At 35.9% G+C, this 57,671-nt stretch carries 51 protein-coding genes, 6 tRNA genes and 2 riboswitches (1 of these 59 running past the window's edge); of the genes, 23 read left to right on the forward strand and 34 right to left on the reverse strand.

Annotation, left to right across the window (positions count from 1 at the left end; all coding sequences use genetic code 11):
• Window positions 1-54 precede the first annotated feature (54 nt).
• The 10 genes from HF964_RS08725 to HF964_RS08770 all read right to left on the reverse strand — a co-directional run bounded on the left by HF964_RS08725 (window position 55) and on the right by HF964_RS08770 (window position 9,416).
• A tRNA-Gly gene (locus HF964_RS08725) sits at window positions 55-126 on the reverse strand.
• A gap of 5 nt (window positions 127-131) precedes the next feature.
• Window positions 132-204 (reverse strand) — tRNA-Thr (locus HF964_RS08730).
• A gap of 18 nt (window positions 205-222) precedes the next feature.
• A tRNA-Leu gene (locus HF964_RS08735) sits at window positions 223-304 on the reverse strand.
• Between the two features lie 278 nt (window positions 305-582).
• Window positions 583-1,866: a serine--tRNA ligase gene (gene serS, locus HF964_RS08740; protein WP_168722670.1), complete on the reverse strand. Its 1,284-nt coding sequence runs from the start codon at window positions 1,864-1,866 to the stop codon at window positions 583-585.
• Between the two features lie 11 nt (window positions 1,867-1,877).
• The gene (locus HF964_RS08745; RefSeq protein ID WP_168722671.1) at window positions 1,878-2,516 is read right to left on the reverse strand and encodes a deoxynucleoside kinase; all 639 of its coding nucleotides are present in this window, start codon (window positions 2,514-2,516) and stop codon (window positions 1,878-1,880) included.
• A 326-nt stretch (window positions 2,517-2,842) separates the two neighbouring features.
• Complete coding sequence (locus HF964_RS08750) at window positions 2,843-4,315, reverse strand: amino acid permease (protein ID WP_168722672.1); 1,473 nt, start codon at window positions 4,313-4,315, stop codon at window positions 2,843-2,845.
• A gap of 100 nt (window positions 4,316-4,415) precedes the next feature.
• A riboswitch (Lysine riboswitch) is annotated at window positions 4,416-4,598 on the reverse strand.
• 201 nt (window positions 4,599-4,799) lie between these two features.
• Window positions 4,800-6,281, reverse strand: a complete 1,482-nt coding sequence (locus HF964_RS08755) for an amino acid permease (RefSeq protein WP_168722673.1) — start codon at window positions 6,279-6,281, stop codon at window positions 4,800-4,802.
• A gap of 108 nt (window positions 6,282-6,389) precedes the next feature.
• A riboswitch (Lysine riboswitch) is annotated at window positions 6,390-6,571 on the reverse strand.
• 65 nt (window positions 6,572-6,636) lie between these two features.
• On the reverse strand, window positions 6,637-7,095 hold the full coding sequence (locus HF964_RS08760) for a GNAT family N-acetyltransferase (protein ID WP_168722674.1): 459 nt from the start codon (window positions 7,093-7,095) through the stop codon (window positions 6,637-6,639).
• Window position 7,096: 1 nt separating this feature from the next.
• Window positions 7,097-8,020: a ribonucleoside hydrolase RihC gene (gene rihC / locus HF964_RS08765; RefSeq protein ID WP_168722675.1), complete on the reverse strand. Its 924-nt coding sequence runs from the start codon at window positions 8,018-8,020 to the stop codon at window positions 7,097-7,099.
• 97 nt (window positions 8,021-8,117) lie between these two features.
• Window positions 8,118-9,416 (reverse strand): NupC/NupG family nucleoside CNT transporter, encoded by a 1,299-nt coding sequence (locus tag HF964_RS08770; RefSeq protein WP_168722676.1) that lies wholly within the window; start codon window positions 9,414-9,416, stop codon window positions 8,118-8,120.
• A 384-nt stretch (window positions 9,417-9,800) separates the two neighbouring features.
• Here HF964_RS08770 and msrA point away from each other — a divergent pair, with 384 nt between their 5' ends.
• The gene (msrA, locus tag HF964_RS08775) at window positions 9,801-10,328 is read left to right on the forward strand and encodes a peptide-methionine (S)-S-oxide reductase MsrA (RefSeq protein WP_168722677.1); all 528 of its coding nucleotides are present in this window, start codon (window positions 9,801-9,803) and stop codon (window positions 10,326-10,328) included.
• A 32-nt stretch (window positions 10,329-10,360) separates the two neighbouring features.
• Here the strand turns inward: msrA and HF964_RS08780 are convergent, their stop codons facing one another.
• Window positions 10,361-10,885, reverse strand: coding sequence for a DUF1836 domain-containing protein (locus tag HF964_RS08780; protein ID WP_168722678.1), 525 nt, complete (start codon window positions 10,883-10,885; stop codon window positions 10,361-10,363).
• 75 nt (window positions 10,886-10,960) lie between these two features.
• Window positions 10,961-12,337 (reverse strand): UDP-N-acetylmuramoyl-tripeptide--D-alanyl-D-alanine ligase, encoded by a 1,377-nt coding sequence (locus tag HF964_RS08785; RefSeq protein WP_168722679.1) that lies wholly within the window; start codon window positions 12,335-12,337, stop codon window positions 10,961-10,963.
• 109 nt (window positions 12,338-12,446) lie between these two features.
• On the opposite strand from HF964_RS08785, the gene HF964_RS08790 reads away from it, so the two are divergent.
• Window positions 12,447-12,920, forward strand: coding sequence for a low molecular weight protein-tyrosine-phosphatase (locus HF964_RS08790; RefSeq protein WP_168722680.1), 474 nt, complete (start codon window positions 12,447-12,449; stop codon window positions 12,918-12,920).
• A 229-nt stretch (window positions 12,921-13,149) separates the two neighbouring features.
• On the opposite strand, the gene nagE is transcribed toward HF964_RS08790, so the two are convergent.
• The 3 genes from nagE to HF964_RS08805 all read right to left on the reverse strand — a co-directional run bounded on the left by nagE (window position 13,150) and on the right by HF964_RS08805 (window position 16,013).
• Window positions 13,150-15,156 (reverse strand): N-acetylglucosamine-specific PTS transporter subunit IIBC, encoded by a 2,007-nt coding sequence (nagE, locus tag HF964_RS08795; protein WP_168722681.1) that lies wholly within the window; start codon window positions 15,154-15,156, stop codon window positions 13,150-13,152.
• Window positions 15,157-15,289: 133 nt separating this feature from the next.
• Window positions 15,290-15,649, reverse strand: coding sequence for a fluoride efflux transporter FluC (locus tag HF964_RS08800; protein WP_168722682.1), 360 nt, complete (start codon window positions 15,647-15,649; stop codon window positions 15,290-15,292).
• The gene (locus HF964_RS08805) at window positions 15,642-16,013 is read right to left on the reverse strand and encodes a fluoride efflux transporter FluC (RefSeq protein ID WP_168722683.1); all 372 of its coding nucleotides are present in this window, start codon (window positions 16,011-16,013) and stop codon (window positions 15,642-15,644) included. Before HF964_RS08805 ends, HF964_RS08800 begins: the two co-directional genes overlap by 8 nt.
• A gap of 380 nt (window positions 16,014-16,393) precedes the next feature.
• Between HF964_RS08805 and trpX the strand changes: the two genes are divergently transcribed.
• From trpX to HF964_RS08820, 3 genes are read left to right on the forward strand one after another with little or no spacing between them, the layout of a single operon-like run.
• Window positions 16,394-17,401, forward strand: a complete 1,008-nt coding sequence (trpX, locus tag HF964_RS08810) for a tryptophan ABC transporter substrate-binding protein (RefSeq protein WP_168722684.1) — start codon at window positions 16,394-16,396, stop codon at window positions 17,399-17,401.
• Window positions 17,398-18,297 (forward strand): ABC transporter permease, encoded by a 900-nt coding sequence (locus tag HF964_RS08815; RefSeq protein ID WP_168722685.1) that lies wholly within the window; start codon window positions 17,398-17,400, stop codon window positions 18,295-18,297. The genes trpX and HF964_RS08815 overlap by 4 nt, the downstream gene beginning before the upstream one ends.
• Entirely contained in the window at window positions 18,290-19,057 is a 768-nt protein-coding gene (locus tag HF964_RS08820) for an ABC transporter ATP-binding protein (protein ID WP_168722686.1), read from the forward strand. The genes HF964_RS08815 and HF964_RS08820 overlap by 8 nt, the downstream gene beginning before the upstream one ends.
• Before the next feature lie 34 nt (window positions 19,058-19,091).
• On the opposite strand, the gene HF964_RS08825 is transcribed toward HF964_RS08820, so the two are convergent.
• Entirely contained in the window at window positions 19,092-19,892 is an 801-nt protein-coding gene (locus HF964_RS08825) for an HAD family hydrolase (protein WP_168722687.1), read from the reverse strand.
• A 164-nt stretch (window positions 19,893-20,056) separates the two neighbouring features.
• Between HF964_RS08825 and nrdI the strand changes: the two genes are divergently transcribed.
• The 4 genes from nrdI (at window position 20,057) to zwf (ending at window position 25,057) form a co-directional block, all read left to right on the forward strand.
• On the forward strand, window positions 20,057-20,512 hold the full coding sequence (gene nrdI / locus HF964_RS08830; RefSeq protein ID WP_168722688.1) for a class Ib ribonucleoside-diphosphate reductase assembly flavoprotein NrdI: 456 nt from the start codon (window positions 20,057-20,059) through the stop codon (window positions 20,510-20,512).
• Window positions 20,513-20,551: 39 nt separating this feature from the next.
• Window positions 20,552-22,075, forward strand: a complete 1,524-nt coding sequence (glpK, locus tag HF964_RS08835; protein WP_210727020.1) for a glycerol kinase GlpK — start codon at window positions 20,552-20,554, stop codon at window positions 22,073-22,075.
• Window positions 22,076-22,213: 138 nt separating this feature from the next.
• Window positions 22,214-23,395, forward strand: a complete 1,182-nt coding sequence (locus HF964_RS08840; protein ID WP_168722689.1) for a CynX/NimT family MFS transporter — start codon at window positions 22,214-22,216, stop codon at window positions 23,393-23,395.
• Window positions 23,396-23,596: 201 nt separating this feature from the next.
• On the forward strand, window positions 23,597-25,057 hold the full coding sequence (gene zwf, locus HF964_RS08845) for a glucose-6-phosphate dehydrogenase (protein WP_168722690.1): 1,461 nt from the start codon (window positions 23,597-23,599) through the stop codon (window positions 25,055-25,057).
• 144 nt (window positions 25,058-25,201) lie between these two features.
• Here zwf and HF964_RS08850 read toward each other — a convergent pair whose 3' ends face one another.
• The 4 genes from HF964_RS08850 to purR all read right to left on the reverse strand — a co-directional run bounded on the left by HF964_RS08850 (window position 25,202) and on the right by purR (window position 29,636).
• Window positions 25,202-26,125, reverse strand: a complete 924-nt coding sequence (locus tag HF964_RS08850) for a Ppx/GppA family phosphatase (RefSeq protein ID WP_168722691.1) — start codon at window positions 26,123-26,125, stop codon at window positions 25,202-25,204.
• 251 nt (window positions 26,126-26,376) lie between these two features.
• Entirely contained in the window at window positions 26,377-27,399 is a 1,023-nt protein-coding gene (trpS, locus tag HF964_RS08855; protein ID WP_168722692.1) for a tryptophan--tRNA ligase, read from the reverse strand.
• 7 nt (window positions 27,400-27,406) lie between these two features.
• Window positions 27,407-28,792: a bifunctional UDP-N-acetylglucosamine diphosphorylase/glucosamine-1-phosphate N-acetyltransferase GlmU gene (gene glmU, locus HF964_RS08860; protein WP_168722693.1), complete on the reverse strand. Its 1,386-nt coding sequence runs from the start codon at window positions 28,790-28,792 to the stop codon at window positions 27,407-27,409.
• A gap of 10 nt (window positions 28,793-28,802) precedes the next feature.
• Window positions 28,803-29,636, reverse strand: coding sequence for a pur operon repressor (gene purR / locus HF964_RS08865; RefSeq protein ID WP_168722694.1), 834 nt, complete (start codon window positions 29,634-29,636; stop codon window positions 28,803-28,805).
• 258 nt (window positions 29,637-29,894) lie between these two features.
• Here purR and HF964_RS08870 point away from each other — a divergent pair, with 258 nt between their 5' ends.
• Together HF964_RS08870 and HF964_RS08875 are read left to right on the forward strand one after the other, a co-directional pair.
• Window positions 29,895-31,208 carry an NCS2 family permease gene (locus tag HF964_RS08870; protein ID WP_168722695.1) on the forward strand — a complete coding sequence of 438 codons (1,314 nt, stop codon included), beginning with the start codon at window positions 29,895-29,897 and terminating at the stop codon, window positions 31,206-31,208.
• A gap of 90 nt (window positions 31,209-31,298) precedes the next feature.
• A complete protein-coding gene (locus HF964_RS08875; protein WP_168722696.1) occupies window positions 31,299-32,207 on the forward strand; it encodes a LysR family transcriptional regulator in 909 nt (302 codons plus the stop codon).
• An 85-nt stretch (window positions 32,208-32,292) separates the two neighbouring features.
• Here the strand turns inward: HF964_RS08875 and HF964_RS08880 are convergent, their stop codons facing one another.
• The gene (locus HF964_RS08880) at window positions 32,293-34,287 is read right to left on the reverse strand and encodes an ABC transporter ATP-binding protein/permease (RefSeq protein WP_168722697.1); all 1,995 of its coding nucleotides are present in this window, start codon (window positions 34,285-34,287) and stop codon (window positions 32,293-32,295) included.
• A 225-nt stretch (window positions 34,288-34,512) separates the two neighbouring features.
• Between HF964_RS08880 and HF964_RS08885 the strand changes: the two genes are divergently transcribed.
• The 7 genes from HF964_RS08885 (at window position 34,513) to HF964_RS08915 (ending at window position 42,108) form a co-directional block, all read left to right on the forward strand.
• A complete protein-coding gene (locus tag HF964_RS08885) occupies window positions 34,513-35,307 on the forward strand; it encodes a transporter substrate-binding domain-containing protein (RefSeq protein ID WP_168722698.1) in 795 nt (264 codons plus the stop codon).
• An 85-nt stretch (window positions 35,308-35,392) separates the two neighbouring features.
• Window positions 35,393-36,079, forward strand: a complete 687-nt coding sequence (locus tag HF964_RS08890) for an amino acid ABC transporter permease (protein WP_168722699.1) — start codon at window positions 35,393-35,395, stop codon at window positions 36,077-36,079.
• Window positions 36,080-36,167: 88 nt separating this feature from the next.
• Window positions 36,168-37,016 carry an aldo/keto reductase gene (locus tag HF964_RS08895; RefSeq protein WP_168722700.1) on the forward strand — a complete coding sequence of 283 codons (849 nt, stop codon included), beginning with the start codon at window positions 36,168-36,170 and terminating at the stop codon, window positions 37,014-37,016.
• Between the two features lie 162 nt (window positions 37,017-37,178).
• Window positions 37,179-38,639, forward strand: coding sequence for a 23S rRNA (uracil(1939)-C(5))-methyltransferase RlmD (gene rlmD / locus HF964_RS08900; RefSeq protein ID WP_168722701.1), 1,461 nt, complete (start codon window positions 37,179-37,181; stop codon window positions 38,637-38,639).
• Between the two features lie 91 nt (window positions 38,640-38,730).
• On the forward strand, window positions 38,731-39,450 hold the full coding sequence (budA, locus tag HF964_RS08905; RefSeq protein ID WP_168722702.1) for an acetolactate decarboxylase: 720 nt from the start codon (window positions 38,731-38,733) through the stop codon (window positions 39,448-39,450).
• Between the two features lie 284 nt (window positions 39,451-39,734).
• On the forward strand, window positions 39,735-41,021 hold the full coding sequence (locus HF964_RS08910; protein ID WP_168722703.1) for a PTS sugar transporter subunit IIC: 1,287 nt from the start codon (window positions 39,735-39,737) through the stop codon (window positions 41,019-41,021).
• The gene (locus HF964_RS08915; RefSeq protein ID WP_168722704.1) at window positions 41,014-42,108 is read left to right on the forward strand and encodes a DUF871 domain-containing protein; all 1,095 of its coding nucleotides are present in this window, start codon (window positions 41,014-41,016) and stop codon (window positions 42,106-42,108) included. The genes HF964_RS08910 and HF964_RS08915 overlap by 8 nt, the downstream gene beginning before the upstream one ends.
• 176 nt (window positions 42,109-42,284) lie before the next feature.
• Here HF964_RS08915 and HF964_RS08920 read toward each other — a convergent pair whose 3' ends face one another.
• Entirely contained in the window at window positions 42,285-43,394 is a 1,110-nt protein-coding gene (locus tag HF964_RS08920) for an LCP family glycopolymer transferase (RefSeq protein ID WP_168722705.1), read from the reverse strand.
• Window positions 43,395-43,726: 332 nt separating this feature from the next.
• Between HF964_RS08920 and HF964_RS08925 the strand changes: the two genes are divergently transcribed.
• Complete coding sequence (locus tag HF964_RS08925; RefSeq protein ID WP_168722706.1) at window positions 43,727-44,743, forward strand: helix-turn-helix domain-containing protein; 1,017 nt, start codon at window positions 43,727-43,729, stop codon at window positions 44,741-44,743.
• Between the two features lie 51 nt (window positions 44,744-44,794).
• On the opposite strand, the gene HF964_RS08930 is transcribed toward HF964_RS08925, so the two are convergent.
• Both HF964_RS08930 and HF964_RS08935 read right to left on the reverse strand, forming a co-directional pair.
• Window positions 44,795-44,974, reverse strand: coding sequence for a hypothetical protein (locus tag HF964_RS08930; RefSeq protein ID WP_168722669.1), 180 nt, complete (start codon window positions 44,972-44,974; stop codon window positions 44,795-44,797).
• A complete protein-coding gene (locus HF964_RS08935; protein WP_168722707.1) occupies window positions 44,974-45,669 on the reverse strand; it encodes an NAD(P)H-dependent oxidoreductase in 696 nt (231 codons plus the stop codon). Before HF964_RS08935 ends, HF964_RS08930 begins: the two co-directional genes overlap by 1 nt.
• 69 nt (window positions 45,670-45,738) lie before the next feature.
• Here HF964_RS08935 and HF964_RS08940 point away from each other — a divergent pair, with 69 nt between their 5' ends.
• Window positions 45,739-46,329 carry a TVP38/TMEM64 family protein gene (locus HF964_RS08940; protein WP_168722708.1) on the forward strand — a complete coding sequence of 197 codons (591 nt, stop codon included), beginning with the start codon at window positions 45,739-45,741 and terminating at the stop codon, window positions 46,327-46,329.
• A 218-nt stretch (window positions 46,330-46,547) separates the two neighbouring features.
• Here HF964_RS08940 and HF964_RS08945 read toward each other — a convergent pair whose 3' ends face one another.
• The 6 genes from HF964_RS08945 to yycF form a co-directional block, all read right to left on the reverse strand.
• Entirely contained in the window at window positions 46,548-47,813 is a 1,266-nt protein-coding gene (locus HF964_RS08945; RefSeq protein WP_210727023.1) for a S1C family serine protease, read from the reverse strand.
• Between the two features lie 96 nt (window positions 47,814-47,909).
• Window positions 47,910-48,725, reverse strand: coding sequence for an MBL fold metallo-hydrolase (locus HF964_RS08950; protein ID WP_168722709.1), 816 nt, complete (start codon window positions 48,723-48,725; stop codon window positions 47,910-47,912).
• Window positions 48,726-48,749: 24 nt separating this feature from the next.
• Entirely contained in the window at window positions 48,750-49,580 is an 831-nt protein-coding gene (locus HF964_RS08955) for a two-component system regulatory protein YycI (protein WP_168722710.1), read from the reverse strand.
• A gap of 17 nt (window positions 49,581-49,597) precedes the next feature.
• Complete coding sequence (locus tag HF964_RS08960) at window positions 49,598-50,938, reverse strand: YycH family regulatory protein (protein WP_168722711.1); 1,341 nt, start codon at window positions 50,936-50,938, stop codon at window positions 49,598-49,600.
• Window positions 50,931-52,781, reverse strand: a complete 1,851-nt coding sequence (walK, locus tag HF964_RS08965) for a cell wall metabolism sensor histidine kinase WalK (protein WP_168722712.1) — start codon at window positions 52,779-52,781, stop codon at window positions 50,931-50,933. The genes HF964_RS08960 and walK overlap by 8 nt, the downstream gene beginning before the upstream one ends.
• A gap of 58 nt (window positions 52,782-52,839) precedes the next feature.
• Entirely contained in the window at window positions 52,840-53,553 is a 714-nt protein-coding gene (gene yycF / locus HF964_RS08970) for a response regulator YycF (protein WP_168722713.1), read from the reverse strand.
• A gap of 268 nt (window positions 53,554-53,821) precedes the next feature.
• Between yycF and HF964_RS08975 the strand changes: the two genes are divergently transcribed.
• From HF964_RS08975 to HF964_RS08985, 3 genes are all read left to right on the forward strand, one after another.
• Window positions 53,822-53,894, forward strand: a tRNA-Lys gene (locus HF964_RS08975).
• A gap of 34 nt (window positions 53,895-53,928) precedes the next feature.
• Window positions 53,929-54,001: transfer RNA gene (locus HF964_RS08980), tRNA-Lys, on the forward strand.
• Between the two features lie 34 nt (window positions 54,002-54,035).
• Window positions 54,036-54,108 (forward strand) — tRNA-Lys (locus HF964_RS08985).
• Window positions 54,109-54,203: 95 nt separating this feature from the next.
• Here HF964_RS08985 and HF964_RS08990 read toward each other — a convergent pair.
• The 4 genes from HF964_RS08990 to HF964_RS09005 all read right to left on the reverse strand — a co-directional run.
• Complete coding sequence (locus tag HF964_RS08990) at window positions 54,204-54,560, reverse strand: arsenate reductase family protein (RefSeq protein ID WP_168722714.1); 357 nt, start codon at window positions 54,558-54,560, stop codon at window positions 54,204-54,206.
• An 81-nt stretch (window positions 54,561-54,641) separates the two neighbouring features.
• Window positions 54,642-56,267, reverse strand: a complete 1,626-nt coding sequence (locus tag HF964_RS08995; protein WP_168722715.1) for an ABC-F family ATP-binding cassette domain-containing protein — start codon at window positions 56,265-56,267, stop codon at window positions 54,642-54,644.
• A gap of 88 nt (window positions 56,268-56,355) precedes the next feature.
• Window positions 56,356-57,228 carry a GNAT family N-acetyltransferase gene (locus HF964_RS09000; RefSeq protein ID WP_168722716.1) on the reverse strand — a complete coding sequence of 291 codons (873 nt, stop codon included), beginning with the start codon at window positions 57,226-57,228 and terminating at the stop codon, window positions 56,356-56,358.
• Between the two features lie 7 nt (window positions 57,229-57,235).
• A protein-coding gene (locus HF964_RS09005; RefSeq protein ID WP_168722717.1) for an alpha/beta hydrolase crosses the window boundary here: on the reverse strand, window positions 57,236-57,671 show its 3' end. 581 nt of this gene lie beyond the right edge of the window; the window shows 436 of its 1,017 coding nt (coding positions 582-1,017); the start codon falls outside the window, past its right edge — the gene reads right to left on this strand; the stop codon is at window positions 57,236-57,238.

Genomic DNA, 57,671 nt, shown 5'->3' on the forward strand with positions numbered 1-57,671 from the left:
TTCGTAGTCAGACACTCTATCCAATTGCGCTATAGGTGCATAATATTAAATTTAAGCGAAAGACGGGATTCGAACCCGCGACCCCCACCATGGCAAGGTGATGTTCTACCACTGAACTACTTTCGCACTAATGCCGACTAAAGGATTCGAACCTTCGACCCCATCATTACTAGTGATGTGCTCTGCCAACTGAGCTAAGTCGGCGTTTCTCAAAAAAAGAAATGCGGATGAAGGGATTCGAACCCCCACGCCATAAGACACTGGAACCTAAATCCAGCGCGTCTGCCAGTTCCGCCACATCCGCTTCATTTCGTATTTATCGAAACAACTATTTTATAATACCGCGTGGAAAACAAAAGGTCAACAAAAATTTTACTTTTTTTATCAAATACTACTAAAAAATTTGTTGTCGTCTGATATCTGATTTTATTTATTAAAGCAATCAAGCAAGTGGTAATGATAAATACTAATAAAAATCCCAGAAAAAATGAATTTTTCCTGGGATTTTTATGTATACTTCGAATATATCACAAAGCTTTTTTGTTGAATATTTTAGATTATACAGTATCTTTACTATATATTTTATAATTCGTCTTCTTTAACAATCTTATCCGCACCAAAGTATGGGCGAAGTGCTTCAGGGATTGTTACCGTACCATCTTCATTTTGGCAGTTTTCCAAAATTGCGGCAACGGTCCGACCAACCGCAAGACCTGATCCATTCAATGTGTGGACAAACTGTAATTTGCCATCAGCATCACGGTATTGAATGTGGGCCCGACGTGCTTGGAAGGCTTCCGTGTTTGAACATGATGAAATTTCACGGTACATGTTTTGCGCAGGCATCCAAACTTCCAAGTCATAAGTCTTAGCAGCTGAGAAGCCCATGTCACCAGTTGACAAGTTGATTACGTGATATGGCAAGCCTAAACGTTGCAAGATGTTTTCAGCATTTGTAACCATCTTTTCAAGTTCGTTGTATGAATCTTCTGGCTTAGCAAATTTAACCATTTCAACTTTGTTAAATTGGTGTAAACGAATCAAACCACGGGTATCGCGACCAGCTGAACCAGCTTCTTGACGGAATGATGGTGAAACAGCTGTAAAGTATACTGGTAACTTTTCGGCTGGAATTACTTCATCCCGGTAGTAGTTCGTCAATGGTACTTCGGCTGTAGGAATTAACGTCATATCGTTTTCAACTCCAACACGGTAAGCATCTTCTTCAAACTTAGGATATTGTCCCGTACCAAACATTGAGTCGTAGTTAACCATGTATGGTGTCAACATTTCTTTGTAGCCTTCTTTACGGTGTTCATCCAACATGAAGTTGTAAATAGCCCGTTCCAAACGTGCCCCTTGGCCAACGTAGTATAAGAAACGTGCGCCAGCAACTTTGGCACCACGTTCAAAATCAAGAATTCCTAAATCTTCACCAATTTCCCAGTGGTTTTTAGGTTCAAAATCAAATTCACGAATTTTTCCATCTGTGCGAATTTCAACATTCGCTTCTTCATCTGGACCAACTGGAATACTTTCATGCGGCATATTAGGTAAGTGTGAAGCAATTTTGAAAATAGCTGCTTCAACATTCTCAAGGTCAGCATCAATTTCCTTGATTTTTGCCCCAACAGCTTGCATCTCAGCAATTACAGCACTGGCATCCTGTTTATTACGTTTTGCAACGGCAATCTCTTCAGAAACCACATTACGTTTAGCCTTCAATTGCTCAGTTTCTTGAATTAAATCACGCCGTTTGGCATCTAAAGTCACCAATTCATCAATAACATTTCCTTCAACACCACGTGTCGCCAAACGTTCTTTAACGTACTCAGTTTCAGTACGAAATAACTTCATATCTAACATACAAAAATCTCCTATCTTAATCCCAATTGGGTTAGTTTATTATCAATTGCCGTGAGCACTTCTATTCGTGCCTGTTCTTCTGTAACAAAATCCAATCGATCGCCATCAATCATCATTTTAGGGGAACGATCATAAGCTTCAAACCAAGCATCATAACGACTTGTCAAAGTCCGATAGTATTCAAACAAACTCGGATCTTGTTCAACTTGTTCAAAATCACGGCCACGTAACTTAATTCTTTGCAACATTGTCTCAAATGATACACGAATATAAATTAGTAAACCAGGATCCTTTGATGCCACACCAGGTAAGTTTTCCATCATATTTTCAAGTAAGGCTTGATGAATTTCGACCTCAATATCAGTTGCTCGACCAAGATCTGCATTAAGCTTAAATAATAGTGCATCTTCAAATATCGAACGATCTAGGATATCCAAGGAATTACTTTGTGCTTGTTGAATATAACCTAAACGCTTATTCATAAAATAAACTTGCAACAGGAAACCGTATTTTTGAGGATCAGCATAAAACATCTTTAAAATTGTGTTATCATCAACCGTCTCATAAAAAGCTTGTGTTCCTAAATGTTGTGCTAACATTTTGGTTAATGTTGACTTTCCTGCCCCTATCGTTCCAGATAAAACTATCATTATCTTACTCCTTTATATCCTCAAACTTATCTCTATTACTATATCAAAAAATAGTGTCATTTGGTAAATATTCGTTGAACAAACTAAATAAAATCGACTTACTTTATGCTATCTTACTCAATTAAAAAGAATTACTTGTTTACCATTACTTAATTTACTATCATTTACAATAAAACTAGAGCAATAGGCCATTAAAAATCGGCCGATATTGGTAAATACAATAATAGGTCCCTTGAAGAAAATCTTCAGGGACCTATTGTCATATTTCGCATCTATCAGTTTCCGATATGTATTTTAAACTAAATTACTACTGAAAAAAGCTTATATTATGACTCGAAGCTCTCGCTTTTAGTTACCTTTGTTAAATCAACTTCAGTCAACGAAATAATATGTGTCTTATAACGCACCTTGTAATAGATAAATAAAATTAAAAATAACGGAATACTCATGTAAGTGATTAATATTTGTTGCCAATCAAATTTAATAAATGATGTTGGATTTTGACCAATAATAACCAAAATACAAACAATCAATGCTAATAAAGGTCCAAACGGAAACCACTTAGCTTTGTATTTAAGTTCGGTTAATGCATGTCCTTGGGCAACAAATGCTCGACGAAAGCGATAATGTGAAACGGCAATTCCAATCCACGCAATGAACCCTGTTAAGCCTGAACCAGCTACTAAGTAAGTATATGCATTAGGGCCTAAAACACTAGTTAAAAATGTTAATATAGCCACAATCGTTGTTCCAAGTAATGCTGTTAATGGAATTCCACGACGACTAACTCGATCGAATAATTTAGGCGCAAAGCCTTCACGTGACATCACGTATAACATTCGAGTTGAAGCGTACATCCCTGAATTAGCTGATGAAAGGACGGACGTTAAAATAATTGCATTCATTACCGAGGCAGCAGCAGCAAAACCAGCTTGCTTAAATACTAACGCAAATGGTGATATCGCTACATGGGCAGCATCTGAACGTAATAAGTTCGGATCTTTATAATTAATCAATTCTGCAATCACTAAAATTGATAAAATATAAAATAATAAAATCCGCCAAAAAACTTGTTTTATTGCCTTAGGAACAGATTCTTCAGGGGTTGCTGATTCACCAGCAGTAATACCAATTAATTCTGTTCCTTGAAAAGAATAACCTGCTACTACAAAAACTGCCAAAACAGCTGGCAAACCGCCAACAAAGCCACCATTATGATGATTGGCTGTTAAATTAGTAATAACATTGACGTGATTACCCATGATGCCAAAGATTGTTAATACCCCAATAACTAAGAAAACTAATACCGTTACAACTTTTATAATTGACATCCAAAATTCAGTCTCACCAAACGATTTAACCGATAAAATATTAACAATAAAGATTAACACAATTGCAATTGCCGACCAAATCCATTGTGGCCAATTAGGAAGCCAATAGCTCATAACAACACCAACCGTTGCCGCATCAACAGCCAATGTCACTGCCCAATTGAACCAATAATTCCAGCCCATTGCAAATCCAAATGCTGGATCAACAAACTTGGTGGCATATGTTGCAAATGAACCTGTTAGCGGCATATACGTTGCCATTTCGCCAAGTGACGTCATTAAAAAGAACACCATAATTCCTATCGCTGCGTAAGCTGCAATCGCCCCCATCGGACCAGCTTGAGATATTGCTGAACCTGACGCAACGAATAATCCCGTCCCAATACTTCCACCTAAAGCAATCATTGAAATATGCCTAGTTTGTAACTCACGTTTGATTCCACCTGAATTTGATTTACCTGTTGACATTTTCTTCTCCTATCCATTTGAAGCTCAACTATTTTAAATAAAAAAAGACCCTTAGCCTAATAAATACACATTAGCCAAAGGGTTCTGAAATTTAGATACCAATTGTCGCTAGCGCCTCGCAGCCGACATTTTTGCTACGAGAGTCTAATATCTATTAAATATTAGCCCAGCTAATTAAGTACGAAACCTTAACTAACTTCGGCAATCGCCCCTTTCAATCAAGCTACGGAATTTCGTTTCCTAACTTAATTTACTATTGTTGATTGCAACCTCTTCAAATAATTAAATTGTCAATAAGCTTTAATTATACCCGCCTTTATAATTTAGTTCAATAAACAAAAACTAAGCTAAATTACTAAAGCACATACTATACGTGAAATACCATAAACCCAAAATATGACAATAGGTTCCTTGAAGAAAATCTTCAAGGAACCTATTGTCATATTTCTCTATATCGCCTGACTTTTGTCATGACTCAATGTTACTAATTTGCTTCATAGCTTTCGCTTTTACTTGATTTATTTAAATCAACTTCTTTAAGCGGAATAACTTTTGTCCGATAGCGAAGCTTATAATAAAGATACAAAATAATAAATAACGGTACACTCATGTAAGTAATTAAAACTTGTTGCCAATCAAGAGCAATAAATGATTGGGGATTTTGGCCAATAATGACTAAAATACAAATAATTAGAGCCATTAATGGGCCAAACGGAAACCATTTAGCTTTATACTTCAATGAACTCAAGTCTTTACCTTGAGCAACAAATGCTCGGCGGAAACGATAATGTGATACTGCAATACCAATCCAAGCTATAAAGCCAGTTAAACCTGAAGCAGCTACTAAATAATTATATGCATTGGGGCCAATAATACTAGTTACAAATGTAAGTAAGCCAATTACTGTTGTACCAAGTAATGCAGCTACTGGAATTCCACGACGATTAGTCTTACCAAAAACTTTAGGTGCGAAGCCTTCGCGTGACATTACATATAACATTCGAGTTGAGGCATACATTCCTGAATTAGCTGACGATAATACTGACGTTAAAATAACAGCATTCATAACCGATGCAGCAGCAGCAAATCCAGCTTGCTTAAATACTAACGCAAATGGTGATACTGCGACATGGGCCGCATCCGAACGTAATAGATCAGGATTTTTGTAGTTGATCAACGCTGCAATTACAAAGATTGAAAGAATATAAAATAGCAAAATCCGCCAGAAAACTTGCTTAATAGCCTTAGGAACTGATTCTTCAGGAGTTGCTGATTCACCAGCAGTGATTCCGATTAATTCAGTTCCTTGGAATGAATATCCCGCTACGACAAAGACTGCTAAGATAGCAGGTAAGCCCCCAACAAAGCCACCATTGTGGTGATTGGCTGTTAAATTACCAATTACATCAACGTGATTACCCATGATACCAAAAATTGTTAATAAACCAATGACTAAAAATATCAAAACCGTTATAACTTTTATAATTGACATCCAAAATTCAGTTTCACCAAATGATTTAACCGATAAAATATTGATTACAAATATAAGTGCTAAAGCAATCGCTGACCAAATCCACTGTGGCATATTAGGTAACCAATAATTCATAACTACTCCAACTGTAGCAGCATCAACTGCTAAAGTTACTGCCCAGTTAAACCAGTAGTTCCAACCCATTGCAAAACCAAATGCTGGGTCAACAAATTTATTGGCATAAGTTGCAAAGGACCCAGTCAAAGGCATATATGTGGCCATTTCCCCTAATGAAGTCATTAAGAAAAATACCATAATCCCAATTGCAATATACGCTGTCAATGCACCTAATGGACCTGCTTGTGAAATTGCCGAACCAGATGCAACAAACAAGCCAGTCCCAATACATCCTCCTAAAGCAATCATTGAGATATGGCGCGTCTTAAGTTCACGCTTAATTCCACCACCAAATGATTCTGTATTATTTTGTGCCATGTTCTCTTCTCCTTTTTATTCGAAAAGCCTGTCTCGCGGTAATAAAAAAATCCTTTGCCTAATAAAAAACACATTAGCCAAAGGATTTGAATATATTTATTCTTACCGTTTGTCGATAGCGCCCCGCAGCCGACATTTTTCGCTGCGACAGTCCAACGCCTATTAAGCATTGGCCCAAAAAGTTAATCTACGGAAATTAACTAATTTCGGCAACCGTCCCTTTCATCTAATCTCCGAAGCCCGTCTTCTAAATTAGCCTACTGATGTTGGTTGCAACCTCTTTCAAATATTTACTTTTAATAGAACCTATTCTACATAATCCTCATACTAAAAGCAAGCCACATACCCAAATATTTTAGCATTGTAAAATAAATTTGTAGCTACTTTCATTTGGAAGATGTTTTTGCTGGATAAATCCATTTTTACGTAATACGGCAGCTGAGGCACTTTCTGGTTCAATAACTCGAGCCCACAAAGTTTGTATATGCAGCTTCTTAAAAGCAATCGCTATTGCTTGAGTAACCGCCTGCGTCATAAGGCCTTGATTCCAATATTCAGGTAATAATAAGTAGCCAATCTCTAAGCATTGACTTAAAGTATTATCGGCTTCAAAGGCTATACTACCAATAACCATTCCCTGGTAAATGATCAAATAGGTTAAATCACGTGTCAAAGCAGCTTGAAACATTACTTGGCCGGCAAAAATACCTTGTACTGGTAAAAATCCTGCCGCAGCCGCTAATTGAGTATCACTAATTAAAGGCCAATAGTCTTCAAAATCAGTTGGTTCTAACTTACGTAATTCAATTTCCATTCTAAAACTTATCCATTTCACTAACTTCTAATAACATAAATTCATTAAATGCCGCAGCATCAATATCTATCGCAACTTCAACATTAGTTTTACCACCATGGTAGGCACCACGTATATCTGCTACAGTGGTTCCAATCGCTGGTCCTTCTGTGACAACATCAATCCAATAAGGCTTAGTTTCAATTGCTTCGGGATGAAGTAAATAAAAAATCGTATTTACATCATGCATCGGTACTCCTTCTTCACCACCATCGTTGTAATGGGTGATTAGTGCTCGAAGCATCTTACCAGCCTCATTTAGCTCCGGTAGTTTAGCAAGAGTACTTGGCGTTATTAAAGCCTTTAAAGTAATATCCAGGCCAATCATTGTCACTGGAATCCCGGCATTATACATAATTTCAGCCGCATGTGGATCAGTAAAAACATTGAATTCAGCAGTACTAGTCATGTTGCCACGAGTAATCGAACCACCCATCGCAACAATCCGCTTAATTTTTGGTGTTACCTCTGGGTGAAGACGGAGTAGTAAAGCGATATTAGTGTATGCACCGGTTGGAATCAGTGTGATTGCTTCAGATGATGCCATCAAGACATCATACATTGCAGTTACTGCGTCCTTGTCAATTGGGGTTCCATATAAATCTCCAAAATCGTATCCAGGCATTCCTGATTCCCCATGTATTCTGGCCGCATCTTCAAATGGTTTCAATAAGGGTGTTGCCGCACCTATTGCCACTGGGACTGTTGCATCAAAAAAATGTACTAGTTTTAGAGCATTATTGGTTGTTTTGTCAACGGTTACATTGCCAGCGACTGTGGTAATTAATTGCACATCAATCTTTGGATTAGTTAGTGCAATTGCAAGTGCTGCTGCATCATCAATTCCTGGATCACAATCAATAATCACTTTAATTTGGTCTTCCATATGAAAATCCTCCAATTTACATGCAAAAACGGGACGCAGGACAAAATGCCTGCGTCCCGTTTAATAGAAACTGACTAATATATGGATATTATATATCTTACCAGCTAAAAATACCAATAAGACCTGCTGAAAGAAGTGAAACTAAAATACCTGAAAGAAGCATTAATGGCACACTCTTTGAGATAGCGTCATTACCTTCACGATTAATGATACCTTTGAAGGCACCAATAATCATACCAGTCGTTGAAAAGTTCGCAAATGACGTTAAGAACACTGTAAGTACAGCAACAAAGTGGCGTGAATAAAGACCAGTGCCTTGGTAGTTAGCTTTAACTGCCGCAGTTACGTCTTTAGTAACTTGGCCCATAACAACAAATTCATTAGTTACTAACTTAGTACCCATGAGACGTGCTAATTTAAATGCATCTTCAGGGTTGAAACCAAGTAAGTAAGCAAATGGGAACATAATAACACCTAAAATATTTTCAAGTGATAAGTTAGGGTTAATTAAACCAAGAATTTTATCAATCAAGAATGCCAATGCCACAAAGGCAATAACATTTGCTGCAATAATTAAGATCAAACGACCTGCACCTAAGATTGAATCACCAAGAAATGAAAAGAATGGTTCTTTTTTACCATCTTCCATGTCTTCAGATTCAACAACTGATGACCCACCAATTTTAGCAATTGTGTCTTCAGAAGCATCAATCTTAACTGGGTTAAGTAATGAAGTAATGATAATAGCATTTAAAACATTTAATGGTACCGCAGTAATAACATACATACCAGGCATCAAGCCAACATACGCACCTAGAATTGAAGCAGTGACACAACTCATTGACATCATAGCAATCGTAACATTACGCTGTGCTTTCATTGACTTCAATTGAAGTTGAGAAACCGCAAGCGCTTCAGTGTTACCAAGAAACATCATTTCGATTGCAAAGAATGATTCGAATTTTGGTTGACCGGTGATAACTGATAACCCTTTACCACCCCACTTAATGATGAATGGTAAAACACCAATGTAAGTCAAAATATCAAATAATGGCACGATCAAGAGAATTGGAAGTAAGGCTGCTGTAACAAAGTTCATATTGCTACCTTTAGCCAAAGATCCACCAATTTCAGTACCTAATGATGCTGAAACCCAGTTTGGCAATGCAAAAGCAATCCCTTTGTATGATGCGTTAACTAACCATTCAAATCCGTTAGCAGCGGCTTGCACAACATCACGCCCGATTGAGAAACTACTAAAGAACCAAGCAAGGAATAGGTTGATGACCAAAACGACTGCGATTGAGCGCCAATTAATAGCCTTCTTATCTTTAGAGAACAAGAACGCTACGCCCAAAAATACAAAAACACCAATAATGTTTATTGCTAAATACATGAGTGTATCCTTTCTGAAAACACGAAATTTATTATGAAATATTTATAATTGCACATCGACAAAAATCGAAAATTTGTACATTTTTTATAATACTAAAATGCGAAAGCTTCTGCAAGTTTTAATATTAAAACTGTAAAATTATCGTAAAAACACGAACTATATTTTTTTAGATTTTTCAAAAATTCGTTTATGAGCTGATATATTCTATCATTAACTATCATTTGTACAATTTTAATAATCCATTATTATTAACTACTCAAACCTAAAAGTATTACTTAAGCATTACAAACATGAATATTTCACTAATATCAACTACAAATCATTCCGGTTTTTCAAAAAATTGCTATAATTAAAGACATTCTTAAATAAATGCGAGGTACTAACATGAATATCCCAACTACTGATACCGCAATTTTCGCTGGTGGCTGTTTCTGGTGCATGGTACAACCATTTGATACCTTACCTGGAATTATTAGTGTCCGTTCAGGCTATACTGGCGGTCATGTTGCTAATCCTACCTATCAAGAAGTATGCAGTCATACAACTGGCCATACCGAAGCCGTTAAAATTGAATTTGACCCTGCCCTTATTAGCTATGAAAAATTAGTTGCTATCTATTGGCAAGTAACTGACCCTACTGATGCCGGTGGTCAATTCCAAGACCGCGGTGATAGTTATCGTCCTGTTATCTTCGTAAATAGTCCTGAACAACGAGCAACCGCTGAAGCATCTAAAGCAACTTTACAAGCTTCACCAATCTTTACTAAGCCAATTGTTACAACAATTGAAGATGCTAAGCCATTTTATGAAGCTGAAGAGTATCATCAAGACTTTTACAAAAAAGACCCCTTACGTTACGCCTTGGAACATGGTCCCCGCGATCAATTCCTTAATGAACATTGGAAACGCTAATAAAAAAGCATCCTTTACAGGATGCTTTTTTATTAGCCCTTCACTTTTTGAGGTACTTTTTGTGCTTGGGAGTAAAATAAAATTTTTTCAGCATTCAGTTTACTAACCATTGCTTCAATTGTTGTATCAATTAACGCTAGCTGCGGATTTTCATTTAATTCTTTAATTTGGGTTTGATTTGCATGTTGAAAACGTAGCATTACTTGTTCCACATAATAATCATATGCACGTTTAGGATACATCGAGATTGTAATTTGATTCATTCCCTGACGAATTTGATCAATCGCAAAAACTGATTTTAACATTGTTAATAAAATAATATCGGCAATTTGGGTGTTCCCATATTTCTTTTTTAACGGTGGAAAAATAACTTTTTTCTTAACGTAATTGTTAATCATAGTTGCTGTTACTGGACCAATCTCCAATGGTGCTAACACTTCATTTACATATTCTAACAATTGATCCATGTATAATTCAAATTTAGGTAATTCATCCCATTTAGGCAATTTAAGGCCCTTATTAGCAACTGTCCACTCAGAATATGACTGATATTTCATCTACTGTACCCCGTTTTATTTTTATTATACTACAGGTTAGCTAGACTATAAAACCAGATTATCCATTTACTAATATTATTGCATTAACAAGCTCAATACCTGTTCTAAATGAATTCCATGACTCCCCTTTAGTAAAATAACATCATCACTAGCAAGAGTTGCTTTTAAGTCATTGACTAATGGTTCTTTATCTAGGCTTGGATAATAATGTAATTGTGCCTGTGTATACTTATCAGCAAGAGCATCCTTTAGTGCTTCCATATCTTTTCCCATTAAGAATACTTCTTGAATTTCAGCGGGGTTCAATGAATCTGCTAAACTTGCATGTAAAGCTTTTGAATCATCCCCTAACTCCAACATATCACCTAAGACAACTACTCGTTTTCCGGTTGTCTTAGTATCTTTAAACGCTTTTACTACTTCTTTAACTGCCGTCGGATTTGAATTATAGACATCACTTAGAATTCGGACGTCATTATGATTTTTTAACCATTGCGTTCGGTTTGCAGTAAGAATAACATTACGCAATGCAACTTGTAAATTTTCGGGTGAAATTTTAAGTTCACTTCCAACTGCCAAAGCTGCTAAGGCATTGGCTACGTTATATTCACCTACAACCGGAATTGTAAATGTTAAATCTGGCCATTTATTAGTCTTAAAACTAGTTGCATAATCTCCTGTTTCGATTTCAGTTGCGTATAAATCATTATCATTCGTCAAACCAAATGTTTGCTTGGCCTGTTTGACATTAAGTGCACGCTCACGTAATAATGGTTCATCGCCATTATAAATAAATAGCCCAGCTTGATTTAATCCAGCTACAATTTCCATTTTGGCATCAGTAATTCTAGCACGTGTCTTAAAAAACTCAATATGAGCTTCACCAATCATGGTAATAACGGCCATATCTGGTTTAACAAGGTTACTTAAAAACTCTAGTTGGCCAAAACGATCCATCCCCATTTCAACGACTAGTAACTCAGTACTTTTTTCCATCCGTAAGATGGTAATTGGTACTCCAATTTCATTATTGAAGTTTTCCGGTGTTTTAATCGTATTATATTGCGTACTACCAATTGCTGCAATTAAATCCTTTGTGGTTGTCTTACCATTAGATCCTGTTATTGCAACAACTTTTGGCGACATTTTAGCCAAATAATCGCGGGCTAACTCTTGTAAGCCAATCAACGTGTCTTCAACTACTACAACTGGAAAGTCATTTGGTCGATTTGCTATATGATCATTTGCCCATAATGTTGCAACTGCTCCATTTTCACGAGCATTAGCCAAAAATTCATGGCCATCATTTTCAGCAACCAAAGGAATAAACAATGCCCCTGGCTTTAAATCACGACTGTCAAATGCGACTGATGTAATTTCAACGTCTGCGTATTCAGTAATATCATTTAGCGCGTTCACTGCTACCGCGACTTCCGCAAGTTTAATCTTCATTTAAAAGAACCATCCTCTTCATAATGTATATCGTCAATGAATCATTTTCATTGTACTTCTAACATCAATTTGCTACTTTTAATAATATCAAAGTTTTGAGGTAAAACATATGAAAAACATACTTTTTGTTTGTCTAGGTAATATCGCTCGGTCAACTATGGCTGAAGCGATGTTTCGCCAAATGGTCGCTAATAATAATCTAAGTCACCAAATTACAATTGATTCTGCTGGGACTTCTGATTGGGAGGTGGGTAAACACCCCCATCCTGGCACGCAAGCCGAACTAAAAAAACATCATATCCCATTTGATGGTATTATTGCTCGTCAAATTACACCGAGTGATTTTAAATGGGCAGATTACATTATTACTATGGATAACCAAAATGTGGCTAATTTAAACCGTCTTGCACCTGATGAAGAAAGTAAGCATAAAATTTATATGGCATACGACATCTTACCTGATAAGCAAGGTACCGAAATTGCCGATCCTTGGTATACTCAGAAATTTGACGTCACTTTTGCTGAACTTAGTGAAACTTTACCACACTGGCTAACTAGGATTAAAAATGATCTTAATGCCTAATTACCCAGGCCTAGAAATCTAATATATTCGTAACACAGAATGGACGTGACATAAGTCGAAAAGAGTTATGTCACGCCCATTCTCGAACAATCTCAAGGGCCAAATGAACTGATAGCTATTACTGCGGTAGCCGTATAAAGCAATAGAGGCGTACATGAACTCCATCGAGTTTCATGTACGCCTCTAAGCTTAGTAATTTATTTATCAATATAACAATTAAAGTTAAATTTTAATTCAACGTAGCAACTTGTTGACCACGTTGAACATCATTGCTTGTATTCAAAGTTGCTTGCCATTCAGGATGGTTAGTAACTACGACAATCACATCTGTTGCTTTGCGTGAGGCTGCAATTGCAATCAAATCCATATTGGCTAATGATTGACCAGCCGTAACTTGTTGCCCAACCGTAACTTGTACTTCAAATGGTAGACCATCTAATTCAACAGTATTAACACCCATATGAACCAAAACTTCTGTTCCGCTAGCTGTTTTAATTCCAATAGCATGTTGGGTTGGGAAGATTAAAGTAATTTCACCAGTAACCGGAGCAACAATTGTCCCTTCATTTGGAACAATCGCAAAACCATCACCTAACATCTTGCTAGCAAAAGTCTCATCAGGAACTTCAGCCAAAGATTTCAAGCTACCATTAGCGACAGCTACCATCTTAAATGGTAAATCACTTTCGTCATTTTTAGCAGCTGAAATAACTGTGGCTGCTTCATTTAGAGTATTTGCTACTGCTAATTCTCCATTTCTAATTTTATCAATATTATCAGCAACAAATTGAACTTCTGGCCCAATGACAATTTGCATTTGGTGTTCATTTAAGACATTAACTCCAGCAACACCATCAATGTGCTTAAGTGCATTGACATTAATAGCACTTGTATCTGTAAATTTATAGCGTAAGCGTGTAGTACAATGTGCTGTTTCCGTTAGACGTTCTTTAGCTATTTCACTAGAACCATCCCCTAATGTTAACCAAATTTTTTCAGCCAATTGCGTATATCGATCGGCATTACTAATTTTCTTAGGGGTAAAGTTAGTGATTACTTGTTGGTCTTCAGAATAGTTATCTTCCTCAGGATTACGACCTGGTGTCATTAAGTTAAATGTTCGAATCATAAAAGTAAATGAAAGATAGTATAATACCGCCATAAATAATCCCAAAACTAGTAGCATATATGGCTTATTAGCTAATGGCAAATGATAATCGAGAACAAAATCAACCAATCCCGCACTAAAAGCAAAACCGTTAGTCCAGTGAAAACTAGCAGCAATAAAAAGTGATAAACCAGTTAAAGCTGCATGAACAACGTACAATGGCCACGCAACAAACATAAATGAAAATTCAAGTGGCTCTGTTACTCCAGTAAAGAATGATGCAAAAGCACTCGCTAACATTAATGAGCCAACGCGCTTTTTTTGTGCTGGTCGAGCTTGATGGTAAATCGCCAATGCCCCAGCTGGTAAGCCAAACATCATAATCGGGAAGAAGCCAGCTTGGTAGCGACCAGTAATACCTTTAATTCCAGTTCCATGAAGGAAATTGAAGATATCATTAATATTAGCAACATTAAACCAAAAAACTGAATTCAAAGCATGGTGTAACCCTGTTGGGATTAATAGGCGATTAAAGAATCCATATAACCCAGCCCCAGCTGGACCCAAGTTAACAACTAATTTACCAAAATCAACTAATGCGGTAAAAATAGGTGGCCATACGACTAGCATCAGTAACGAAATAATTAACATTACCACCGCCGTCAAGATAGGCACCAAGCGCTTCCCAGAAAAGAAAGAAATTGCTTGAGGCAACTTAACTTCACTAAAGTTATCAAACATTGCTGCAGCAATTAAACCGGCAATGATTCCAATCAAAACGTTTCCTTGAATTGCACCAAAAGCCGGATTAATATGGCTAACTGGCTTATTAAGTAATAATGCCATATTAGCTGGTGATAGCACTTGTAATGGGATTGTTAAGGCAACAAAACCAGCTAACGCAGCTGCCCCATCATGTTTCTTTGACATCCCTAAAGCTAAACCAATTGCAAATAAATAAGGTAAAACTCCTAAAATTGCATTACCACCTGCAATCATAAACTGGGCTACAAACCCAACCTTTAATGATGCCAACCAGTTACCAACCCCTACTAAAATTGAAGCAGCAGGTAAAATCGCAATTGGCAACATTAAAGACCGTCCCATTTTCTGGAAGTACTCTTTCATGTTGTATTTCTCCTTCTCTATACCAATAGAAAATATAATACACCCTAAACTGATTAAATCAAGCTTTTTATTGTTCTATACCAATTTAAAAATATTGACGTTTAAGCCTACTAAGCCAAGTATGGATAATTTTTTATATTAAATTTTTGCCAATATATAAACCTACTAAACCAATAACTATACCCATTAAAATAGTCCAACCAGCATACCACCATGCAATTGTTTTATGATCTTGATTTAAACTAAGTAATTCACCCATAAATGTCGAAAAAGTTGTAAAGCCACCAATAATACCCGTGCCTAAAAATAATTTAAGTGCTGGATTGAATGGTAAAGGAGTCAATAAGCCTAACATAAATGCACCAGATAAATTAATAATCAATGTAGTGATTGGCAATGGTAATTTATTGACCCGCTTACCATAGCCCATCAATAAAAATCGTGTAACGCTCCCAAAAGAAGCCCCTAAACCTGCAATTAAGATATTAAGCATTACTACCTCCTACGCGCATCCCTAACTTAGCTGCAACTAACCCCCCACCAAAACTAACTAATAAATAGAATATTGCAATTATAATATGGCCATTTAGTAATAGTTGATTATTTTCTAGAATCAAAGTTGAATACGTGGTATAAGAACCTACTAAACCTGTTGTTATACCAGTTGCAATTGCCGGTGATAATGCCCAACGAGTGCTAATTTTATAGTTCAAAAAACTTAGCATAAAGGTTCCTGTTAAATTAATTATTAATGTTGCCCATGGGAACAGCTGACCATGTATACTTAACTCAATAGCCTCACGTAGTCCACCACCAATGAACCCTCCAAATAAAATGGCTATTATTTTTTGTTTCATTAATTTCTCCTTCAAAATAATATAATTTATTAATCTATTATAAATAAATATTTGACAAATAGTTAATAACTTGCTATATTTAACCACAACTTATAGACATTTCAAACGAGGAAGTTATTATGAAAACCGTTATTAACAATAATATTAATATTTGGTGGCGTCGGTAAATTCAAGTTGCATCATGGGTGTGACTTGATCAAACAGATCATTTCGCATCTGTGCCGACAACTTTTTCGTGCAACGAAGGTCAGCATAGGTAGCAATTATCAAGCTAAATATGCCGGCCTTTTTTATTTACTTTATTCTATAAACAAGTAGTGGATTAAGTGCTGGTATATTGCGCTTAATCCACTATTTTTTTGAAAGAAGGTCTTATATTTATGAAACGTCTATTTTTATCAATTGGTATTATATTAGCCATTTTAGTTGGTGCATTTTTTGGTGCTAGTCATAGCAATAACGAAGCAACCTCACAAAAAAAGATTCCCACAATTGGTATATTACAATTCTTAACTCACCCTGCTTTAGATGCTATCCATAGAGGAATGGTTGATGAGCTTGCCAAAGAAGGCTATGTTGACGGTAAAACGATTCATATCGATTTCCAAAATGCCCAAGGTAATCAAAGTAATTTAAAATCAATGGCTACTAAATTTGATAATGAAAATGCTGATCTTTCAGTAGGTATTGCAACTCCCGCAGCACAAGTCTTAGCTAATACCGTTAATGGCAAAGTTTTATTTGCACCTTCAACTAATCCGGTAGCAGCTGGATTAGTTACCAATCTTGAACATCCCGGAAATCATGTTACTGGTGTTTCAGATCAAGCACCTTTAAAAGAGCAACTAGCCTTAATAAAGAAATTTGTTCCACACTTACGTACTTTAGGCATTATCTACACCTCTTCAGACATTTCAGCTACAACTGAGGCTAAAGCTATGACTAAATTAGCTACTAAAGCTGGGCTAAAAACTAAGATTTATACAATCGCCCAATCAAATGATTTAGCCCAAGTTGCTCAAACAATGGCTCACAATCAAGATATTGATGCGGTCTTTGTCCCAACTGATAATACAATTGCTAGTTCAATGCCAGTATTACTTCAAGCAACTGATTCAGCTAAAATGCCCGTCTTTCCAACTGCAAGTACAATGGTTCAAGCCGGTGGTATTGCTGCGGTTTCAATTAACCAATATCAAATCGGGGTTACGACTGGTAAGATGATTGCCAAAATTTTGCATGGTCAAACAATTAATGATACGCCTGTAGAATTTATGAAAAAAGGTGAACTCGTCATCAATGTCAAAGCCGCTCAAAAATTAGGAATTCACATTCCCGCAGACTCGTTAAAACAAGCTGCAGCTATTAAAGGAGGTCTCATTAAATGAACATTTTAATATCAGCTATTGGTCAAGGCTTAATCTGGGCCGTTCTTGGTTTAGGATTATTCTTAACTTTTCGTATTTTAAATTTTGCAGATATGTCCGTCGAAGGAACATTTCCTTTAGGTGCTGCTACTGCTGTTGCATTAATTCATAATGGCGTAAATCCTTATTTAGCTATGCTTGCTGCTGCCGGAGCCGGGGCATTAGCAGGATTGGTAACTGGTTTGCTATACACTAAAGGCAAGATTCCAATTCTATTAGCTGGAATTTTAACCATGACTGCTATTTTTTCAATTAACTTAAGAATTCTAAACGGAGCTAATTTATCACTTTTAAATCAAAAAACAATTCTTAACAGCCACTTTATGCAACAACTACCACCTTTTTTCAATACAGTTTTTGTAGGTATGTTAACTTTAGCCGTTATTATTGGAAGCTTAATTTATTTGTTACAAACTAACTTTGGCCAAGCGTTTATTGCGACTGGTGATAACCCAACAATGGCACAATCTTTTGGTATCAATTCTGATTCCATGACCATTTTTGGCTTAATGCTTTCAAATGCCTTAATTGCCTTTGGTGGTGCTTTAGTTGCTCAAAATAATGGCTATGCAGATGTTAATATGGGGATTGGTATTATTGTTATTGCTTTAGCTTCCATTATCATTGGCGAAGTTGCTTTTGGTGATCTATCACTCAATCTACGTTTAGTTGCAATTGCAGTTGGTTCAATTTTCTATCGTTTTGTTTTACTCCTTGTCTTACAATTAGGATTTAATCCCAATGATTTAAATTTACTCTCAGCAATTGTACTTGCATTAGCATTATTAACTCCTAAATTACAAAATATTTTTAAAATAAAGAAAATTATCAAAGGATCGGTGACTCCTCATGAATAAACCTTTATTCACCTTAAAAAAGGTTTCAACCACCGTTCAAAATAGTGTTGGACTCCATATCAATATTTTAAAGAATCTCAATTTAACTATTAATGAAGGTGATTTTATTACTGTCCTCGGTTCCAACGGGGCTGGTAAATCAACTTTATTTAATGTTATTGCTGGTGGTATTCCTGCAACTAGCGGTTCAATTATGCTTGAAAATCGCAATATTACTAATGAAAGTGCCCTCAAGCGTACAAAATATATCAGTCGTGTCTTTCAAGACCCTAAATTAGGAACAGCCCCCCGAATGACCGTTGCGGAAAATTTATTATTAGCCTTAAACCGTAATAAAAGTTTTTCTCTAATGCCTCGACAGTTAAACAAACATATCGACACATTTACCAAGCTAACTAAACAAATGGGGAATGGTCTCGATCAACGATTACAAACAAGCGTTGGTAGCCTCTCCGGTGGGCAACGACAAGCACTTAGTTTTTTGATGGCTACTATTCAAAAGCCTAAACTTTTACTACTTGATGAACATACCGCTGCACTTGATCCAAAAACTAGTGCTCAGTTAATGAAGTTAACTGATGAAAAGGTTACTGCTAATGCTCAAACTGCCTTAATGATCACTCATAATCTTGAAGATGCATTGACATATGGGAATCGATTAATTGTTTTACACGCCGGTCAGATTACTTTAGATGTTACTGGTGTTGAAAAACAAAAATTAACTAAAGAGGATTTGTTAAACTATTTTGCTAGTTATTAAAATTATAAAAAAGCCTGCCAATCGGCAGGCTTTTTTATAATTGAAAATATTTCTCTAAAAATTCAGCAACACCATCTTCTTCATTGCTACCAGTTACATACTTAGCATGATCAAATACATCAGGTGTTGAATTTTGCATTGCTACACTAATATCACCAGCTTCTAGCATTGGAATATCATTCTCACCATTACCAAAAACCAATGTGTTTTCCCGATTAATTTGATAATACATTTGTACATGTTTAACAGCAGTTGCTTTACTAACCCCTTTAGGTAGTAATTCTATATTTTCGGGCGCAGATGAGGAAATATCAAGCGTGGTTAAATTACCTAAAAGTTTACGTGTTAGTTCAATTTTATCAGGTGCACCCCCAGCAATAATTCCATTAGTTATTGTTTTTGCATCAATCTCACCAATTTCTTTAAAATATGAAATTGCACCACGCTTCATAATCTTGGCTGCAAAACTCATCACAGATAATGCTTGCTTATTGGTTACATTGTGATACACGTGGCTTGGTGTAAACAATCGGACTGAAACTTGATTTTGATTTACAATATTAATAATTTGTTCTACTGCATTTACACCTAAATATTCAACACCTTGATTAGCACCTAAATCATACATTGCGCCATTGGAATTAATTAGATTGACTTGCGCATTAATCATATCTCGTACCAACTCAGCGTGCACGCGCATCCGCCCAGTTGCGATATAGACAATATGACCCAAAGATTGGAGTTTCTCAATAACTTCTTTAGTACGTGGTGAGATCGTTTGATCATCATGGATCAACGTACCGTCAATATCAATAAAAATTAAATGTGGTTTCATATACTCTCCTCAACTTTTAGCCAGTTATGTTCAATATGTTCATGTTAATTCTACCAAATACTAACTTTCCTGCAAGCGTTTTCAGAGTTTTAAATGCAATTATTGAATGATTTCAAAAAGCTTACTATAATAAGTAGTATCGACTATAAAAAAGAGGCCTTTGCATGCAACCAATTAGAATTTTATTTAGCTCAATATCTGGCAATACTCGTAGTTTCGTTAAAAAATTGACAGATTATGCTCATGAAGAACATATCATTAATTCAGCTGCCCCACTAATTGAAGGATTTGAAATATCAGACTTAACTAACTTTACAGACGAAACAGATCCCTTTTTTGTTTGTGTTCCAACCTATTTAAGCGGTGGTAATGGGATTGACAACGGTGTTAAAGAATTAATGACCAATACTCTAGGTGAATACATTACCTATCATAATAATGCACAACTCGTCCAAGGTATCATTGGTTCAGGAAATCGTAATTTCAATGAGCAATATATCTTAACCGCTCGTCGTTATGCTCATGCAACTAAAACCGCTGTAGTTGCTGATTATGAGCTACGAGGTACTAATCAGGACGTTGAGCGGATTTATAACATTCTCATAACCCTTACAAAATAACAAACTACGTTATTTAAAGCTGAAAGTAGGTACATCAATATGGCTATTATCAAACCAGAATATATTCTTGCCATCGATCAAGGAACCACCTCGTCTCGAGCCAAAATCTTCAATAAAAACGGCCGTCGTGTCACTGAAACTGAAGCCGAGATTATTGCTACTTATCCACAATCCGGTTGGGTTGAACAAAGTCCTCAAGATATTTGGCACAGTGTCCAGACAGTCATTGCTAGTGCCATGATTAATTCCGGGGTTCGGCCTGATGAAATCAAAGCAATTGGAATTGCAAATCAACGTGAAACTACTATTGTTTGGGATAAAGCTACGGGGCAACCAATTTACAATGCTATTAGTTGGCAAAGTAATCAATCAGGTGACATAGTTGAACAAATACGTCGTGAAGGCCATGCAGCTAAAATCCAAGCTAAAACTGGATTACCCTTAAGCACTGCTTTTTCTGCTTCAAAAATTCGGTGGATACTTGATAATGTTCCAACGGCTCAAGCTCGTGCAGAAGCCGGTGAACTACTTTTTGGAACTGTTGATACGTGGCTTGTGTGGAAATTATCTGGTGGTAAAGCTTTCGTTACTGACCATACCAATGCTAGCCGAACAATGCTTTTTAATATCCATACTTTATCATGGGACGACGAACTATTGGCATTGTTTAATATCCCTCATAAAATGTTGCCGGAAATTAAAACAAGTTCCGAAGTGTACACCACCACTGAGTCATATCAATTTTTTGGTGGTGAAGTCCCTATCGCTGGTTTAGCTGGTGATCAACAAGCAGCCTTAATTGGACAAATGGGCTTTGAAACTGGTTTTACTAAGAACACTTATAGTGCTGGTTCATTTATCTTGTTAAACACTGGCAACCAGCCCATTGTTTCATCCCATAATTTAGTTGCTACTATTGCCTATTCAATGCAAGGTGAAGTTAAATATGCTCTTGAAGGAGCAATTTTTGTTGCTGGTTCTGCAATCCAGTGGTTACACGATGGCTTAAAAATGATTAATAATGAACCAGAAACGCGAACGGCTGCTGAACAATCAACAAATGACGACGAAGTTTACTTTGTGCCCGCCTTTTCTGGTCTTTCAGCTCCTTATTGGGATCCGAATGCTCGTGGAGCAATTTTTGGTGTTACACGTGGAACAAATAGAAATGATTTCATTAAGGCTACTTTACAATCAATTGCTTATCAAACCAGAGATGTTATTGAAACGATGCGTCAAGATACTGGTTTTGAAATTAAAACTATGCATGCTGATGGAAGTGCTTCGCGTAACCAATATTTAATGCAATTTCAAGCAGATATTTTAGATGCGGAAGTTTTACGTGCTACTGATGAAGAAACAACTGCATTAGGGGTCGCTTTTCTTGCAGGTCTTGCAGTTGATTATTGGAAATCAGTTGAAGATATTAAAAATATGACAATTGCGGGACGTAAATTTAATCCTACAATGATGCCAGAGCGGCGTGAAAACCTTTATCATGGTTGGCAAAGGGCTGTTCAAGCAACCCAATTGTTTAAACCCAATGAATTACCTGACATCTAAATATTAAAGTCGTGGAAAGTTTTCCACGACTTTTTTAATATCATTACCTTTTTATGTATAATATTTTTATAGTACTCAACTATGTTATTAATTTATTACATATATACATGCAATTTATATCTATGAATGGAGTTTCAAATGCAGACTACAACAAAACACAGCCCTTTCCTCCTACCAGGTATTATTTTACTTGGAGCAGTCCTTAGAATTCCCATCACTAGTATCCCGCCCGTATTAAGTCAGATTGCGCATGGCTTGCACATTCCAGTTGCATCGCTGGGAGTTTTAACTACATTACCTTTACTAGCTTTTGCTATTTTTTCACCAATTGCTCCAATTATCGCCCGCAAATTTGGGATTGAATTAACCTTTATTGGAGTACTACTATTAATGCTTGTTGGTTCAATTATCCGTATTATTTCAACTCCCTTTTTATTTATCGGAACCTTATTAGTCGGAATTGCAATTGCCCAAATGAACGTTTTATTGCCAACTTTAATTGCTGCAAATTTTCCTAACAAAATTGGTGCCTACACTTCTATTTACACTTTCACCATGGGATTAATGACAGCATTATTTTCAGCAATCGCCGTACCAATTGTTCTTGCTACTAATTGGCAAACGTTAATTATATTATTAAGTTGTTTAGTGATTATCGCGTTAATTATTTGGTTCCCTAATATTAGGCACAATCACTTACTTGCACCTAAAGGCCTTGGTACTAATTCGGTACCTTCAGCTTGGAAAAATATAACTGCTTGGTACTTGTTAATCTTCATGGGGCTACAATCAGCCATATTTTATACCTCAATTTCTTGGCTACCAACGATTGCTGTTGCCCATGGTATTAGCAGTAATACGGCTGGACTTCTTGCTGGTATCAATGCTTTAATTTCGTTACCGGTATCATTTTTAGTACCAAATATTATCGCTCATGCTAATGCTTCAAAGCGCCGTATCTTTGTAATTAGTGTTTCATTATTTGCCATCATTTCATTTATAATGCTCATTTTCGCAAATGATTCATTTATTTTTTGGTTAATTCTTAACCTATTTAATGGTCTTGCAACTGGAGCACTTTTCCCATATTTAATGACTTCATTTGGTAAGAAAACAAATACTCCAGCTGAAACTGCTGAGTTATCAGGTATGGCACAAGCTGGTGGTTATCTTATCGCTGCCGTTGGTCCATTTTTGTTCGGTTTAGGTTATTCAACTTTCCATACTTGGACTGTCCAAACAATTGTCTTAATTGTTGTGACCATCATCATGATGATCTGCGCGTTACTAGTTGAACGTAAGGAAAAAGTTTTTGACTAACTTAATAAATGAAAAAACGGGTGAAATTTAAAATTCATCTGTTTTTTTTTCATATATCATCAAATAACAAACTTTTTCTAGTATTTCACAAAAAGTTTCGAAAAAATACGCAAATTTATCGCCGGCACCTTAAAATGTAGTATATAATAATGTTGAAATTGTTTATTAGACTAACATTGATTGTTAAAGGAGATATTTATCGTGCCTAAAGAAATTACAACTTTAGTAACCTTTTTCGGTGCTACTGGTGACCTTGCAAAGCGTAAATTGTTCCCATCAGTTTACAACTTGTACAAAAAAGGCTTTTTACAAGAACACTTCGCAATTATTGGAACATCTCGTCAAGAAATGACAACTGAGGAATTCCAAACTTTTGTAAGTGATTCTATTAAAGAATTCATGCAAGAAGATGCGGATGCTGATTTTATCCGTCACTTTGATTATGAAAAAGCTGATATCACTGTGGCTGCTGATTATGCACCACTTAAAGCTAAGATTGAAAAGCTTGATCAAGAATTTGCATTGAATGGTAACCGTATCTTCTATATGTCAATTGCTCCACGTTTCTTTGGAACGGTTGCTAAATACTTGAAGTCAGAAGAACTTCTTTCAACTAACGGTGAATTTAACCGGCTTATGATCGAAAAGCCTTTCGGTGTTAGCTTTGAAACGGCTGAAAAATTACAAAATGAATTAAGTGATGCCTTCTCAGAAGATCAAGTTTACCGTATTGATCACTACTTAGGTAAAGAAATGGTTCAAAACATCGCAACCCTTCGTTTTGGTAACCCAATCTTTAACAATGCTTGGAACAAAGATTACATCGATAACATCCAAGTTACGCTTTCAGAAACACTTGGGGTTGAAGACCGTGCCGGTTACTATGATACTGCCGGTGCCCTCCGTGATATGATCCAAAACCACACGATGCAAGTCGTTGGTTGGTTAGCAATGGACGAACCAACTGAATGGACTGATACTGCGATTCGTGAAGCCAAGAACAAAGCCTTCAACGCCCTTAAAATTTACACACCTGAAGAAGTTGCTGAAAACTTTGTTCGTGGCCAATATGGTCCAGATGCTGCTAATACACAAAATGGTTACCTCCAAGAAAAGGATGTGCCTGCTGACTCACAAAACAACACGTATGTTGCTGGTAAGTTAGAATTTGCTACTGATCGTTGGAATGGTGTGCCATTCTATATTCGTTCAGGTAAGCGTTTGGCTGCTAAAACGACTCGGATTGATGTAGTCTTCAAGCAAGATGCTAATATCTTCAATAATACTCAACCACTTGAAAAGAACGTGCTTTCAATCATTGTTGACCCTGAAGGTAAGATTGAATACTCAATCATTGCCAAGGATACAACACCTGAATTCAAGACGCGTCCAATTACGCTTGAATGGAAAGTCTCTGCTGACGATAAAGCCCAAACACCTGAACCTTATGAACGTATGATTCACGATACGATGGATGGTAACGGTTCAAACTTTGCTGATTGGAACGGGGTTGCCGTTGCTTGGAAGTTCGTTGATGCGATTCAATCTGCTTGGGATGCTACGCACCAAGAATTCCCTAACTATGTTTCAGGTTCAATGGGACCTGTTGCCGCTGACGAATTACTTGCCCGTGATGGCCACAAGTGGGTTTACGAAGGTTAATACTTAACTTAAGATAACGTTGCAACAAAGGTCAGGCAATATCGAGATATACGTAAAAAAGCCAGGAAAATAAATTTCCTGGCTTTTTTACGTATATCTCGGAAACATCGAACTTCTGAAACGCGTTTAGAATAACTTACCAACCTATTTAAGGCGTTGCATGTATTCTGTAATAATACCTTCACGAACGCCGCTTTCTGAAAAAATAATTTTTGGAGTGGCTAAAGTCATAATTAAATTCAAAATGGGTAAACATCCACCTAGGATAATATCAGCACGATTGCTATCTAATCCTGGTAACTTAACACGTCCGGCTTGGTCATGACCTAATAAAAGTTCAAATAAATCTAAAGTTTGAGTTGCTGACATTTCAAAGCCATGAAAATTTTGCCCTAATACTCCATTTACTTGAAACTGCTGCATTCGAGCAAGTGTTCGATTAGCACCACCAAGTAATACTATTGGTAACTTATGCGCCTTACTTAGCCAAGAAATTTGATTATATATCGCTTGCACATACCGATTAGCCTGAAAAATAGCTTGTGCACTTGGTGCATCATGCAAATTAAACTTTTCAGATAAACTTACCGCTCCAAATGGGACACTAATTAAGGCCTCTTTTTGGCCATTTCTAACTAAAACTAATTCAACTGAAGCACCACCAGTGTCTACTAGTAATGCATCTTTAATCGCCAAGGTATGCTCAACTCCAAGATAGTCATAATATGCTTCATCATCTCCAGATAGAACTTGAATGTCAATTCCTATCTTATTTTTAATGCATTTTAAAAACTCTGCTTGATTCACAGCTTGACGTACTGCGGCTGTTGCAATCGCCTTTATTTGGATATCAGGATATTGATTATAAATTGCTTGAAAATTATGTAAAGCATTTAAAACTCTTTTAACTGCAAAATCTTGTAAAATTAACGTTTCGCCCATTCCTTCAGATAAGCGAGTGTCTTCTTTAACCCGTTGAATTTCTGTATAGGTACCATCTGCATTGATTTTTTCAATAACCATACGTGTTGAATTTGAACCTAAATCTACAATTGCTAAATATCCCATCCGTCTACCTCATCCTTTTAACTTCAATCCCTATTTTACATTATAATTCGATTAAATTATAAATACTTTATAAAAATAAAAAAGCGTCAGCTACCATTAAGGATATGCTAGCAAAAATCCCAAGAAAAATTAATTTCCCTGGGATTTATGTGTATCTTTCGATATATATCGGTCTTTTGAAATGCATTTTAACTACAAATTATTACTAATAAGCTAGTTATGTCATCGTCTTATTGCAAAATATTTAGGTATTAAAACTCACCAAAATAATCAACACCCATGGCATGTCGAACTTCACGCATTGTTTGACTTGCTACTAAGTTAGCTTTCTTTGAACCTTCTTCAAGCATTTTCATAACTGCTTCTGGATTTTGTGCAAACATTTCGCGTCGTTCGCGAATTGGCGCTAGTTTATTTTCAAGAACCTCAATCAAGTATTTCTTGATTTTCATGTCTCCTAGGCCTCCGCGTTGATAATGTTCTTTCAAGCGGGCAACTTCTTCCTTATCATCATCGAAAATATCCAAGTATGTGAACACCATATTACCTTCAATATGACCAGGATCATCAATGTTAATATGTTCTGGATCAGTATACATTGACTTAACTTTCTTGGCTAATGTATCTGCATCATCACTTAAATAAATTGCATTACCTAGTGATTTAGACATCTTAACACCATCAAGTCCCGGAATACGGCCTTGGCCTTTTGGTGGGAAATAACCTTGTGGTTCTACTAAAATATCACCGCTATAAACATTATTAAAAGTCCTAACAATTTCACGTGTTTGTTCAAGCATTGGTTCTTGGTCATCACCTACTGGTATTACAGTCGCTTTAAAGGCCGTAATATCCGCAGCTTGTGAAACTGGATAAATTAAAAAACCAGCTGGGATACCTTCACCAAAGTTACGCATTTTGAGTTCTGTTTTAACAGTTGGATTTCGTTCTAAACGTCCTAATGAAACAAGATTCAAATAATATTCAGTTAATTCTGATAATGCTGGAATTTGTGATTGTAAGAAGATAGTTGATTTTTCAGGATCAACTCCAACTGCTAGATAATCCAACGCCACTTGCAAGACTGAATCGTGTACTTTTTTAGGATCACGTGCATTATCAGTTAATGCCTGTTTATCAGCTATCATAATATAGCTTTCATATTTACCAGAGTTTTGTAATTCTACGCGATTACGTAATGATCCTACATAATGCCCAATATGCATTTTACCCGTTGGGCGATCACCAGTTAATAAAATTTGTTTGTCTGTCATATTATTGTTATCCTTTATCTTTTTTTCCTTGTGGAGTCCGTGACCAAAAATCCGGCTTCGTTGTTTGGCGACTCCGTGCAATTCCTAATGCCTCTGCAGGAATATCATCTGTAATTGTTGATCCTGCGGCAGTAATGGCGTGATTACCAATTTCAACAGGTGCAATAATTTTGGTATTAGAACCAATAAATGCATGATCACCAACCGTGGTATGAAATTTATTTACACCATCATAATTGACGAAAATTGTTCCTGCACCAATATTAATATTCTCACCTAAAGTAGCATCACCTACATATGTTAAATGGCCAACTTTTGTACCTTTACCGATAACTACTTTTTTAGTTTCGACAAAATTACCGATATGAACTTCTGGACCAATATCACTTTTTGGTCGTAAGTGAGCAAATGGGCCACAATTTGAACCTATACGCATCACTGAATCCTCGATTTGAGATGAGGTGATAGTAACGTTATCTTCAATAGTTGAGTTAATAATTGTTGAGCCGCTTGTAATGTACACATCACTTCCAATAGTTGTTTGTCCTTTAAGATAAACATTGGGTTCAATTGTAGTATCATTGCCAATAATTACGTCTGCATCAATATAAGTACTACTTGGATCAATTAAAGTAACTCCATTGCGCATATGTTTTTCGTTAATCCGTTCGCGCATCGCTTGATTAGCTTTAGCCAATGCTACGCGATCATTAACTCCCATACTTTCAGTAAAATCATCCATTTGGCAAGCCCCAACCGTATGACCTGCTGCTTTTAAAATCTCCAAAGTATCTGGTAAGTAATATTCACCTTGAGCATTATCATTAGTAACTTGACTAAGGGCCTCAAATAATAATTTGTTATCAAAAACAAATACACCAGTACTAATTTCATCAACTGCTTTTTCGGCAATCGTGGCATCTTTTTGTTCTACAATTTTTTCTACATAACCATTCACATCGCGAATAATGCGCCCATATCCAAATGGATCTGGGGCTTTTGAACTCAAAACCGTTACAGCATTACCAGCCTGTTCATGTTCAGCGTATAGTTTATTAAATGTCTCAGCGGTAAAAAGTGGTGAATCCCCACTAGCAATAAGTGTTGTCCCAGTATGATTACCAAGTAGCTTTTTGGCTTGTAAGACTGCATGGCCTGTGCCTAATTGTTCAGCTTGCAATGCATATTCTGTCCGAGTACCTAATAATTGTTTAACTGTATCAGCTCCATGACCAATAACTGTAACTACATGATCAACATTGGTTGCTTCAATCTCTGTTAATACATGATCAACCATTGCCTTTCCTGCAACTGGTTGCAATACTTTATATAGTTTTGATTTCATCCGCGAACCCATGCCGGCAGCTAAAATTATTGCATTTCTAGTCATCACTATTTCCTCTTTATAATTCAGTTGTGTAAATTTCACTTTGGTAATTTCCTGGAGCAACAGTAATACCATTTCCATCAGATGTTAATGTATCAACGTGAATTAATGAAGTATATTTATCAACAACCCGTTCACTAACTCGACCTTCAGCAAAAACAGCCGCCCCAACAACTGTACCTTCAAACTCACCGACTAAACTCATCATCCCTTTAATTGTTCCACCCGCCTTCATGAAGTCATCTACTACTAAAACTCGTGACCCGGTTGGCAATGAGCGTCGAGAAAGTTCCATTTTTTCAACACGTTTTGATGAACCAGTTAGATAATTAACTGACATAGTTGGCCCTTCGGTGATTTTTGAATCATTTCGAACAATTACAAATGGTACGTTTAACTCTGTTGCCACCGCTTGAGCCATTGGTACCCCTTTAGTTGCAGCTGTCATAACGGCATCAATTTCAGTATTAATGTATTGCGTTGCAATCAAACGCCCCACCCGTCGGAGGATATCTGGTCGTCCTAATAAATCAGACAAAAAGACATAACCCCCTGGTAAAACACGAGTTTCATCGCTAACTTCAGTTACTAATTCATTGATAAACTCGTCTGCTTCAGCCTGTAACATGTATGGTACAAAACGGGCACCTCCAGCAGCACCAGGTAAAGTTTCTAAAAGACCAATTCCGCGTTCGTGGAATGCACGTTTTAAAATTGCTAAATCTTCTGAAATTGATGATTTAGCTGAATCATATCGCTCCGCAAAATGGGTTAAAGAAACAAGTTTACGGGGACGATTTAATAAGTAATCTGTCATATCAACTAACCGATCGGCACGTCGTGTTTTCATATTGTATTCCTCACTTTTAATTTTTATCTTAACATTCATGTTTAATATATATATTGGTTACATTATATCACGAACGTTCGGAAAAGCTATTCATATAATGATGGATTATAAACTACTCTTAAACTTTGCCTAAATTCGAACTTTAAACTACTTAAAAATATTTTAGTTCGTATTTTATGTTGATTTATATTAAAACTATGCTAATATATAGTTATTCATTATTAAAACACAAAATATTTTATGAGGTATTCATTCATTATGGAAAGCATTTCAAGCTACTTCCGCCTTAAAGAGGAAGGTTCCACCGTTCGTCGCGAATTTATAGCTGGATTAACCACGTTCTTCGCGATGGCGTATATTTTATTTGTTAATCCAACTGTACTAGGTGCTGCAGGAATGGATAAAGGTGCAATTTTTACAGCTACTGCTATTGCATCTGCATTTGGTACTATTATGATGGGAATTTTAGCAAATTACCCCATTGCAATTGCTCCGGGGCTTGGAATGAACGCCTTTTTTGCTTATTCTGTTGTTATTGGAATGAAAATTCCTTGGCAAACAGCTATGGCCGGGGTATTTGTTTCAGCCATTATCTTCATGATACTAACTTTCTTCAAGATTCGAGAAATTGTTATTAATGCCATTCCGCGTGATTTAAAGTTAGCTATTGCCGCTGGGATTGGTCTATTCATTGCTTTTATCGGCTTGCATCAAGGCGGTTTGATTGTTTCTAACCCTGCAACTATGGTTGCTTTAGGATCATTAGCAACTCCTTCAACTTGGTTAACAATCTTTGGTTTAATCGTATCATTCATTTTAGTAGTTAAGCGTGTACCAGCTTCAATCTTTATTGGCATGGTTTTGACTGCCATCTTAGGATTAGTTACTGGTTTAATTAAAGCTCCAAGTGGCATCATCTCATTAGCACCAAGTTTAAAGCCAACTTTTGGTGCTGGTATTACACATATTGGTAACATTAATTCAGTACAATTATTGATTGTTGTTTTAACATTTCTTCTCGTGGCCTTTTTTGATACTGCCGGAACTTTAATTGGTTTAGCTGAACAAGCTGGTTTCATTAACGAAAAAGGTGAAATGCCTCGGGTCGGTCGTGCGCTCTTTGCTGACTCTTCATCAGTTTTACTCGGTTCAATCCTTGGTACTTCACCTACTTCAACTTTCATTGAATCTTCAGCCGGAATTGCTGTTGGTGGTCGGACTGGTTTAACTTCTGTCTTTGTTGGGATTTTCTTCTTATTCTCAATGCTCTTTTCACCACTACTTAGTGTCTTTACCGTTCAAGTTACAGCACCAGCCTTGATTGTTGTCGGCGTATTAATGGCATCTAATTTAGCAGGGATTGAATGGACTAAACTTGAAGTTGGAATTCCAGCATTTTTAATTGTGCTAGGGATGCCCTTAACATACTCAATCTCAGATGGGATTGCTTTGGGGATGTTTGCTTATCCAATCACTATGTTTGCTGCGAAACGTGGTAAAGAAATTAATATCGTGATGTGGATTCTATTTATTGTTTTCGTCCTCTTCTTCTATGTTATGAACACAAAGTAATTATTTATCTAATAAAAAGTTCGTGAAAAAATGTATTTCACGAACTTTTTTAGTACAATTGATTCATCAATCATGTCAGAGGTATCATAAATGGCTATTTATCCCTATCAAATATTTGCAACTGTTACAGAAACAAAAACCTATTACCGAGCTGCTGAGCGATTAAATATCACGCCATCTGCGGTTAGTCATGCAATTGCACAACTTGAACGTGAACTTGGTTTTCCACTATTCATCCGAAATCGTAATGGTAGTACTTTGACTCCTAATGCACAACAAATATTACCGTACGTGCGTGAAATTTTAAATGCCGAAAGTCGCTTACATCAAGAAATTGATAATATTAATGGTTTAGTTCGTGGGACACTACGCATCGGTGCTTTTAGTTCAGCATCAGTTCAATGGCTACCAACTATTTTGCAGCAGTTTCGCCGCCATTATCCAGAAATTACTATCCAATTAATTCAAGGCAGTTTAAATGATATCGCCGAAAAATTACGACATGGTCAATTAGATATTGGCTTTACTGCCTTACCTGTTGATTCTCAACTTGTAACCTACCCACTTATTTTAGATACTTTATATACCGTCGCTCCCAAAGATTTTAGACCTAAAAATACCCAATTCGTAACTGAATTTGATTTGCGTGATAAAACATTTATCCTTCAAGAATCTGATTACGATCGTGCTACTAAAGCGACTTTAGACCAATATAAAGTGACTTCTAATTCCTTAACATATACTATTGATGACCCTAGCATTATTGCAATGGTTGAATCTGGTTTAGGATTTGGTATTTTACCAGCCTTATCTTTAACCAGTTTCCCTGATTATCATGATAAAGTTAACGTCTATGCTTTCGATCAAGATGTATTTCGCACCTTAGTGGTTGCGACTCCTAAAACCCAGTCTAGCTCACCAATTGTTAAAGCAATGCTTACTCAAATTTTCACTTTTTTGCATGCTCAGTATCCTAATGATTTATTATGGACAAATTAAACCAACCAAAAAAGTGCACCTTCAACTGAGTTATTGCTCACTCAATTGAAGGTGCACTTTTTATAAAAATAATTTTTAGTTTTTACTAATCACCAGCAGCTAAACTTTGGATTGGGTCTAGTCGAGCAGCTACATGTGATGGTGCCGCGGCTGCAAGTAAACTAATCACAATACTAATAACCATTGCAAAGATTACATTTCCTAAACTAAATTGAACAATATGGTAATTAATTAATCCATGGACCCCAAAATTAATTACCAATTGCATAACATAGGCGAAAATTAAACCTAAAATAGCACTAAATGCCCCAATAAAAAATGCTTCGGCAGTAAATAATCGACTAATATCTTTTTTACGCCCACCAAGTGCACGTAAAATTCCAATTTCTTTAGTTCGTTCCGAAACCGAAATATATAAGACTACAATAATCATAATCGCTGAGACAAGTAGTGAAATTCCAGCAATTGCAGCTAAAACATTAGCAGCAAGTGAAATATAAGTATTAATAGTATCTAGAATAGAACCAACACTACGAACTTCATATAATGGTTTACCTTTAGTATCTTTCAATCCTTTTAAATCTTTAGATACTTGCTTAACATTATTTAATTTGTCGACATCCACTGCTAAGAAGTTAGCTTTAAAGTCAATCTTGTTATCAGTAAAAATTTGCTTCATATTCGCTAGTGGCATTGATGATGCGCCACCATCAAGGATTCCAGCTACTTTAATAGTAACTTGAACCGTTCTTGGTGCTGCAACACCCGGTGTTGGTCCGCCACCAAATTGATTATTTGCTAATTGTGCTTTAGCGGCCGCAACTGGATCAACAAAGCGTAAGTTTAAAGTTTTACCAACTAAAGCTTTGTAATTTTTTTGAATTGCTTGTGCATCACTTTTTGAAAGTAAAATTTCATTCCCATGCGCTTGGTGTCCAGCAATAATCTTTTGATCTTTTAAAGTTGCATTCCATGTCATTATTTGACTAGCTGCTTTTTTACCGTTATTAAATTGAAGCGTAGCATTTGAAAGTAAGTATGCTAAATCTGCTTCATCAACGTGCTTAACTGCCTGGACCTTTTTTAAATCAGTATTAGTTAGTTCATAATGAACTGGATTTCCTTTAGCTGCTGCTGCTCCACTTGGAATCGGCTTATTAAGTGTGATAGTTTTTGGATTAACTAACGAAGTAATCTGCTGATTCATGTAACCTTTAATCCCATTTCCTAAACCAAGGAATAAAATCACTGCAAAGATTCCAATTGAACCACCAAAAATAATCAACAAGTTACGCTTCAAATTATACCGAACATGCTCCCAAGCCATACGAATATTAGCTAAATATGATAGTGGCCGTGACGGTATTGTCTTAAGGTTATCATTAGTATCGTATTTCTCACGATTTTGGGTATCCCCATCAATTTTTCCATCAGCTAAATGGACAATCCGTGTTCCAAAATCAGCAACCGCTTGTGAGTGTGTTACGGCAATAACTAACTTACCTGACTTAGCAATTCCATCTAAAATTTCAAGTACTTCTTGCGTATTTTGTGCATCTAGGGCCCCAGTAGGTTCATCAGCAATAATCACTTCCGGATCACTAGCTAAAGCTCGCGCAATCGCAACCCGTTGCTTTTGCCCACCAGATAACTGGTTTGGATGTTTCTTTACATGTTCACCCAATCCTACTTGCTTAAGAAGTTCTAGTGCGCGTGTTTCTTGTTCTTTTTTACTAAGGGTTGTCATTTTTAATGAAATCAAAACATTCTCTAAGACTGTTAAATGACTAATTAAGTTAAATGATTGAAAGATAAAGCCAATTGTTTGTCGACGATATTGATCAAAATCTTTTTCCTTTGCACCTTTTAGTGACTTTCCATTAACAATAACGTCACCAGTGAAGTTATGGTCTAGTCCTCCAATGATATTCATCAATGTGGACTTCCCACCACCACTTTCTCCTAAAATTGAGACAAATTCCCCCCGTTCAAAATCTAAATCAATTCCTTTCAAGACGGGAAATTCTTCTTTACCAAGATAATAAGATTTACGAATATCTTGTAATGCTAAAAATGCCATGTCTACTCTCCTATCTTTAGTTGCTACTTATCTCGTTAACATTCATTATACGTTAAAATTTCAAACTAAACTTTATTTTAGCTGTTAATAACTAATATTTTAGTGCACTTATGATTTACTTACTAAAAATAACTATTTTTATTGACTTTTAATTAGTAAATAAGTTATCATATAATTTGTTTTAAAAAATACTTTTACCATATTACTTTATAGAGGAGATTTAAGATGCATTTTCGTTTTAAGAAATTATTATTACTTGCTGCTGTTGTTGTCACTGGAGTTTCATTAGCGGCTTGTGGTAACCAAAAAGCCGCTGATAATAAAGATCACACTATTCAAAGTGGTAAGCTTACAATTGGGCTTGAGGGAACATATGCACCTTATAGCTACCATAAAGATGGTAAGTTAACTGGTTTTGAAGTTGAATTAAGCCGTGACTTGGCAAAAGAACTTGGCCTTAAACCAGTCTTCGTTCAATCAAAATGGGATTCATTGATTGCCGGAATTGACGCACATAAGTATGATGCTGTTTTCAATAATGTTACCGTTTCAGCTCAACGTGCCAAAAGTTATGCATATACGGTTCCTTACTTGTATAGTAAATCTGTTTTAATCGTTAAAAAGGGGTCAACTATCAAAGATCCTAAAGACATTAAAGGAATGAAAATTGCTGGTGACTTAACTACTGAAAATGGACGTACTGCTCAAAAATTAGGAGCTAACGTTGTAGCCGTTCCTGGTTTTTCAGAAGCAATTTCATTGATTGAATCTGGTCAAGTTAAAGGTGCCTTTAATTCACGTGAAGCCTTCTATGGGTTCAAGCAAGCAAATCCAAATACTGATTTGACTACACTTGATGCTAGTAAAGAAATCCCAAGTCAAACAGTTGCCGGAGTTTTAAGTAAGGATAATCCTGAATTAAAGGCTAAGTTAGATAAAGCCCTTAAAAAACTTGAAGCCAATGGTACTGTAAGTAAACTTTCAGTACAGTTCTTTGGTACCGATGTAACTAAAAAATAATTATTTTTAAAATGCTTACAATGAACCTATCACTGTAAGCATTTTTGCATATTGTCTCTAAAGTGCATTACAGAAAGGAAATCTTATGTTACTTGAAATTTTTAAGGATCATTTCTTCCAATTTTTAGTTATTGGCTTGAAAACAACCGTTCCTTTAGCAATTATTACATTTATTTTGAGCCTACTTGTTGGAACAATCTCTGCATTCATTAATTTAGCAGATACCCGGCGATTTACATTAGTTTGGTTTATTCAACAAATTAATCATTTTTACATTTGGCTTTTTCGAAGCACACCAATGCTATTGCAACTATATATTATCTTTTATGGTATTCCTAAAGCCTTCCCTAACCTTAGTTTAGGAGTTTGGCCAGCTGCCATTATTGGTTTTACCCTGAATACTGGAGCCTATGCTTCTGAAACTATCCGTGGGGCAATCGGTGGGGTCCCAAAAGGACAATTTGAAGCTGCACGTTCACTTGGAATGGGAACTAAAACAACCTTTTTATATGTCATCTTACCGCAAGCCTTTCGTATCGCTGTTCCACCATTAAGTAACACATTTATTTCATTAGTCAAAGATACCTCATTGGCTTCGACCATTTCATTAATTGAAATTATGCAACTTGCTCAACAAACAGCAGCTACTAATTTCCAAATTCTAGATACTTATATTGTTGCCGCAGCAGTATATGCACTATTCTCAACGATTCTTTCAAAGGGACAAAAAGTTCTTGAAGCAAAATTCAAGTCATATGAATTAGCTCATTAAATTAAAAAGTAATTACTTGTATTTGTGTATTTACTTACTTTTTAATGGTAGTATATGGTTATAAAATTAAGAATTGAGGTTATTTTAAATGGCACTTACCGATACATTTACTTTGGCAAATAATGTCAAAATTCCCGTATTAGGATTTGGTACTTGGCAAACCCCTGATGGTGACGTTGCTTATCAAGCAACATTAGACGCTTTAAAAGCTGGTTACCGTCATATTGATACAGCCGCAATTTATGGTAACGAGGAATCTGTTGGGCGAGCCATTGCTGATTCAGGTATTCCTCGAGAAGATTTATTTATAACAACTAAACTTTGGAATACTGATCATGGTTATGCTGAAACACAGGCCGCTTTAAAGTTATCTTTAAAAAAGCTTGGCTTAGATTATGTTGATTTATATTTAATCCACTGGCCAAATCCTATTGATTTTCGAAATGAATGGCAACAACGCAATGCTGATTCTTGGCGGGCAATGGAAGAAGCTTACCAAAATGGCTTAACACGAGCTATTGGCGTATCTAATTTCCAAATTCATCACTTAGAAGAATTGTTTAAAACAGCAACTATTAAACCAATGGTTAACCAATTATTCCTCAATCCTTCAGATACCGATGATGAAGTTGTTGCTTTTAATAAAGCTCATGGTATCTTGAATGAAGCATATTCACCACTTGGTACAGGAGCAATCTTTGACTTACCTGAAGTTAAAGCTGTTGCAAATCGCCTAAACAAAACGGTTGCTCAAGTTGTGCTTCGTTGGAGTTTAGACAAAGGCTTTTTACCACTTCCAAAATCAACCCACGCCGAACGAATCATTGAAAATGGCCAATTATTTGACTTTGAACTTAGTGCTAAAGATACTGCAACGATTGACAATCTTCGTGGAAAATTTGGTTTCCATAAAGATGCTGATCAAGTTGAGTTCTAAAAAAAAGCGTCCTAGACGCTTTTTTTATTGCTCTTTGTGATATTTTCTACTAAATTATTCGCTATCATAACGCAAATCGCGTTATAATTAGCAAGTACTTATTTGCCTTTTGGCGTCGTAGCTGTTCTTAATTGAACTTTGTATCTCTAATGAGGAGTTTTTATGGCTTATTCTAATAATAATAATAAACGGACATCTCGCCCTACTCGGCCACCGTTTAAACGTCGCCCACAACAGTCAAATCAACCAACTGTGGAACCCACTGTTGAAATTGGTCAACGCTTCCCACTAACTATTAAAAGACTTGGTATTAATGGTGAAGGAATTGGTTATTACAAACGTAAAATCACGTTTGTCCCTGGTGCTCTTCCTGATGAAGTCGTGATTGCTGAAGTTACTGACATTGAACCCCACTACCTTGTTGCAAAAATTCATAAGGTCCGTGAATTTTCACCTGATCGGGTGACTCCACGTGATCAATATGCTGGTTTAGTTGGTGGTTTTGATCTTGAACATATGGATTACCAAGCGCAACTTGATTATAAAGTTGATGTTATTGCACAATCTTTGGAGAAGTTTAAACCCCGTGGTTTTAATAAATTCAAACTTTTACCAACTATTGGTATGAATAACCCTTACCATTACCGTAATAAAGCTCAATTCCCAGTTCGTATGATTGATGATCGTATTGCTGTGGGAATGTTTAAGATTGGTACTCATGAACTGGTTGACTTGCCAGATGTTGCTACCCAACATCCAGCTACAATGAAAGTTATGCGTGGAATTCGGTCAATTTTGGAAACCTTAAGTATTCCTATCTATGATGAACGGGCTGATTCAGGAATTCTTAAATCAATTATTGTCCGAGTATCAGAATATTCTGGGGAAGTCCAAGTTACTTTTGTCACGATTTCAAAGAAATTCCCCCAACTTCGTGCCTTACTAACAGCCATTCATGAAAAATTACCACAAGTTACCTCAATTAATCAAAATATTAATCCTGAGAAAACTTCATTAATTTGGGGTCCGGAAACGGTGCATCTTGATGGTAAGAAATACATCACTGAGCAAATCAACGGTAAATTCTTTGAACTTTCACCACGAGCCTTCTTGCAGCTCAATCCAAAGCAAACGGCTCGTTTATATCGTGAAGCACTTGAAGCACTTGATCTAACATCAGCTGATCGTTTAATTGATGCTTATTCAGGAATCGGCACGCTTGGAATTGCGGTTGCCGATAAAGTTGGTGAAGTTCGTGGAATGGATACTGTTCCAGAAGCAATTGCCGATGCTAATCGGAACACAAAATTAAACGGAATTACAAATGCTGAATACTTCGTAGGTGAAGCTGAGTATCTTATTCCTAACTGGGTAGCTGCAGGTTGGATCCCAGATGCTATTATTGTTGATCCGCCACGAACAGGCTTAGATGAACAATTACGAACAACCATTTTAGATGTTAAACCGAAAAAATTCGTTTATATCTCATGTAACCCTTCAACCCTTGCACGTGACTTAGTAGATTTAGTTAAAATTTACAATGTTGAATATATTCAATCAATTGATATGTTCCCTCAAACGGCACGTGTTGAAGCAATTGTTAAGTTTACTCGTAAAGACTAGACTTGCGTAGCAACAACTTTATATACTACTAAAAAAGGGGTTATGTCATAACCCCTTTTTAATTAAAATGATTATCTATAAGGAGTACACAATGAGTAATTTATTTGAACACAGTACCATTGAAGTTTTAATTGCCGCTAAATTAGACGGTACCATCACTTTAGAAGAACTTCTTAAACACGGTAATTATGGTTTAGGTACATTTACTGGTCTCGATGGTGAAGTAATTATCTTAGATAATGATGTGTATCAAGTTGACCAAACTGGAACTGTTAACCATATCACTGATATGAGTACAACTTTACCATTTGCATCTGTTCACACCCCATCTATAAATGAACAACCATTAAAGTTAGCAAAGGCTGATTTTACGCTTTTAAACCAAGCATTTGCAACTGAGAAAAATTTAAAAAACGTCTTTGCAGCAATTAAGCTTCATGGTACCTTCAATGCAGTAAAGGTACGTGTTGCGCCTAAGCAAGAAAAACCATACCCAAGTTTGTTAGCTGTTACTAAAAATCAACCTATCTTTGATACCAAAGATGTTACTGGTACTATTATTGGTTATTATGCACCAGAATTATTTGGTAACGTTACTGCAGCTGGTTGGCACTTACATTTCTTAAGTGACGATCACCAATTTGGTGGTCATCTCTTGAGCTTTGTTGGTACCGATCTTGAAGGATCATTTGAAGTTTTTGACGGTCTTGAACAACATTTCCCAATTAGTGATCCTGAATTTCGTAATCATGAAATTGATTTAACAACTCTTAAAGCAGCTATTGAAGAATCTGAAGGATTTCAAGATTAATTAATTTAAATAGCCTGTAACAAAAGTTGAGCGATATTGACAATATACATTAAGATACCTCCCTGAAGAAAAATTATTCAGGGAGGTATTTGTCGTATTTAGAATAACTATTTTTATTTTATACCTTTTACAATATTTTACTATTTACCCTACCATTAGCAGTGTTCTTAATATGTATACATTTAATAAATACTATGAAAATATTATTTTTTATTAAAAAAAGCTTAACACTTTTGTTGAAAACGCTTACAATTGAATTATTAATAGAAAGGAAAATGTACACTATGGACAATATTACTAAGTTCCTTGAAAAATACTTAACGCCTATTGGCTCAAAATTAGCTGCTAATCGGGCTTTAAATGCTATTCGTGATGGAATTGCTTTATCAATGCCGTTGATCATCGTCGGTTCATTAGCACTTTTAATTGCCAATGGTTTTGCCATTGATAGTTTTAAAAACTGGTTAATTGCAACTGGTGTTTTCAACTGGTTAGTTAAAGTTAATAATGCATCATTTGGTTTAATGGGAATTGTTTCAGTTTTTGGAATTGCTTATCGCTATGCACAATCACTTAAAATTGATCCAGTTTCAAATGGAATTCTTGCTCTAGCAAGCTTCATATTATTAACACCAAGCATTGTAACTAAGGATATGATTGAAGGAATTGGTTACAATTACTTGGGTGCGACTGGTTTGTTTGCAGCAATTTTAGTTAGTTTAATTACTACTAAAATTTTTGAGTGGTTTGTTAAACACCATATTCAAATAAAAATGCCTGATGGAGTTCCACCTGCAGTTGCCAGTTCTTTTGCTGCATTAATTCCTGGCTTTGTCATTATTGTTTTCTGGGGATTAATTTATGCTGGTCTAGCTGCTACACCTTTCCATGATATTCACCAAATTTTGCAAATTATTCTTGGTAAACCATTATCAGCTTTTGGTGGTTCACTAATCGGGGCCATCATTGTAGCCATGTTAACATCTCTATTTTGGTTTATTGGAATCCATGGTGGTAACTTAACTGGAGCGATTATGTCACCAATATGGCTTGGGTTAATGGCTGAAAACGCTAAAGTTTATGCTAAAGATGCTAATGCTGTTATGCCACATATTGTTACTCAACCATTTATGGACTTATTTGTTTATCTTGGTGGTGGTGGTGCAACGATTGGTCTTGTTATTTCATTTTGGCTAGTTGCAAAGAGTACACAATTTAAAACATTACGTGGTTTAATTACTGCTCCTGGAATCTTTAATATTAATGAACCAACAATGTTTGGAATTCCAGTTGTCTTGAATGTTAAATTGCTAATCCCATTTTTAATAGTTCCGGCTTTAAATGCCATCATTGCTTATGTTGCTATGAGTAGTGGCTTGGTTCATGCTACCGTTGGTATTGTCATTCCGTGGACAATGCCACCAATAATCTCTGGATTCTTAGCAACTGGTTCACATATTTCTGGTGCTGTACTCCAAATTGTACTCCTTATTTTGGATACTTTACTCTACCTTCCATTTGTTAAAATTATTGATTTAGATCAACAAAAGAAAGAGGTCGAAAATGCCTAAGTTAGGAATTTCTATTTATCCGTCCAAATCATCATTTAATGAGATGAAAAATTATCTTGATCGAGCATCTGCTTTAGGGTATCGTCGAATTTTTACCTCAATGCTTGAAGTTCGAGATTCAATTGACGAAACCATTACTAACTTTAAAGATATCATCCAATATGGTAATACTCTTGGTTTTGAAACTAGTATTGATGTTAATCCTGCTGTGCTCCATGAAATCGGAATCAACCCTCAAGATTTAGGCTTTTTCCACGATTTAGGTGTTACTGCTGTTCGTTTAGACGAAGGATTTACTGGTCACGAAGAAGCTTTAATGACACAAAATCCATATAATATTAAGATTGAAATTAATATCTCACGAGGCCAACATTATATTGATATGATTATGGATTTTGGTGCTAATCGTAACAATTTAACTGGCTGTCATAATTTCTATCCACAACCTTATTCTGGCTTAGGAAACGATTACTTATTAGCTACTTCTGCTCAATACAAAAAATATCAATTAACTACTGCAGCTTTTGTTGATACACCATCAGGATCAGTTGGCCCATGGCCGTTTGCTGATTTAATGGTGACAGCAGAATGTGAACGAACGATGGACTTTGCCACCCAAGTTCGTTTCCTAAAAGCTACCAATTTAATCGATGATATTATCATTAGTAGTTCACTAGTCAATGATAAAGACTTAAAACTTGCCAGTGAAGTCTTTAACGAACCTACAATGACGCTACCTATTATTATTAACAATTCTATTAGCGATTTAGAACGTACAATTGCCTTTGAAGAACTGCACCAATATCGTGGTGATTTCTCTGACTATATGATTCGCTCAAGTCAACCACGGGTTAAATATCGTAATCAATCAATTCCTCCAAAAGAAGGTCCAACTACCTTTAAGCGAGGAGACGTTATTATTGGTAATGATAATTTTGGTCAATATAAAGGTGAATTACAAATTGTTTTACAACCTTTTGATAATCATGCAAATTATAATTTAATTGGTCATGTTGACTCAACTGCTGATATTCTTATCAAATTTCTGCATCCTTGGCACAATTTCAAATTGCGTCAACAAGACTAAATTAAGATAATATGCAAAAAATTGAGTATTATTGAAAATAAACACTAAAATACCCTCCTGAAGAAAATTCTTCAGGAGGGTATTTTGGCTATATTAGACTTTTAAAATATATTTTAGTTGCAAATTACTCCTAAAAATATTCATAGCACAGTCCTTTCACTACTAGCATCGGTTTTTTACTGACCTGAATTAGCAATTTGCGAATAACTTGGTATTCTATTAATTACTTGACCAGGAGTGCTACTTGCGAAACGATTACCAGTATCAGCTGGGCTTAAGTTCAATGATTTTCGTAATAAATCAGTTGCATTTTGTTGTGCTGATGGAGATACAACTTGGAATGATTGCCCACGATAAAGATATTGAATTCCTTGAACATTAGTTGATTTAATATCATCTTTAGCTGCACGGTAATTAGCAACTAACGTCATAATATCATTAAATGATAAACTTGTTCGAATGTTACTTGAAATTGAATCAAAGAAACCAGGGGTAAATAAACTTTGTACCTTATCTGACTTCTTTAATAATGCCGTCAAAATTAACCGTTGTCGTAATTGACGACCATAATCACCTTGCGGATCTTCATCACGCATTCGTGAAAATTCTAGTGCTTTTTTACCATATAAATGATATTTTTCACCCTTTACAAAAGTATATCCAGCAAAGTTAAATGACAATGGTGAAACAACATCAACACCACCTACTTTATCGACAGTTTTAATTAATCCGCCCATATTCACCACAGCATAGAAATCAATAGGAACATTTAATAAACTCTGAACTGTTGAAATAGCACTTTCTGGGTGTGCTTTACCATTTAGTGGGAACTCATAAGCAGCATTAAGCTTCTGTAACCCATATGCTTCGCTACCGGGAATTGAAATCATCCAATCACGGGGTAATGACATCATTGTGGTTGTTTTATCTTTGGGATTAACTGTTGCTAAAATTAATGAATCTGTTCGCCCAATATATGACCGCCCAAAATCCCCTGTATCAGTTCCCATTAATAAGATTGAAAACGGACGTCCTTGTTTCAAGACATCAGATACATCACGGGCAGGTTTAAAACCCTTTGCAAGTGGATTATAAGTTGCATCAAGCGCATTACGAGCATTACGATATATATTAAATGCAAATACCCCACCACCTAATAACAATAATACAATTATCGTTATGAATACTTTTAACCCCGTGTGTTTTTTCTTCTTAGAGTGTGGTTTATTTTGATTATGATTACGCGTCCGACTCGGGATTTGTTTATCATTAGTTTGAGTTTCCATTACTAATTCCTATTCTTTCTATACTTTAGGATATGAGTTGGCATTTATGGGGCAATGTCTCATATTTTTAGAACAAAAATAATTTATTATTTCTATCATAATATTTCAAGTCATATTAAACTTTAAAAATAAGTATACGCCTTAAGTACCTATTTTATTGCATACTTATTTTTAAAGTCAACTAGTGCCATAGATTTTTAAACAAATAAACGATTGCTTATTGAATATAATTACGCAAACATAATAAATAATTACTATCCTTTAACAATACTAGTTATTTAACAGCGTATTTGCTATAATTTATTGAAAATTGTTACAAAAGGAGAATGACTTTGGAACATGTTCAACAATTATTAAATCAATATGGTTTAGTTTTAAATGACTTTGCACCAAACAATGAAATGTTGGCTTTAATGCCATCAACATTGCGATCATCAATTTCATTTGCCAATGTTACCATCAATCGAGAAGAAGTTGTCTTAATTGATACCGCTGCTGAGTTAAACGAAGATCATTTAATTCAATTAATTCAATTACTTAAAAATGTGCCTTTGCCAATTATTTTTTTAGCAGATTCTTTTTCAATTGATACACAAATATTATTGACTAAAAATCAGTTTGGTTTTATTAGCCAGATGGGGTTCTATCTTCCTTCCCTTAAGCCAGTTAAAATTACTAAACCAACAATGCAATTAATTTCATTATCAAAAAATCAACAAATTATTATTTTAGCTCTTATTTATTGGAAATTGTTACATGATGATGATAGCAATACATTCCATATTAAGGTTCGCCAATTAGCTGATTATCTCAATATTACTGCGATGACTATTTCACGAGCATTACGTACTTTTGTTGATGCAGGTTGGCTTTCAACTAGCGGCTATACGCGAAATCATAGCTTTGCAATTCCAGCTGGTTATGACTTAAATTCATGGATGAATGACATTTTACGTCTGTTACCTAGCCCTGTACAAAAAACACTTTATATACCAGTCAATGAACTTGATAATATCACAAATAGAAAGCTTGCTAATTTAACCGCTTTGAGTAAGTTCACATTAATTGCCCCAACAACATTAGTCAGTTGGGCCATTCCAAGTAATCAGTTGACTGATGATTTAAAAAAAGTTGACATACCCGAATTCAATGCCCGTTTAGCACCTAAAAATAACGTTGCCATTGAGATTTGGAAATATGATTCACAAGTCTTTAATCGTTTAATACCTAAAAATTATCAACTGGCAGTTGATCCTGTCTCACTCTTTTTAAGTTTACGTAATAGCCATACTAAAGAAGTTACCGAGCAATTAAATAAATTGCTTGAAAATCTTGTTAACCAACATTAATTTATTCCCCATTAGGCCAATTCAATTTAGCTTAATGGTTTTTTTATTATCTCAACCCCAACGACTAGGATTCCAAATCCGGCCGTCTAATTCACCACTACTTTGATCAAGACGTTTGATTTGCTCATTTGCCAAATCGATTAATCCTTGATAAAAAGCACGTTCCTCTAGTTTAATACTTGTTGCCAACAAATCTTGTAATATGGTAATTAGCCAAGCTTGTTCTTCCATTACTCCTCCTCGTCACGAATTAACTCAACCGTCCATCTTAGTTCTGCTAATTCATCAAAATTATCTTGAATTTGATCTCTAATCGTTGTTAATTGTGCCTTCTTTATTTCAGTATCAGCATGCTTAATTCTTGTAGTTAATTGTTTTATGAACCATTGTTGTTGACCAGCAAAACTTGTATCATTTAAAGTTAAATATTGCTGGTAATTAGTTACCAATGCGAGTCGTTGACTATCAGTCATATATTCAAATTGGCTAATGACCAACGGCTTTAAGTATTGCCATTGTAGCTTATTAGCCATTGCTTGTAATGGTTTTAAAAGTTCACTAATTGTATAATGTTCGCGACCACCAGCTTGATATTCATTAAGTGGTTCTCCGAGCGAAACAACTATTCCAAATTCTTTACCTGCCAATACTGCATTCGTACCATAAGCAAAGCCTCGTGTGAGGACGTCATCTTGCCATTGTCGTAAATTTGCTGGTAAACTATACCAATATAAAGGAAATTGAAAAATAATTCGTTGGTGCTCACGTAAAAGCTGTTGTTCTGCTTCAACGTCTAAACTTTTTTCGTTATCCAAAAGATGCCAAGTCACCTGACTATCTTGCATCTGTAGAGCTTGGTGTAATAGAAATTGCTGGGTCCCCGATTGTTTATAGTCTGGATGTGCCACGATAACTAAAGTTTTCATATACTTGCTCCCTCATAAAATTGTTGATTGTAGTTACTACTTACTAGATGAAAGGTTGGACAATACTTGATGACAAAATCCACCAAGACGCATCAAATTTTTAAGTATCTCAGTTATATCGTTTTATTTCTCTTAGCTGGGGTCGGCCTATACTTATGGTATATTGGCGCATTTACTGATATTAAAGTCTTACGGTCAATAGTTGGGGTTGATACCCATCCATTATTAGCCCCCATTATATTCTTTGCTCTGCAAATATTTCAAATTCTGATTCCAATCATCCCCGGTACAATCACGCTTTCTGCTGGTGTTGTTTTATTTGGTCCATGGCTTGGCTTCATATATAATTATTCTTCAATTGTTATTGGTTCAACCTTAGCATTTTTACTAGTGCGCCGCTTTGGTAAAAAATTTGTTGCTAACTATATCGATGAAGGACAACATACTAAATATCTAAAATGGATTGAAGATCAGCAGAAGTTTACCCGTATCTTTGCTGTGGCAATTTTACTTCCTGGGGCTCCAGATGATTTATTATCGATGTTAGCTGGTCTATCAGCTATGCGCTTGCGGACCTTTGTTGTAATTCTTTTAATTGCAAAACCATTATCAATTGCCGTTTACTCAGGTGCATTTTCATTTTTAACCCGTTTTTTTTAATCAAGTCACTTCGCAATCCATGCTATGTAATAGCGAGAATGCCTATTGGTGATTAAATAACCAATAATAATATATAAAATACCCATGAAATTAAAATTTCGTGGGTATTTTACTAGTATTAAATTAGTAACCGCTAAACACAGGTACATAGTAATTTATGCCTAAATCAACTTGCTTACAATATCTCTTTATACATAATCTTACTACTAAATAACCAGTTATTTACTTTCTTTAGCCAAAGTAGTTGTATCCAAAGTTAATTTAACATTGGTAGTCATCAATTTGCTACCACGATAAAATTTGAATTCAACCGTATCACCGATTTTGTGACTAAATAAAACATCTCGTAAATCAGCCTGACTCTTAATATCTTTACCATCGATATTCACGATTACATCATATTTTTTAATTCCAGCTGTCTTTGCAGGACTTTGATTCAGAGTATTGATAATCACCACCCCATTTTGAACTGAGGTAGGTAATTTTAAAATGTTCTTTTGATCATTAACGTCGATATTAGCTAAATCAATTAACGTTACTCCTAGTGCTGGGCGTTCAATTGATCCTTTGGCAATTAGCTGATTAATAATGTTAACAACTTCATTTGAAGGAATTGAAAAACCAATTCCTTCAATACTAGTACCATTAGCATCACTAGCTAATTTCATTGAATTAATACCAATTACTTGACCGGCTAAATTAATCAATGGCCCACCTGAATTACCAGGATTAATGGCAGCATCCGTTTGAATAACATTCGCAGTTCCTAATTGCTGTCCTTGTTCATTAATAACCGCAACTGTGCGTTTTTTGGCTGAAACAATTCCTTCTGTCAAACTAGTTGCATATTGTGTACCTAAAGGTGATCCAATCGCCAATGCAGTTTGCCCAACATTAATATTATCTGAGTTACCAAATTTAGCAATTGTCTTAATTTGAGCTGCACTAACTTTGATTACTGCTAGATCAGTTGTTGGATCAGTACCTACAATTTTAGCATCTAACTTGGTGCCATTACTTAAAATCACTTGTAACGCATTGGAACCCTGGACGACGTGATTATTGGTAACAATATATGCCACTCCATCACTTTCTTTAAATACTACACCTGATCCTTCAGAAGCCGTTTGTAGGCTCCCACCTTTTTTACTACCTTGATCAGCGCCAAAGATAGCATCTAAACTATTCCCTTTGGTATTTTGCCGTTGTAAATTAATCACTGATACAACTGCACCTGAAACTTTATTAAAGGCATTTGTGGCATTATTTTCTTCAGCACTTGTTTTTTGTACTTTGACACCACCTGCATTTTTGCTAGATGAATTCAAAACTTGATTATCTTGATTATTTTGCCATGCTTGATAAGCGTTATTACCACCAATGATTAAACCACCACCGAGCATTCCTGCAACTAAGCTTGTAATGACAATTTTAGTTGAACTATTCTTAATGCCGCGTGTACGGCCTTTATTTTGATTATCCATATCTCTTGCCTCCAAGAAATTTTATCATTAATTATGCCTTTAATAATAAAGTCATAAAATTAAATCAAGGTTAAACGACTTTGACAGTTTATGCAATTAAATTGCTCGTAACGGACTCGCTTGATTAGGATCAGTATCATATAACTTAAAATCATAATCAACGCCAATATCTCGTGCTTGCATCATTTGTTCAACCGTTAAATGTGCCAAAACTTTTTGATTATTTTCCTTACTAAGATGCCCTAAATAAATTTGTTTAGTACGTTGCCCCAGTAAGTCAATCGCAGCTAAGGCACCGTCTTCATTTGATAAATGTCCTTTATCACCTAAGATACGTTGTTTGAGTGGCCAAGCATAACTACCCATTTCTAGCATCTTAATATCATGATTAGTTTCAATCAAGTATCCATCTGCATTTGCTAGCGTCCCATGTAAGCGATCTGAAAGATAGCCTGTGTCTGTTACAATTGCAAAACTCTTCCCAGAGTAATGGAACTGATAAAATTGTGGATTAATTGCGTCATGCGATACTGAAAAGCTTTCAATATCCAAATCACCCAAGGTCAGTACTTTCCCTGGCTCAAAATCTACTTGCTGTTCCAAAGCAACCTTGCCAATCTTTGAAGTCATTGCACCCCAAGTATCATTATTAGCATAAATTGGCATCCCATATTTACGGGCCAAAATACCGACGCCTTTAATATGGTCAGTATGCTCATGCGTTACAAACAATGCATCAACATCATTTAATGAACGACCAATTGAAGTCATTAATTCGGTTATTTTTTTACCAGATAAACCCGCATCAACTAGGACTTTACGCTGTGGAGTTTCAATATAGGTTACATTACCTGAACTACCACTGGCTAATACACTAACTTTAAGGGTATCGGTATTAAAAATATCTGTCACTTAAACACTTCCTTATCTTGATGATTATTTATTAATATTAACTTTTTGGGGCGTATCTTTAATTATTGTTCCCGTAAAGGCATTAATCCGCTTAACATGAATTTCTTCATTATTATTAGTTCTTAAACCAAAAAACCATGTCGGTACATATACGGTTGTATCATTAACATCCAATAGCTTAGTATATGCTAATTTAGTCCACAAAATAGTTGTGTTATTAGGAATTTGATTATATTGATATAACCACGTAAGTGCTTTTTCTTCACTTATTGTTGGTGTTTTTTCTCGTAAAATTTTAGGTGAACTGACATAGGTTTGTGTATAGCTACTTACATACCCATCACTATCAATATTGAAATGCACTTCACCACTGTTATCATAAATTTTACCTGAGGGCACCACTTGTACGTATACAATTTGATGTCTAGTCATTCGACTTAACTCCTCACTATATACATAATCTTGACCGTGAAATACATTTTCTGGTTCTCTAATAAAATGGTCTAAAGTCCGTTGTGGATTATCAAGGTTTAGTTTAAATCTTTTATTAATACTAAGTTCAGCTGTTAGAGTACCGGTATCATTATCATACGTAGTTGATGTACCTTTTAGCATTATACCGGCTTGTGACATAAACGCTTGGCTGTATTGACCTGCTATATAAAAGCCTTCACCAACTTTATTTGAAGGCTTTTTAAAACTTATATCGTCACCTTGCATTTCTTTTAACACTGAAGTTGATCCAACAGTATCTACTGTATTGAACTGAATTCCTTGGTACCATTGTAAGCCTAAAAAAACATCAATTGCTACAAAAATAAGTAAGAAAATCCATTGAATTCGTTTAAAGTCCATGTATTATTCCTACCTTTCTATCCCTTTTGTAACCATTGTTCTAGTCGCTGCCATTTATTATCAATTTCGATATACCAAACTGGCCGTAAATTAACTACCATATCAGTTGACGGATCAGTTTGCCATTCATAGCCGATTTGCATATCTTGAACTTTATTAACACTAATACCTGCACTAACTAATTGTCGTAATACTGTTGGACTAGCATCTAATTTAATCATTGGCTGATTATTTGGTAATGGTACTTGCAAAGAATATTGCGAAAAAGTCGCATGCTCTGTCCCTGGAGTTTCATAACTTAACTTTACTGCACCATAGCGTGTTTGGTTAAATATTGGAAATCCTTCAACATATGTTCGGTATACAAAGCTATTCTCAGTTCCATTAGTCTCAAAATAACGCATATTATCTAAGGGTACCCCGATTGCTAATAAATCATTAAATCCTTGATGTAAGGAATTATTTAAATTTACGTTACTCTTACTACCATTAAAGTTTTGGTAATCGACTATTCCTGTCTTATTATCAAACACTATTCGTCGATCATTACCTTCTTCATACGTAGTTGTCTCCACTGTTTTTCGTGTTTTGACATCCCCATTACTACCATTATTAAACAAATTTGTTAGGAATAAATGTTGACTTTGTCTATTTTGCAAATATGAATATTGTTTTAACATAATGTCTTCTGGGTATATCAACAATACATGCTTATGATACAGAATTTCAACAACCGGAATAGCAGTCTTTACTTGCTCAATAGTATGCAAAATACGCGTACTAGCCCCTTTGACACTTATTTCATAGACTGTAAAATCATTATCATTTAATAGATATATTTTATCCAATTTACTATTTAAAGGTACAATAACTCGATTAAACTGCACTTTACTACTTATTGATAACCGTTGATTAAAAGTATCATTTAAAATTTCTCCAGAAATGCTATCCGGATAATTCATTATTAAGGTATTCTTTTGATTTAATATTTGGCCATACTTTTTAGTTGTTACATTTTCTATTTGCTTAATTTTATTGAAATGCCACGGTTGAATATCTTTGATTACTTCATTAACTACATTTATTTTTTGATCAAATAACAATTTTTGATTTTGACTAGCATCAGTGTATATGATTTGTGTTGGGGCATAAATATCAGTTATTACACGGGCCGATAATTGTGTTGGCCCAGTTGCCGTAGTATTTTCGTTCATACTTTTATTAAAATGAGCTGGATTAGTCCAAATTAACCAAGTAAAAGCTAAACTAATTGCAATAACTAACACTAATGAAGTTGGTAGCATATACTGACTGAAAACTCCAAATTTTTTCACAAAGTGTGAATCTCTATTATGCATCCCAATCATCTCCTTCATCATACTTTTCAAATGGGAGTGAGATATAAAATGTTGACCCTTTTCCTTCAACACTATCAACCCAAATCCGGCCACCTAGCAATGTTACAACTTCTTTTGATATTGCTAGTCCCAATCCAGTTCCACCTTGTTTACGTGAACGTGCTTTATCTACTCGGAAGAAGCGATCAAAAATTCGTGAAATATCTTTGCGCGGAATACCCAAACCTTCATCCGTGACACTTAAAATTGCGTAATTATTAGTCTGTAACAATCGCACCGTAATCTCACTACCATCTGGTGAATACTTGATTGCATTATTCATTAAATTATCAACTACTTGAGTAAATTTATCAGTATCTAATTCGACCCAAATATCCTTCTCAGTGAATTCTCGCACAATTTTATATTGTTTTTCTGGTTGATCATCTTTTTCAATAATCATATCAAAGCGATTTAGAATATAATTGAGTAATTCATTTAAGTTAACATATTCCAAATCTAACTTTGTCGTACCAGAATCCATGCGGGACAGAGCTAACAAATCATTAATCATTCGAATCATCCGTTGTGTTTCATCTTGAGTAACTTTCAAGAAATTAGGCGCTACTTCGGGATCTTGCCATGCACCGTCAACCAAAGCGTCAATGTACGAACGAACTGAAGTCAACGGTGTCCGTAATTCATGCGATACGTTTGACACAAAAACTCGTCGCTCACGGTCTATTTTCTCTTGCTCGGTAACATCATGTAGCACAATCACCAGCCCTGAAATGAAACCAGAAGCACGTTGTATTAAACTAATGTATGCATGTAAAATAAGTTCATGTTCTTCACCTGATAAATCAAGCACAAGTTCCTCTTGCGTTTCAAGTAATTGTCGTAATGAATACTCACCCCGAATACTTAAAATATCCAAAATTGATTTACCAACTGCAACATCAAGATTATCAATCCCCAATAGATTCAAAGCACCCTCATTAATAATTGTGACAATTCCACGACGATCAGTAGCAATAACTCCATCACTCATATGTGCCAAGACCGAATCTAAACGCCGACGTTCTGATTCTGAAGCAGCAGTCGATTCTTCTACTCGTTCTGATAAGACATTTACTGCTTGTGCTAATTGGCCTAATTCATCATTTCCATAAATTTTGACTTGTCCACTATAGTCTCCATCGGCAATTAGACGGGTTTGTTGGTTAATTTCTTCGATTGGACGAGTAATTGCACGTGAAATTACAATTGACATAATAATACCTAAAATAATCGCCACTATAGATGCATAGACATAAATTTTAGTAATGCTATTAATACTTTGATATACCGGCTCCATGTTGGCACGAACTACCGCTACCCCTACAACAGCACTACGGCCATCTTGAACTGTAGTTATCGGAGTTGTCACAATTTCATAGCGTTGGCCATTCTCAACTTCCACAATATCTTTTTCATAGCGCTGTTGTGACAACGCATTTTTTACATTATTATCTGTCGTTTTTTGGCCAATAATATCTTGATCATTAACATCAGTAGTTCCTCTAATTGTCCCTTTGGCATCAATAACACGTACTTCAGAAATATTCTGATTATTGATATCTGACAATACTGAATGAATCTGGCTATTAGCATTTTCTTGACTACTCAATGTTAATTTCTGACCTAAAGCCGGGACAATATACGTTGGCAACGCAATTTGACTACTAAAGTTTTTGCGATTTTGTTGCTCTAATTGATGCACAAAAAAAGCACCCACAAATTCCAATGTTACTAAGAGCATCAAAGCAAACACGAGTGCAATTTTAAAATGAATCGATTGAAATAATTTTAAGAAACGTTGCACAATTTCCCCTCCACAAATTATCCGTTAGCTTCACTAACTAAATAACTGTGTTTCCTATTTAATCTTCTTTATCATTGTTGCGTAAAAAGTAGCCAACCCCACGACGAGTTACTAACCAAACCGGATGACTAGGGTTATCTTCAATTTTTTCACGCAAACGACGCACAGTCACATCAACAGTCCGGACATCACCAAAATAGTCATAACCCCAAACTGTTTGTAGTAAGTGTTCACGAGTCATTACTTGACCAATATGTTGGGCTAAATAATGCAGTAATTCAAATTCGCGGTGCGTCAATTCAATATCTTCCCCACGCTTTGATACAATATATGCCTCAGGATGAATCACTAAATCACCGATAACAATATCCGAGCTGTTACTTTCCTCTTCTTCAACAACAGCTGGTATTGTCGCTTGACGCCGAAGATTTGCCTTCACACGAGCGACTAATTCACTATTTGAAAATGGTTTTGTAACATAATCATCTGCTCCCATTTCAAGACCAACTACCTTATCGATTTCAGAATCTTTTGCTGAAACCATAATTACTGGTACGGTTGATTTAGCACGAATTTGACGTAAAACTTCCTTTCCTTCAAGCTCAGGTAACATCTGATCTAGTAAAACTAAATCAGGTTTTTCTTCATCAAATACAGCCAATGCTTCGAGGCCATCATAGGCGGTAACTACATCAAAATTTTCCTTCGTCAATGTAAATTTTATAATGTCGGAAATTGGGCGTTCATCATCTACAACTAGTATCTTACTCATCACAAATAGTCCTTCCACTGTTATGGGGTGTTTGTCACAGTTTCATTAAAATAATTACAAACATTTGGTCCCCATGAGTCTATATTAAGCTTAATTATAACATATAACATCAATCGCAAGTATTTTCATAACAGATGTTACCATTCTGCAATCGTTTTTAAATAATTTTTTTGCAAAACATTTTAGATAAATTGTTATTTTTCGCTTGCATTGTACTCGTTATCGTGATATTATATCTTTTGTTGTTACGAACAACCATTAATATTTTGGACAGCTAGCTCAGCTGGCAGAGCAACGGACTCTTAATCCGTGGGTCCAGGGTTCGATCCCCTGGCTGTCCATTTCAACCCTCTTGGTTGCATACTTTAATATTTTGGACAGCTAGCTCAGCTGGCAGAGCAACGGACTCTTAATCCGTGGGTCCAGGGTTCGATCCCCTGGCTGTCCATTTCAACCTTCGTGGTTGTATAGCTTAATATTTTGGACAGCTAGCTCAGCTGGCAGAGCAACGGACTCTTAATCCGTGGGTCCAGGGTTCGATCCCCTGGCTGTCCATAAGTTAAATAAAGCTTGCATGTTGTTACTAAAGTAACCGTGACTTTGTTTCAAAAAACCATCTGATTAATCAGATGGTTTTTTTGTATCTTGTTTTAGCTTTTAAAACATTTTTCCCATTCCGCTTCTTTAAAACCAACTAAGATTTGACCATCATCACTGATAACTAACGGCCGTTTAACGAGCATGCCATCAGTAGACAATAAATCAAGTTGTGCTGTTTCCGACATCGTAGGTAGTTTATCTTTAAGCCCAAGGTCGCGATAAACTAAACCACTCGTATTAAAGAATCGTTTTAATGGTAACCCACTTTGGTGGTACCAAGTTGCTAATTCAACACTCGTTGGGTTTTGCGTTTTAATATCGCGTTCTTGATAATCAATTCGGTTAGCAGCTAACCACTGCCGGGCTTTAGCACACGTACTGCATTTTGAATAACAAATAAATAACATTTTCACCCTCCTTAAAATCGTACATCTATTATACCAAATTAAAAAAGCTAGCTGAAAATTCAGCTAGCTTTTTTAATTTAATTAGTTGTATAAAGCATCAACTTGTTTTTGAACTTCGTCGTGACCGACAAATTCATCATAAGTTGTTTCAGCGCGTTCAACCAAACCTTTATCACTGATTTCAATAATGTGATCAGCAATTGTTTGAATAAACTCACGGTCATGTGATGTGAAGATAATTGAACCCTTGTAATCAATCATTCCTTCATTCAATGAAGTAATTGATTCCAAGTCAAGGTGGTTAGTAGGGTCATCCATCAAAAGAACGTTGGTTTTAAGCAACATTAATTTTGATAACATCACCCGCACTTTTTCACCCCCTGAAAGGACGTTGATTTCTTTAGTAACATCATCCCCAGAAAATAACATCCGACCAAGCATGCCACGCAAGAAGGTGTTATCACTTTCTTCCTTAGAAGCAAATTGACGTAACCAGTCAATAATAACTGCTTTGGGCTCATCAAAGTTATCGTTAATATCTTTTGACATGTATGAACGTTGTGTCGTCACACCCCAAGTTACAGTTCCCGTATCTGGTTCTAATTCACCAGCAAGGATTTGCATCAAAGTAGTTGTGGCAACATCAGAACGGCTTAGCAAGGCCACTTTTTCACCTGGCTTAGCAACAAACGTAATGTTATCCAAAATTTTCACGCCATCAATTGTTTTTGAAACATTGTCAACCCGGAGTAAGTCATTACCGACTTCACGTGTCATTTCAAACTTAATCCATGGGTATTTACGAGTTGATGGTTGAATATCATCAAGCGTAATTTTTTCCAATTGCTTTTGACGTGAAGTCGCTTGCTTAGCCTTTGAGGCGTTGGCACTAAAACGCGCCACGAATTCTTGCAATTCTTTAATCTTTTCTTCTTTTTTCGCATTGGCGTTTGATTGTAAACGCGCAGCTAATTCACTTGATTGCTTCCAGAAGTCATAGTTACCAACGAATAACTTAATCTTACCAAAGTCAACATCAAGCATCATTGTTGCAACTGCATTCAAGAAGTGACGGTCATGGGAAACCACAATCACGATATTTGGATAGTCAGCTAAGAAGTTTTCTAACCACGTAACTGTGTGGGTGTCCAAACCGTTAGTTGGTTCGTCCAAGACCAAGATGTCAGGTGAACCAAATAAAGCTTGAGCCAATAAGACCTTAACTTTTTCTGATTCCGTCAATTCAGCCATCTTCTTGTTGTGCATTGATTCAGGAATTCCAATTTGTTGTAAGAGTTGTGAGGCTTCAGATTCTGATTCCCAACCACCCATTTCAGCAAATTCGGCTTCTAATTCTCCGGCACGAATCCCATCGGCATCAGAGAAGTCTTCCTTCATGTAAATGGCATCTTTTTCTTTCATCACGTCATACAAGTGTTGGTGACCTTGAATAACAGTATCTAACACTTCGAATTCATCAAAGGCAAAGTGATCTTGGTTCAAACTACTCATTCGTTCGTTTGCACCCATTGATACGTTACCAGTTGTTGGTGATAACTTACCTTCTAAAACCTTTAAAAATGTTGATTTACCTGCCCCATTGGCACCAATCACACCATATGTGTTACCGGCAGTAAACTTAAGATTAACTTCATCATATAATTTGCGGCCAGAAAAACTGACACTAACGTTTGAAACAGTTAACAAATCTCATTCCTCCTATTTAAAGCTTGTCCTAAATATTATAGCAGTGATATGTCATTTTGTGGGAAATATTATTTCTTCCAATAATTTTCTAAAGTGCCCCGACTAAATACTCTAACGTTGTTTGCGTTACAAACCCATGCTTTTGATAAATATATTGTGCGCGTAAGTTATTTTTAGCAACTGCTAAGCTCAAAGTTTTAACTCCTTGTTGGGCAATCAAGGTTAAAACTTGTACGAGCGCAGCTTGACCATAGCCATGCCCTTGTTGGTGCTTTTTAATCACATAGCCAAATAAATAGCCGGTTGTTGGTGTCGCCACTTCAATCGTTACTGATCCAATTACTTGGCTATTTAATACAAACACATAGACTTGTAAATTATGATTGGCAAAACTTGCCACTAAGTCACGTGTAACTTCATGCACCTCATCATCAAAGGCTTGCGCATGTATTTTAGCTAATGCTTTAACATCATCCTGGCTAAATGGTCGCACTGTAATCGGTGTTTCTTTAGTTACTATTGGTTGGACCTGTGCTTGCCACTGCATTAAAACTTCCGCAATCGCTGGATCGTGAGTTACCTTAAATTTAGTTATTAATGTTGGTAACTTCTGCAATTGTTGGGTTTCTGTTTGAATGACAATCTCAATATACTCATAAGTCTGGCATATCTGCTTAGCTTGTTGCAACAACGCGGTCGCAATCCCTTGACGTCGATACGCTGGTTTAACATATAGCATCACATTAGCATCAAAATTAGTCGCCGCATATAAGCTCGCAAAACCAACTAACTGTTCATCTTGATAAGCTAAAATGAATGCAGGCATATCTGGATAACGATTAAACGTATTGGCTAAATATGGCATATCAAATAATTGATCATGTTTTTGGCAAGTCTCAATTAGCATTAATACTTGCTTACGTTCATTTTCTGTTAATTTATTTACTGCTTTTAATCTCATAATTCACCTAATTTTTTTGTGGTAAAGCATCAATAAACTTAACAGTTTGTTCAAATGTAATTTGCGCTTTTTGAGAAGCAAAATCAAACTGGTATTCATGATTTACAGCCTCATTTTTAGGGAAAAAGCGTGCCGTTACTGGCACCCCATGTTTATCTAATTGCTTAACCAATTCCTTACCTGATGATTCAAATGTGAAGCGATTACCATCTGTAATATACGATGCTGGAAAAGCACTGGTCACTTTGTTAGGTACTGAGCCTTGTTCAACTAAAGTGCTTTTATCCCAGAAAAATTTGCCTGTCATTGACCAACCAATCGTATGTACAAACCATTTCATCAACCAGCTTTTATTAGCTTTATTATCATCAATGAATAAACGAAAATCGTATGGCCCACAATACAAAACTGTCCCGGCAAGTTGTTTAACTGGTAATGTCACT

The organism is Periweissella fabalis (genome assembly GCF_012396505.1).
GTDB lineage: Bacteria > Bacillota > Bacilli > Lactobacillales > Lactobacillaceae > Periweissella > Periweissella fabalis.

Excerpts from the sequence above, each read along its gene's own strand:
- HF964_RS08760 (WP_168722674.1), bottom strand. The coding sequence starts at position 7,095 with ATGGAAATTGAATTACGTAAGTTAGAACCAACTGATTTTGAAGACTAT.
- rihC (WP_168722675.1), bottom strand. The coding sequence starts at position 8,020 with ATGGAAGACCAAATTAAAGTGATTATTGATTGTGATCCAGGAATTGAT.
- HF964_RS08780 (WP_168722678.1), bottom strand. The coding sequence starts at position 10,885 with ATGAAATATCAGTCATATTCTGAGTGGACAGTTGCTAATAAGGGCCTT.
- HF964_RS08955 (WP_168722710.1), bottom strand. The coding sequence starts at position 49,580 with ATGGACTTTAAACGAATTCAATGGATTTTCTTACTTATTTTTGTAGCA.
- HF964_RS08880 (WP_168722697.1), bottom strand. The coding sequence starts at position 34,287 with ATGGCATTTTTAGCATTACAAGATATTCGTAAATCTTATTATCTTGGT.
- purR (WP_168722694.1), bottom strand. The coding sequence starts at position 29,636 with ATGAAAACACGACGTGCCGATCGGTTAGTTGATATGACAGATTACTTA.
- HF964_RS08815 (WP_168722685.1), top strand. The coding sequence starts at position 17,398 with ATGAACATTTTAATATCAGCTATTGGTCAAGGCTTAATCTGGGCCGTT.
- HF964_RS08790 (WP_168722680.1), top strand. The coding sequence starts at position 12,447 with ATGAAAAACATACTTTTTGTTTGTCTAGGTAATATCGCTCGGTCAACT.
- HF964_RS08870 (WP_168722695.1), top strand. The coding sequence starts at position 29,895 with ATGGAAAGCATTTCAAGCTACTTCCGCCTTAAAGAGGAAGGTTCCACC.
- HF964_RS08755 (WP_168722673.1), bottom strand. The coding sequence starts at position 6,281 with ATGGCACAAAATAATACAGAATCATTTGGTGGTGGAATTAAGCGTGAA.
- HF964_RS09000 (WP_168722716.1), bottom strand. The coding sequence starts at position 57,228 with ATGAGATTAAAAGCAGTAAATAAATTAACAGAAAATGAACGTAAGCAA.
- HF964_RS08910 (WP_168722703.1), top strand. The coding sequence starts at position 39,735 with ATGGACAATATTACTAAGTTCCTTGAAAAATACTTAACGCCTATTGGC.
- HF964_RS08800 (WP_168722682.1), bottom strand. The coding sequence starts at position 15,649 with ATGCTTAATATCTTAATTGCAGGTTTAGGGGCTTCTTTTGGGAGCGTT.
- HF964_RS08885 (WP_168722698.1), top strand. The coding sequence starts at position 34,513 with ATGCATTTTCGTTTTAAGAAATTATTATTACTTGCTGCTGTTGTTGTC.
- HF964_RS08820 (WP_168722686.1), top strand. The coding sequence starts at position 18,290 with ATGAATAAACCTTTATTCACCTTAAAAAAGGTTTCAACCACCGTTCAA.
- HF964_RS08840 (WP_168722689.1), top strand. The coding sequence starts at position 22,214 with ATGCAGACTACAACAAAACACAGCCCTTTCCTCCTACCAGGTATTATT.
- glpK (WP_210727020.1), top strand. The coding sequence starts at position 20,552 with ATGGCTATTATCAAACCAGAATATATTCTTGCCATCGATCAAGGAACC.
- HF964_RS08750 (WP_168722672.1), bottom strand. The coding sequence starts at position 4,315 with ATGTCAACAGGTAAATCAAATTCAGGTGGAATCAAACGTGAGTTACAA.
- HF964_RS08915 (WP_168722704.1), top strand. The coding sequence starts at position 41,014 with ATGCCTAAGTTAGGAATTTCTATTTATCCGTCCAAATCATCATTTAAT.
- msrA (WP_168722677.1), top strand. The coding sequence starts at position 9,801 with ATGAATATCCCAACTACTGATACCGCAATTTTCGCTGGTGGCTGTTTC.
- nrdI (WP_168722688.1), top strand. The coding sequence starts at position 20,057 with ATGCAACCAATTAGAATTTTATTTAGCTCAATATCTGGCAATACTCGT.
- HF964_RS08875 (WP_168722696.1), top strand. The coding sequence starts at position 31,299 with ATGGCTATTTATCCCTATCAAATATTTGCAACTGTTACAGAAACAAAA.
- yycF (WP_168722713.1), bottom strand. The coding sequence starts at position 53,553 with ATGAGTAAGATACTAGTTGTAGATGATGAACGCCCAATTTCCGACATT.
- HF964_RS08940 (WP_168722708.1), top strand. The coding sequence starts at position 45,739 with ATGACAAAATCCACCAAGACGCATCAAATTTTTAAGTATCTCAGTTAT.
- HF964_RS08935 (WP_168722707.1), bottom strand. The coding sequence starts at position 45,669 with ATGAAAACTTTAGTTATCGTGGCACATCCAGACTATAAACAATCGGGG.
- budA (WP_168722702.1), top strand. The coding sequence starts at position 38,731 with ATGAGTAATTTATTTGAACACAGTACCATTGAAGTTTTAATTGCCGCT.
- serS (WP_168722670.1), bottom strand. The coding sequence starts at position 1,866 with ATGTTAGATATGAAGTTATTTCGTACTGAAACTGAGTACGTTAAAGAA.
- HF964_RS08920 (WP_168722705.1), bottom strand. The coding sequence starts at position 43,394 with ATGGAAACTCAAACTAATGATAAACAAATCCCGAGTCGGACGCGTAAT.
- rlmD (WP_168722701.1), top strand. The coding sequence starts at position 37,179 with ATGGCTTATTCTAATAATAATAATAAACGGACATCTCGCCCTACTCGG.
- HF964_RS08890 (WP_168722699.1), top strand. The coding sequence starts at position 35,393 with ATGTTACTTGAAATTTTTAAGGATCATTTCTTCCAATTTTTAGTTATT.
- HF964_RS08945 (WP_210727023.1), bottom strand. The coding sequence starts at position 47,813 with ATGGATAATCAAAATAAAGGCCGTACACGCGGCATTAAGAATAGTTCA.
- trpX (WP_168722684.1), top strand. The coding sequence starts at position 16,394 with ATGAAACGTCTATTTTTATCAATTGGTATTATATTAGCCATTTTAGTT.
- HF964_RS08805 (WP_168722683.1), bottom strand. The coding sequence starts at position 16,013 with ATGAAACAAAAAATAATAGCCATTTTATTTGGAGGGTTCATTGGTGGT.
- nagE (WP_168722681.1), bottom strand. The coding sequence starts at position 15,156 with ATGAAAGAGTACTTCCAGAAAATGGGACGGTCTTTAATGTTGCCAATT.
- HF964_RS08745 (WP_168722671.1), bottom strand. The coding sequence starts at position 2,516 with ATGATAGTTTTATCTGGAACGATAGGGGCAGGAAAGTCAACATTAACC.
- HF964_RS08960 (WP_168722711.1), bottom strand. The coding sequence starts at position 50,938 with ATGCATAATAGAGATTCACACTTTGTGAAAAAATTTGGAGTTTTCAGT.
- HF964_RS08930 (WP_168722669.1), bottom strand. The coding sequence starts at position 44,974 with ATGGAAGAACAAGCTTGGCTAATTACCATATTACAAGATTTGTTGGCA.
- HF964_RS08825 (WP_168722687.1), bottom strand. The coding sequence starts at position 19,892 with ATGAAACCACATTTAATTTTTATTGATATTGACGGTACGTTGATCCAT.
- HF964_RS08895 (WP_168722700.1), top strand. The coding sequence starts at position 36,168 with ATGGCACTTACCGATACATTTACTTTGGCAAATAATGTCAAAATTCCC.
- HF964_RS08785 (WP_168722679.1), bottom strand. The coding sequence starts at position 12,337 with ATGAAGATTAAACTTGCGGAAGTCGCGGTAGCAGTGAACGCGCTAAAT.
- HF964_RS08990 (WP_168722714.1), bottom strand. The coding sequence starts at position 54,560 with ATGTTATTTATTTGTTATTCAAAATGCAGTACGTGTGCTAAAGCCCGG.
- HF964_RS08770 (WP_168722676.1), bottom strand. The coding sequence starts at position 9,416 with ATGTATTTAGCAATAAACATTATTGGTGTTTTTGTATTTTTGGGCGTA.
- HF964_RS08850 (WP_168722691.1), bottom strand. The coding sequence starts at position 26,125 with ATGGGATATTTAGCAATTGTAGATTTAGGTTCAAATTCAACACGTATG.
- trpS (WP_168722692.1), bottom strand. The coding sequence starts at position 27,399 with ATGACAGACAAACAAATTTTATTAACTGGTGATCGCCCAACGGGTAAA.